Source organism: Alkalisalibacterium limincola, from assembly GCF_008017755.1.
Classification (GTDB): domain Bacteria; phylum Pseudomonadota; class Gammaproteobacteria; order Xanthomonadales; family Xanthomonadaceae; genus Alkalisalibacterium; species Alkalisalibacterium limincola.
This window is the reverse complement of sequence record NZ_VRTS01000004.1, coordinates 114,329-170,087: the sequence shown is the minus strand read 5'-3', so window position 1 is coordinate 170,087 and position 55,759 is coordinate 114,329. Positions and strand designations below refer to the sequence as shown.

Annotated in this window: 56 protein-coding genes, 1 tRNA gene and 4 pseudogenes (2 of these 61 cut by a window edge); 33 read left to right on the top strand and 28 right to left on the bottom strand. The window is 67.8% G+C overall.

The window, feature by feature from the left end; all coding sequences use genetic code 11:
* From tssH to FU658_RS07630, 8 genes are all read right to left on the bottom strand, one after another.
* Positions 1–685: the beginning of a type VI secretion system ATPase TssH gene (gene tssH / locus FU658_RS07665; protein ID WP_147891536.1), read on the bottom strand. Its footprint begins 2,024 nt before the window's first position; 685 of the gene's 2,709 nt are visible here — the first part of the coding sequence; its start codon is at positions 683–685; its stop codon lies off the left edge, out of view.
* A gap of 29 nt (positions 686–714) precedes the next feature.
* Positions 715–1,761, bottom strand: coding sequence for a type VI secretion system baseplate subunit TssG (gene tssG, locus FU658_RS07660; protein ID WP_147891535.1), 1,047 nt, complete (start codon positions 1,759–1,761; stop codon positions 715–717).
* Positions 1,725–3,557, bottom strand: coding sequence for a type VI secretion system baseplate subunit TssF (gene tssF / locus FU658_RS07655; protein WP_147891534.1), 1,833 nt, complete (start codon positions 3,555–3,557; stop codon positions 1,725–1,727). Before tssF ends, tssG begins: the two co-directional genes overlap by 37 nt.
* A 5-nt stretch (positions 3,558–3,562) precedes the next feature.
* Complete coding sequence (gene tssE, locus FU658_RS07650; RefSeq protein ID WP_147891533.1) at positions 3,563–4,045, bottom strand: type VI secretion system baseplate subunit TssE; 483 nt, start codon at positions 4,043–4,045, stop codon at positions 3,563–3,565.
* 100 nt (positions 4,046–4,145) lie between these two features.
* A complete protein-coding gene (locus FU658_RS07645; RefSeq protein ID WP_147891532.1) occupies positions 4,146–4,649 on the bottom strand; it encodes an Hcp family type VI secretion system effector in 504 nt (167 codons plus the stop codon).
* A gap of 60 nt (positions 4,650–4,709) precedes the next feature.
* Positions 4,710–6,194 (bottom strand): type VI secretion system contractile sheath large subunit, encoded by a 1,485-nt coding sequence (gene tssC, locus FU658_RS07640; protein WP_147891531.1) that lies wholly within the window; start codon positions 6,192–6,194, stop codon positions 4,710–4,712.
* Between the two features lies 1 nt (position 6,195).
* Complete coding sequence (gene tssB, locus FU658_RS07635; RefSeq protein ID WP_147891530.1) at positions 6,196–6,696, bottom strand: type VI secretion system contractile sheath small subunit; 501 nt, start codon at positions 6,694–6,696, stop codon at positions 6,196–6,198.
* Position 6,697: 1 nt separating this feature from the next.
* Positions 6,698–7,198 (bottom strand): tetratricopeptide repeat protein, encoded by a 501-nt coding sequence (locus FU658_RS07630; protein ID WP_147891529.1) that lies wholly within the window; start codon positions 7,196–7,198, stop codon positions 6,698–6,700.
* Between the two features lie 335 nt (positions 7,199–7,533).
* On the opposite strand from FU658_RS07630, the gene tssJ reads away from it, so the two are divergent.
* From tssJ to FU658_RS07605, 5 genes are all read left to right on the top strand, one after another.
* The gene (tssJ, locus tag FU658_RS07625) at positions 7,534–8,157 is read left to right on the top strand and encodes a type VI secretion system lipoprotein TssJ (RefSeq protein WP_187265994.1); all 624 of its coding nucleotides are present in this window, start codon (positions 7,534–7,536) and stop codon (positions 8,155–8,157) included.
* A 42-nt stretch (positions 8,158–8,199) separates the two neighbouring features.
* Entirely contained in the window at positions 8,200–9,543 is a 1,344-nt protein-coding gene (gene tssK, locus FU658_RS07620) for a type VI secretion system baseplate subunit TssK (protein WP_147891527.1), read from the top strand.
* Positions 9,540–10,334: a type IVB secretion system protein IcmH/DotU gene (icmH, locus tag FU658_RS07615; protein ID WP_147891526.1), complete on the top strand. Its 795-nt coding sequence runs from the start codon at positions 9,540–9,542 to the stop codon at positions 10,332–10,334. Before tssK ends, icmH begins: the two co-directional genes overlap by 4 nt.
* Positions 10,335–10,379: 45 nt before the next feature.
* Positions 10,380–11,042, top strand: coding sequence for a GspH/FimT family pseudopilin (locus tag FU658_RS07610; RefSeq protein ID WP_147891525.1), 663 nt, complete (start codon positions 10,380–10,382; stop codon positions 11,040–11,042).
* Positions 11,043–11,080: 38 nt separating this feature from the next.
* Positions 11,081–11,157 (top strand) — tRNA-Asn (locus FU658_RS07605).
* 116 nt (positions 11,158–11,273) lie between these two features.
* Here FU658_RS07605 and FU658_RS07600 read toward each other — a convergent pair.
* The 6 genes from FU658_RS07600 to FU658_RS07575 are packed head-to-tail and all read right to left on the bottom strand — an operon-like array spanning position 11,274 to position 17,669.
* Complete coding sequence (locus FU658_RS07600) at positions 11,274–11,669, bottom strand: type IV pilin protein (protein ID WP_187265992.1); 396 nt, start codon at positions 11,667–11,669, stop codon at positions 11,274–11,276.
* Between the two features lie 3 nt (positions 11,670–11,672).
* Positions 11,673–14,984, bottom strand: coding sequence for a pilus assembly protein (locus tag FU658_RS07595; protein WP_255505479.1), 3,312 nt, complete (start codon positions 14,982–14,984; stop codon positions 11,673–11,675).
* Between the two features lie 42 nt (positions 14,985–15,026).
* On the bottom strand, positions 15,027–15,581 hold the full coding sequence (locus FU658_RS07590; RefSeq protein ID WP_147891524.1) for a pilus assembly PilX family protein: 555 nt from the start codon (positions 15,579–15,581) through the stop codon (positions 15,027–15,029).
* An 8-nt stretch (positions 15,582–15,589) separates the two neighbouring features.
* A complete protein-coding gene (locus tag FU658_RS07585) occupies positions 15,590–16,618 on the bottom strand; it encodes a prepilin-type N-terminal cleavage/methylation domain-containing protein (RefSeq protein WP_147891523.1) in 1,029 nt (342 codons plus the stop codon).
* Positions 16,615–17,082: a type IV pilus modification protein PilV gene (gene pilV, locus FU658_RS07580; RefSeq protein ID WP_147891522.1), complete on the bottom strand. Its 468-nt coding sequence runs from the start codon at positions 17,080–17,082 to the stop codon at positions 16,615–16,617. Before pilV ends, FU658_RS07585 begins: the two co-directional genes overlap by 4 nt.
* Complete coding sequence (locus FU658_RS07575; protein WP_147891521.1) at positions 17,079–17,669, bottom strand: GspH/FimT family pseudopilin; 591 nt, start codon at positions 17,667–17,669, stop codon at positions 17,079–17,081. Before FU658_RS07575 ends, pilV begins: the two co-directional genes overlap by 4 nt.
* A gap of 189 nt (positions 17,670–17,858) precedes the next feature.
* Between FU658_RS07575 and FU658_RS07570 the strand changes: the two genes are divergently transcribed.
* The gene (locus FU658_RS07570) at positions 17,859–18,875 is read left to right on the top strand and encodes a sensor histidine kinase (RefSeq protein WP_187265991.1); all 1,017 of its coding nucleotides are present in this window, start codon (positions 17,859–17,861) and stop codon (positions 18,873–18,875) included.
* Between the two features lie 25 nt (positions 18,876–18,900).
* Here FU658_RS07570 and ppnN read toward each other — a convergent pair whose 3' ends face one another.
* The 5 genes from ppnN to grxD all read right to left on the bottom strand — a co-directional run bounded on the left by ppnN (position 18,901) and on the right by grxD (position 25,676).
* Positions 18,901–20,286, bottom strand: a complete 1,386-nt coding sequence (gene ppnN / locus FU658_RS07565; protein WP_147891519.1) for a nucleotide 5'-monophosphate nucleosidase PpnN — start codon at positions 20,284–20,286, stop codon at positions 18,901–18,903.
* A gap of 139 nt (positions 20,287–20,425) precedes the next feature.
* Positions 20,426–23,644 (bottom strand): TonB-dependent receptor, encoded by a 3,219-nt coding sequence (locus FU658_RS07560; protein WP_147891518.1) that lies wholly within the window; start codon positions 23,642–23,644, stop codon positions 20,426–20,428.
* A 353-nt stretch (positions 23,645–23,997) separates the two neighbouring features.
* On the bottom strand, positions 23,998–24,591 hold the full coding sequence (locus FU658_RS07555; RefSeq protein ID WP_147891619.1) for a YhgN family NAAT transporter: 594 nt from the start codon (positions 24,589–24,591) through the stop codon (positions 23,998–24,000).
* 9 nt (positions 24,592–24,600) lie between these two features.
* Positions 24,601–25,356, bottom strand: coding sequence for an SDR family NAD(P)-dependent oxidoreductase (locus FU658_RS07550; protein WP_255505478.1), 756 nt, complete (start codon positions 25,354–25,356; stop codon positions 24,601–24,603).
* Complete coding sequence (gene grxD, locus FU658_RS07545; RefSeq protein ID WP_147891517.1) at positions 25,353–25,676, bottom strand: Grx4 family monothiol glutaredoxin; 324 nt, start codon at positions 25,674–25,676, stop codon at positions 25,353–25,355. The genes FU658_RS07550 and grxD overlap by 4 nt, the downstream gene beginning before the upstream one ends.
* Positions 25,677–25,802: 126 nt before the next feature.
* On the opposite strand from grxD, the gene sodB reads away from it, so the two are divergent.
* Positions 25,803–26,381: a superoxide dismutase [Fe] gene (gene sodB / locus FU658_RS07540; RefSeq protein ID WP_147891516.1), complete on the top strand. Its 579-nt coding sequence runs from the start codon at positions 25,803–25,805 to the stop codon at positions 26,379–26,381.
* Positions 26,382–26,391: 10 nt separating this feature from the next.
* Positions 26,392–27,498: an ABC transporter ATP-binding protein gene (locus FU658_RS07535; protein WP_222708378.1), complete on the top strand. Its 1,107-nt coding sequence runs from the start codon at positions 26,392–26,394 to the stop codon at positions 27,496–27,498.
* Here the strand turns inward: FU658_RS07535 and FU658_RS07530 are convergent.
* Both FU658_RS07530 and purE read right to left on the bottom strand, forming a co-directional pair.
* Entirely contained in the window at positions 27,492–28,640 is a 1,149-nt protein-coding gene (locus FU658_RS07530; RefSeq protein ID WP_147891515.1) for a 5-(carboxyamino)imidazole ribonucleotide synthase, read from the bottom strand. The genes FU658_RS07535 and FU658_RS07530 overlap by 7 nt on opposite strands.
* Positions 28,637–29,143, bottom strand: coding sequence for a 5-(carboxyamino)imidazole ribonucleotide mutase (gene purE / locus FU658_RS07525; RefSeq protein ID WP_147891514.1), 507 nt, complete (start codon positions 29,141–29,143; stop codon positions 28,637–28,639). The genes FU658_RS07530 and purE overlap by 4 nt, the downstream gene beginning before the upstream one ends.
* A gap of 95 nt (positions 29,144–29,238) precedes the next feature.
* On the opposite strand from purE, the gene FU658_RS07520 reads away from it, so the two are divergent.
* The 4 genes and pseudogenes from FU658_RS07520 (at position 29,239) to nadC (ending at position 32,652) form a co-directional block, all read left to right on the top strand.
* The gene (locus FU658_RS07520) at positions 29,239–29,505 is read left to right on the top strand and encodes a Trm112 family protein (protein ID WP_147891513.1); all 267 of its coding nucleotides are present in this window, start codon (positions 29,239–29,241) and stop codon (positions 29,503–29,505) included.
* Positions 29,506–29,563: 58 nt separating this feature from the next.
* Entirely contained in the window at positions 29,564–31,327 is a 1,764-nt protein-coding gene (locus FU658_RS07515) for a DUF1631 family protein (RefSeq protein WP_187265990.1), read from the top strand.
* Complete coding sequence (locus FU658_RS07510; RefSeq protein ID WP_187265989.1) at positions 31,231–31,776, top strand: DUF1631 family protein; 546 nt, start codon at positions 31,231–31,233, stop codon at positions 31,774–31,776. Before FU658_RS07515 ends, FU658_RS07510 begins: the two co-directional genes overlap by 97 nt.
* A gap of 1 nt (position 31,777) precedes the next feature.
* Positions 31,778–32,652: pseudogene (gene nadC / locus FU658_RS07505) on the top strand (carboxylating nicotinate-nucleotide diphosphorylase).
* Here nadC and FU658_RS07500 read toward each other — a convergent pair.
* Positions 32,621–33,460: an FHA domain-containing protein gene (locus FU658_RS07500; RefSeq protein WP_147891510.1), complete on the bottom strand. Its 840-nt coding sequence runs from the start codon at positions 33,458–33,460 to the stop codon at positions 32,621–32,623. The pseudogene nadC and the gene FU658_RS07500 overlap by 32 nt on opposite strands.
* Before the next feature lie 126 nt (positions 33,461–33,586).
* Between FU658_RS07500 and FU658_RS07495 the strand changes: the two genes are divergently transcribed.
* Positions 33,587–33,913, top strand: coding sequence for a DUF3301 domain-containing protein (locus FU658_RS07495; protein WP_147891509.1), 327 nt, complete (start codon positions 33,587–33,589; stop codon positions 33,911–33,913).
* On the opposite strand, the gene FU658_RS07490 is transcribed toward FU658_RS07495, so the two are convergent.
* The 5 genes and pseudogenes from FU658_RS07490 to petA all read right to left on the bottom strand — a co-directional run bounded on the left by FU658_RS07490 (position 33,906) and on the right by petA (position 37,739).
* Complete coding sequence (locus FU658_RS07490; RefSeq protein WP_147891508.1) at positions 33,906–34,361, bottom strand: ClpXP protease specificity-enhancing factor; 456 nt, start codon at positions 34,359–34,361, stop codon at positions 33,906–33,908. The two genes, FU658_RS07495 and FU658_RS07490, sit on opposite strands and share 8 nt — an antisense overlap.
* Positions 34,362–34,377: 16 nt before the next feature.
* Complete coding sequence (locus FU658_RS07485; RefSeq protein WP_147891507.1) at positions 34,378–35,007, bottom strand: glutathione S-transferase N-terminal domain-containing protein; 630 nt, start codon at positions 35,005–35,007, stop codon at positions 34,378–34,380.
* Positions 35,008–35,181: 174 nt separating this feature from the next.
* Positions 35,182–35,907, bottom strand: a complete 726-nt coding sequence (locus FU658_RS07480; RefSeq protein WP_147891506.1) for a cytochrome c1 — start codon at positions 35,905–35,907, stop codon at positions 35,182–35,184.
* Positions 35,900–37,144: a cytochrome b gene (locus FU658_RS07475; protein ID WP_147891505.1), complete on the bottom strand. Its 1,245-nt coding sequence runs from the start codon at positions 37,142–37,144 to the stop codon at positions 35,900–35,902. Before FU658_RS07475 ends, FU658_RS07480 begins: the two co-directional genes overlap by 8 nt.
* Positions 37,144–37,739, bottom strand: a pseudogene (petA, locus tag FU658_RS07470) (ubiquinol-cytochrome c reductase iron-sulfur subunit). The gene FU658_RS07475 and the pseudogene petA overlap by 1 nt, the downstream one beginning before the upstream one ends.
* A 192-nt stretch (positions 37,740–37,931) precedes the next feature.
* Between petA and FU658_RS15195 the strand changes: the two are divergent.
* Positions 37,932–38,608: pseudogene (locus tag FU658_RS15195) on the top strand (trypsin-like peptidase domain-containing protein); the annotation flags it as partial.
* A 138-nt stretch (positions 38,609–38,746) separates the two neighbouring features.
* Positions 38,747–39,076, top strand: coding sequence for a S1C family serine protease (locus tag FU658_RS15810; protein WP_343195875.1), 330 nt, complete (start codon positions 38,747–38,749; stop codon positions 39,074–39,076).
* Between the two features lie 34 nt (positions 39,077–39,110).
* On the opposite strand, the gene FU658_RS07460 is transcribed toward FU658_RS15810, so the two are convergent.
* Positions 39,111–40,007, bottom strand: coding sequence for a lytic transglycosylase domain-containing protein (locus FU658_RS07460; protein WP_147891504.1), 897 nt, complete (start codon positions 40,005–40,007; stop codon positions 39,111–39,113).
* A 158-nt stretch (positions 40,008–40,165) separates the two neighbouring features.
* Here FU658_RS07460 and miaB point away from each other — a divergent pair, with 158 nt between their 5' ends.
* From miaB to FU658_RS15180, 18 genes and pseudogenes are all read left to right on the top strand, one after another.
* Positions 40,166–41,509, top strand: coding sequence for a tRNA (N6-isopentenyl adenosine(37)-C2)-methylthiotransferase MiaB (miaB, locus tag FU658_RS07455; protein WP_147891503.1), 1,344 nt, complete (start codon positions 40,166–40,168; stop codon positions 41,507–41,509).
* Positions 41,506–42,483 carry a PhoH family protein gene (locus tag FU658_RS07450; protein ID WP_147891502.1) on the top strand — a complete coding sequence of 326 codons (978 nt, stop codon included), beginning with the start codon at positions 41,506–41,508 and terminating at the stop codon, positions 42,481–42,483. The genes miaB and FU658_RS07450 overlap by 4 nt, the downstream gene beginning before the upstream one ends.
* Positions 42,480–42,944 (top strand): rRNA maturation RNase YbeY, encoded by a 465-nt coding sequence (ybeY, locus tag FU658_RS07445; RefSeq protein WP_147891501.1) that lies wholly within the window; start codon positions 42,480–42,482, stop codon positions 42,942–42,944. Before FU658_RS07450 ends, ybeY begins: the two co-directional genes overlap by 4 nt.
* Before the next feature lie 83 nt (positions 42,945–43,027).
* Positions 43,028–43,885 (top strand): CorC family transporter, encoded by an 858-nt coding sequence (locus FU658_RS07440; RefSeq protein ID WP_147891500.1) that lies wholly within the window; start codon positions 43,028–43,030, stop codon positions 43,883–43,885.
* Positions 43,878–45,103 (top strand): annotated as a pseudogene (locus FU658_RS16025) (lipoprotein N-acyltransferase Lnb domain-containing protein). The gene FU658_RS07440 and the pseudogene FU658_RS16025 overlap by 8 nt, the downstream one beginning before the upstream one ends.
* Positions 45,104–45,135: 32 nt before the next feature.
* On the top strand, positions 45,136–46,131 hold the full coding sequence (corA, locus tag FU658_RS07430; RefSeq protein WP_147891499.1) for a magnesium/cobalt transporter CorA: 996 nt from the start codon (positions 45,136–45,138) through the stop codon (positions 46,129–46,131).
* Positions 46,132–46,157: 26 nt separating this feature from the next.
* Positions 46,158–46,853, top strand: coding sequence for a LuxR C-terminal-related transcriptional regulator (locus tag FU658_RS07425; protein WP_147891498.1), 696 nt, complete (start codon positions 46,158–46,160; stop codon positions 46,851–46,853).
* Positions 46,854–46,998: 145 nt separating this feature from the next.
* On the top strand, positions 46,999–48,486 hold the full coding sequence (gene ccoN, locus FU658_RS07420; RefSeq protein WP_147891497.1) for a cytochrome-c oxidase, cbb3-type subunit I: 1,488 nt from the start codon (positions 46,999–47,001) through the stop codon (positions 48,484–48,486).
* Between the two features lie 13 nt (positions 48,487–48,499).
* Entirely contained in the window at positions 48,500–49,114 is a 615-nt protein-coding gene (gene ccoO / locus FU658_RS07415) for a cytochrome-c oxidase, cbb3-type subunit II (protein ID WP_147891496.1), read from the top strand.
* Positions 49,115–49,121: 7 nt separating this feature from the next.
* Positions 49,122–49,274 carry a cbb3-type cytochrome oxidase subunit 3 gene (locus FU658_RS07410; RefSeq protein ID WP_147891495.1) on the top strand — a complete coding sequence of 51 codons (153 nt, stop codon included), beginning with the start codon at positions 49,122–49,124 and terminating at the stop codon, positions 49,272–49,274.
* A 2-nt stretch (positions 49,275–49,276) separates the two neighbouring features.
* On the top strand, positions 49,277–50,179 hold the full coding sequence (gene ccoP / locus FU658_RS07405; RefSeq protein ID WP_147891494.1) for a cytochrome-c oxidase, cbb3-type subunit III: 903 nt from the start codon (positions 49,277–49,279) through the stop codon (positions 50,177–50,179).
* Complete coding sequence (locus FU658_RS07400) at positions 50,176–50,460, top strand: hypothetical protein (RefSeq protein WP_147891493.1); 285 nt, start codon at positions 50,176–50,178, stop codon at positions 50,458–50,460. Before ccoP ends, FU658_RS07400 begins: the two co-directional genes overlap by 4 nt.
* 61 nt (positions 50,461–50,521) lie before the next feature.
* Positions 50,522–52,075, top strand: coding sequence for a 4Fe-4S dicluster domain-containing protein (locus FU658_RS07395; RefSeq protein ID WP_147891492.1), 1,554 nt, complete (start codon positions 50,522–50,524; stop codon positions 52,073–52,075).
* Entirely contained in the window at positions 52,072–52,590 is a 519-nt protein-coding gene (locus tag FU658_RS07390) for a FixH family protein (protein WP_147891491.1), read from the top strand. The genes FU658_RS07395 and FU658_RS07390 overlap by 4 nt, the downstream gene beginning before the upstream one ends.
* Positions 52,590–55,007, top strand: a complete 2,418-nt coding sequence (locus tag FU658_RS07385) for a heavy metal translocating P-type ATPase (protein WP_147891490.1) — start codon at positions 52,590–52,592, stop codon at positions 55,005–55,007. The genes FU658_RS07390 and FU658_RS07385 overlap by 1 nt, the downstream gene beginning before the upstream one ends.
* Positions 55,008–55,012: 5 nt before the next feature.
* The gene (gene ccoS / locus FU658_RS07380; RefSeq protein ID WP_255505489.1) at positions 55,013–55,258 is read left to right on the top strand and encodes a cbb3-type cytochrome oxidase assembly protein CcoS; all 246 of its coding nucleotides are present in this window, start codon (positions 55,013–55,015) and stop codon (positions 55,256–55,258) included.
* Positions 55,248–55,727: a sulfite exporter TauE/SafE family protein gene (locus FU658_RS07375; RefSeq protein WP_255505474.1), complete on the top strand. Its 480-nt coding sequence runs from the start codon at positions 55,248–55,250 to the stop codon at positions 55,725–55,727. The genes ccoS and FU658_RS07375 overlap by 11 nt, the downstream gene beginning before the upstream one ends.
* Positions 55,688–55,759 carry the beginning of an urease accessory protein UreH domain-containing protein gene (locus tag FU658_RS15180; RefSeq protein ID WP_255505473.1) on the top strand. Its footprint extends 219 nt past the window's final position, so the window shows 72 of its 291 coding nt (coding positions 1–72); it begins with the start codon at positions 55,688–55,690; its stop codon lies beyond the right edge, outside the window. The genes FU658_RS07375 and FU658_RS15180 overlap by 40 nt, the downstream gene beginning before the upstream one ends.

Genomic DNA, 55,759 nt, shown 5'->3' with positions numbered 1-55,759 from the left:
TGTTCTGCCGGCGCCGCAGCAGGATGTCGATCAACCGGCGGATCTCCGCATCACGCCCGATGACCGGATCGATGCGACCCTCGGCGGCCTGCCGGGTGAGGTGGGTGGTGAACTGGTCCAGCGCCGGCGTGCCCGCGTTCGCCGCGGGTGCCGCGGGTGCCGCGACCCCGGGCAGTTCCCCTGGACCGCCGTTGCCCGACACCCCGAGCGCTTCCTCCGAACCCAGGGTAGCCTCGTCGAAACGATGCTTGAGCGCATCCACGCCGAGCTCGGCCAGGCGCGGGGAGGCGCGCAAGGCGAGCCGGCGCAGGTCGGGATCCCCCAGCAATGCCAGCAGCAGGTGGCCGCTGCGGATGCGCGAGGTGTGCGCGTCCAGCGACGCGATCAGCCAGGCGTGCTCGAACCACGTGGGCAGGTGGGTGGAAAACACCGGCGTGCGCGTGTTTCCCGTCTTCAGCCGACCCAACTCGGCTTCCAGGTCTGCCTTCAGCGCCCCGACGGAGACACCGCAGCGACCGGCGTAGACGCCGAAGTCCGATCCCGGCTGCTCCAGGAGGGCCAGCAGCACGTGTTCGATCTCGACGTCGAAGTGCGCCCGCGCCATGCACAGGCTGGCCGCGCGTTCGGCGGCTTGGCGGCAGTTGCGGTTGAGCTTGCCGATCAGGGTCTTGAGGTTGATGCTCATGGGGCGTCCTTTGCCGGGGTTGCGTCGCGTCAGTGCGACGGCTGGAGGAGGTAGCCGGTGTCGCCGCGCGGCTCACCGGTCGGGGTGGAGATCAGGAAGGCATCCAGGCCCAGGCGACCACCGGAACGGCACAGCGACACCGGCCGCACGTCGTCGGGATGCAGCACCAGGCGGACTTCGTACTCGAAGCCGATGCCGCCCAGCAGGCCGACCCAGCGTGCCAGGGCGCGAGCGCCCGGGGCCCCGGGCAGCAGCGTGTCGAAATCCCTGCGCCGGAGCGGACCGAAGCACAGGCGCAGTCGCAGGTCGCGCTGGTGGAGTCGGTCACCGCACAGCGCGCCGCGGCCCAGCGTGGCGCCCGGCTGGCCCAGCCGGGTCTGCTGGTCCACCGGCACCGGGTACCAGGCACCGACGAACTGCTCGACGCGCAGCGGCAGACCGAAGTGGTCGGCGAGCACGCGCTGCATCGCCACGGCCGACAGCGGCCGCCGCCGCACCAGGCCGGCGTAGTGCGCGATGCTCTGGTCGTACACGGCACCGTCGTCCTGGCCAAGCACGTCCCTGGGCTGGGCCATGCCCATGCCAGCCAGCGCCAGCAGCAGGTCCTGGAAACGGTCCGCACCGGCCGGCGCCTGCTGCAGCGCCGGGCGGTGCTTGAGCCACGCGGCATGGAACAGCGACACCGCGCGTTGGTTGAAGATGTCGAGGAAGGCGCGTCCGGTGTGGTCGCGATGCACCGCCTCGCGCTCGGCCAGGCGCTCGGTGTAGGCGAGCGGCAGCGTCCCCGCCTGGCCCAGCAAGCCGATGAATGCGGGCGTGATGCAAACCTGCACCGGCGGCTGCCCCTCGACAGCCGCGGCCTCGACGTCCAGCGACTCGATCTCGCCCGCGGCGAATGCCAGCGACAGGCTGTTGCGGAAACGGATCCGATGCGCATGGACGTCCGTGGCACCCACGCCATGACGCGAGTAGAGCTGCTCGAGCAAGCGCAACGCCTGGAAGAACCCGAAGCGCTGGGGCTGCTCGAGGAGCTGTTGGCCTACAGCAGGACCGAGTCGCCGCTTCGCGCCGGACATCTCAGGATCTCCTCGCCGCTGCGCCCGGAGACCAGCACCAGGCGAGAGAAGCTGTTGAGGTGGACGTGGAGCGCGAGGAAGCGCTCCAGCACACCGGTGAACACATGCAGACCGGCACCGACGAAACTGTCGTCGTCGATGCTCAGCCGCACCTCCATGCCCCGCGCCTGGCTCGGGAAACCCGCACCCGGCAGCCAGGCCGTCGCCGGCTGTACGTCGAGGCCGGTGATGCCCTCGATCTGCCGGCTGGAGATGGCCGAGCGCGGCAGGTCGTACAGGCGCATCGTTTCCCGCAGGGCCTCCACGCCGCCGGCCGCAAGCCCGGTGTGACTCAGGGAGAGCTGGGAGATCAATCGCCAGTGCGCGCCGCGACCGCGGGCAAAGCGCAGCGGCGCGGTGGGCTTGCGCAGCAGCGCGATGGAGCGCACCGGCCCACCGCCCTCCAGGGTCAGGTCGCCACCGGTGATGCCGAAGGCGAGATAGGTCGGCAGGTCGCGGTTGCTGCAGCTCAGTTCAAGGCTCAGCACCTCGGCCTGCGGGACGGCGGGATCGAAGTCGAGGTCGACCAGGCTCAGGCTCAGCTCATGGCCCGGGCTATGTTCGGCCAGCCACTCGTCGCGATGTGCCATCCAGTAGTGCCGGCCCTGCCCCCGGGTGGCGCCGTGCTGGAGCGAGTACAGCGGACGGAACTCGGTGATGTCCTCCCCCTGTGCCGTGTGCCTCACGCGCTTGACCGACTCCACCGAGTGCACCTCGAATGCATACGGCCGCCGGGCATCGGCCAGGACCGGATAGCGCGTGTCGGTGTGGGTGAGCCGTATCGGCTCGCCGGGCTGCCTGAACAGGTTGACCACCGGCGTGCAGCCCAGCCGCAGGTTCGACGCGTCGACCCCCTGGAGCAGGTGGGCCTGCGCCTCCTGGGCGTGTGCCGACGCAAGCGCCAGGTGCAACACGACCCGCTTCCCGCCCTGCGGCGACAGCGCCCCGAGCTCGATGTCGAAGAACCCGAACTTCTCCGGAAAAGCGAAGAGCTCGGTGAGCAGGCGGTAGGCCGGGTGGGCCCGCGCCGGCAGCTCCAGCAGGGCCTCGTCCTCCTCGAAGCCCACCGGACGCACCGGGTTGTCGATGGGGATCCAGCGCCCGTCGGACGCACCCTCGGCCCATGCGCCCACGACGCGCATGCCCAGCGCGTCGCGCAAGGCCGCACACAGCGAGGGCTCGCCGTCGACGAACACCCGGAGCGCGGGCAGTTTCAGGCGGGAGAAGTCGCCCTGTTCACCGAGGTGCTCGAGTTCGATCGAGATCTGCGCGCAGGCGCGATCGGGAAGTCGCGTGCCCTGGGGTGGCGACAACACGGAACTGAAGCCGGCGCGCGCCAGCCGGACCGGCGCGAGCGTGACCGGATAGGCGGTACGGAAGCGGCATGCCACGCCACGCACGGGCCGCGATCGCAACTCGGTGCCGCGCTCGATCAACAGAGGGGCGCGCAACTGCGCGGCCGAAGCGCCGGCGTCGAAGCAGGCAATCGAACACGAGGGGAAGGGCCGCAGGTAGTGCGGATAGAGCACCTCCAGCAGGGCTTCGGTGAATTCCGGGAAGTCGTCCTCGATGCGCTTGGATACGCGTGCGCTGAGCAGCGCGAAAGACTCGATCAGGCGCTCGACGTGGGGGTCCTGGCCGATGTCGCCCGACAGGCGCAGGCGCCCGGCGATCTTCGGGTAGCGCTCGGCGAACTCCCGGGCGTTGCGGCGCAGGAAGGCGAGCTCGCGCTCGTAGTAGGGCAGCAGCTGTTCCATGCGCGTCAGGCCGCCTGCCGGCGCTGCGGCGATATCCGGTATTGCAGCGTGGAGGGTTGCAGCATCGCGTCGAAGCTCACCGGCTCGCTGGCGGGGTGGGCAATGAGCAGCGCGCTGATCGTGAAACGCAGGCCGGTGACGCTGCCCTGCTCCAGCTCGAGGTCCACACGCACGTCGCGCAGGCGCGGCTCGTGGATGCGGATGCCCGATTCCAGGCTGGCGCAGATGCGTGCCCGGTCGTGGGCGCTGGCCAGGCTCAGGCCAGAGAAGTCGGGCATGCCGTAGCTGGCCAGCGAGCGCTGGCACTCCGGCAACGCGGCCAGCAGCGAGGCGTCGAGCACCGCCCGGGTATTGAGCAGGCACTCCAGGTCGCGGGCCACCGATTCCTTGAAACGCTCCATCGTGAAGCGCTTGAACATGCCACTGTCCGGGGAGCGCGGTTCGTCGTCGAACAGCTTCTCCAGCAGGCTGGGCTCGAATCCCTTCATCGTGACGCTCCTGGGGGCGCGCCATCCCGGCACGCCGCCGGGGCGCGGGATTGCGCCCCGGAACGACGGGGCCGTTTCCGGCCCCGTCGGTGCATCGGACTCAGACCGCGAGGGTCTTGTCGTTCTTCGTCAGGCTCCAGGCACCCTGCGAGCTGCCGCCCTGGCCACCGCCGATCTTCTGCTGCGTGTACTTCCACTGCACCGCGGCGTACTTCAGGCTCAGCGTCTCCTGCGGCAGGCCCTCGCCCTCCACGCTCGGCGCGATGCTGGAGACGATGACGTTCTTCAGTGTCAGCTCCAGGTACTTCACGCGCTTGCCGTCGCCGTCGGCGCGCAGGAACTCAACCAGCACCGTGTCGAAGGTGGTGCCGCCCGAGCACTGCTGGTAGAGCTGCGGGCTGACCACGTCGATGTCCTTCACGAACACCATCTCCTCGTGCTCGCAGCGCTCGGCGGTGTGGCCGCCGGCGGTCGAGGCCGTCGCCGACTTCGGCTGGCGGATCACGTGCCGCCAGGAGGAGACTTCGATCCAATCCTTGTGGTCCTTGTCCGCCGACTCGCCCTTGATGTCGGGCTTGGAGAACTTGATGTAGATATCCTTCATGGGTGCTTCCTTGGCAATGTTGCGGATGGAAAAGAAGTCGGCACGCAGCGATCCTGCTGCTTAGGACTTCACGGATGGCGGCAGTTCCGCGACCAGTCGCAGCGACACCGACAGCTCGTCGAGCTGGAAGTGCGGCCGCAGGAACGCCACCGCTCGGAACGCGCCCGGGCGACCGGGCACCTCCGAAACCTGGATCGATGCTTCACGCAGCGGGTACTGGGCCTTCGCCTCCTGGGTGGCGTTGTCGTCCAGCAGCACGTACTGCGTGATCCATCGGTTGAGGAAGGACTCGACGCTGGCCACCGAGGCGAAGCTGCCGACCTTGTCGCGCATCATCGCCTTTAGGTAGTGGGCCACGCGCGAGACCGCGAAGATGTATTGCAGCTGCGAGGACAGCAGCGAGTTCGCGTTCGCCGCGTCGGTGTTGTACTTGCGCGGCTTCTGCAGGGACTGGGCGCCGAAGAACGCCGCGTAGTCGGTGTTCTTGCAGTGCACCAGCGGGATGAAGCCCAGGTCGGAAAGCTCCTTCTCGCGGCGGTCGGTGATGGCCACCTCGGTCGGGCACTTCAACGCCACCTCGCCGTCGTCGGTCTTGAAGGTGTGGGTGGGCAGGTCCTCGACCAGTCCACCGCCCTCCACGCCGCGGATCGCCGCACACCAGCCGTAGTCCTCGAACGCCCGGGTCAGCCGCGCACCGAAGGCATAGGCGGTGTTGCACCACAGGTATTTGGCGTGGTCGGTGCCGGAGACGTCCTCGACGAAGTTGAAGCCCTCCGTGGTGGTGCCGTCCTTGGGGTTGTAGGGCAGCCGACCCAGGAAGCGCGGTGCGGTAAGCCCGACGTAGCGGCTGTCCTCGGACTCGCGCAGCGACTTCCACTTCGCGTACTCCACGGTGTCGAACACCTTGGCGAGGTCGCGCGGCTTGCCCAGCTCGGTGAAGCTCTCGAAGCCGAACAGTTCCGGGGCGGCAGCCGCGATGAACGGCGCGTGCGCCGCCGCGGCCACGTGCGACATCTGCTCGATGAAGTACATGTCCTCGGGCTGGCGGCTGACCTCGTAGTCGCCGATCAGGGCCCCGAAGGGTGCGCCACCGAAGGTGCCGAACTCCTCCTCGTAGACCTTCTTGAACAGCGCGGACTGGTCGAAGTCCAGTGCCGACTTGAAGTCGCGGTTGAGGTCCGGCTTCGGCGCGTTGAGCACCTTGATCTTGAGCGTGGCGCTGGTGGAGGTCTGCTGGCACAGGTAGTGCAGGCCGCGCCAGGTGCCCTCCAGCTTCTGGAACTGCGGCGCGTGCATGATGGCGCTGAGCTGCTCGGAGATCAGCCGGTCGAGCTCGGCCACGCGCGCGTCCAGGGCCAGGTTGAGGTTGTCCGACACCACCACGGTGCCCTCGAGCACCTCGCGCACCAGCTCGGAGATGATGTCGCGGGCGCGGGCGCGCTCGCTGTCGGATTTGGCGACCTTGGAGTGCTCGACGATCTCGTCGAGCAGGTCCACTGCGGTGGCATCTGCGGTGGGCTGTGCAATCGCGGCTTCTGCGTTCATGTCACTCCCCCTGGCCCGAGCCGATCTGCTCGAGCTGCTCGGTGTTGTTGAGGACCTCGGCCAGCAGATCCTCCAGTTTCTCGTTGCCGGCCAGCTTGTTGCGCAGGTCGGCCAGCTTCCCGCGCGCCTCCAGCAGCTTGCGCAGCGGCTCGACCTGCTCCACCACCGCCTCGGGCCGGAAGTCGTCGATCGACTGGAACGTCAGGTCGATGCCGATCTCGCCACCCTCGTCGCCCAGGCGGTTGGGCGCGCGGAAGGCGGCACGCGGCTTCATCCCGGCCATCACGTCGTCGAAGTTGTCCATGTCGACGTTCACGAACTTGCGGTCCTTCAGCCGCGGCATCGGCTGCTCGCTCTGCCCGGCGAAGTCGCCCATGACGCCGACCACGAAGGGCAGCTCCTTGTGCTCGATCGCGTCGCCCTTCTCGATGTCGTAGGTCAGTTGCACGCGCGGCGGTCGCACTTTCTGCAGCCGCTTCTGGATGCTCTCTTTCTTCGCCATGTCAGCCTCCTGCTGGTGTGGTTGTCCTTACTCGCCGCCCTGCAGCACCGAGAACGGGTCGGATGGTGTGGAAGCGGGCCGTGGGGCCGGCGCGCTGGCGGCCGGTCGCGCCGGGGCCGCACGCCGGGCGGGGCGCGGGCGGCTGCGGGGCCTGCGCGGCCTGGGGCACCAGGATGTCCTCGCCCAGCGTCTGCCGCATCGAAGCCGCCAGCCGCTCGGCCTCGGCGCGCGCCGCGCCGGTCAGGCCGTCGGGACCCTGCATCCGGGCCAGCGTGCCAATCGCGATGCGCAGGCTGCTGACCACCAGGTAGCTGTCGGCCACGTGATCGTCGGGGTCGCGCGCCAGCACCTCCTGCGCAGACACGACCGCCGCGCCGTAGTGCTCGGCCTGGAAGTGCATCTGGGTCTTTCGCATCCACGGCGCCTTGCTGGTCGGATCCGCGCGCGCGGCCTCGTCGAGCACGGCCAACGCGGCCTCCACGTCGCCGGCGGAGGCCAGCATGGCGGCCTCGTCCATGAGGACGGCGAAATCAGGTTCCGGGGGCGCTTCACGTACGTCCTGGCACGCAGCCAGCAGGAAAACGGCAAGCACAAGCACAACGGCTCGGGCGCGAACGCCCAGTCGGGTCGAATCCATTCGAGTACCTCTCCATGTGGAGCCCCGGGCCTTGCACCCGATGCTCCGAAATTGCTCACCGCCCTAGCGCGGCTCGCGTCGTTTCAGGTAGCGTATAGCAAGTTCAACGCGAAATGAAAGTCCCACCGACGACCCGAGTCGAGCCAATGACAGCGAATGGATTCCACTGCGGCCAGGAAGGCCGAGGGCATGGGACAGGCGTGCACGCGCGCCCACCATGGACCACCGAAAAACCGCTCGCGCGGCTGTTCGCAGCGTTCGCGCTGTGCTTGGTTCTGGCCGGATGCACGACGGCCCCGCGTCTTGGCGAGCGCCTCGGCGAGACGCTCGAGGGTATCGGCCTGAAGCGCTCCAACGAAGCGGAAAACGAAACGGAAAGTGCGCTGCGCCTGCGCATGCACGCGGCGCCCAACCTCAATGGCGGCAGCGAGGAGCGCCCGCTCGCACTGGTGGTGAAGCTCTACCACCTGCGCGAGCACGAGAGGTTCCAGGCCCTGCCCTTCGACGCGTTCCTCGACGAGGCGGCGATGGATGAGGCCTTGGGCAGGGACCTGCTGCAATCGCGCGAGGTGCTGGTGCTTCCGAACCAGCGTTACGACGTGCTGGAAACGCTTGCACCCGGCGCCACGCACCTGGGCGTGGTGGCACTGTTCCGCAATCCCGCGGACACGCGCTGGCGCTTCGTGTTCGGCACCGGGGACGCCGCGGCCAACGGCCTCCTGGTCGGCCTGCACGCCTGTGCGATGACCACCACCAGCGATGCACTCGTGACGCGGCTGGGAAGCCCGGCACACACGCTTTCCGCCACGGCCTGCCCGCAATAGCGCGCCGGCCGTGCTTTCAAGGACCGAAACAAGGCGAACACCGTGAACCAGACTTCAAAGCTCCTCTGGGGCGAGGGCCTTTTCCTGCGGCCGCAGCATTTCCAGCAGCAGGACGCGTACCACGAATCGCGGCTGCAACAGGTGGCCAGTGCGCTCAGTCCTCACGGCTGGGGCCTGCGTCACGCACGCCTGGACGTGGACGGCCTGGCCTCGGGCACGCTGCGCGTGCTTCAGCTCTCCGCGATCTTTCCCGACGGCGAGGTCTATGTAGCGCCGGAGGGCGACGAATTGCCGCCCCCGCTGGCGCTCAACGACGCGATCGCCGGCGCCGAGGGGCGCACGGTGCACCTTGCACTGCCCCTGCTCAACGCCATGGGCGGCAATTGCGAGGACGGCACCGGCGGCGCCAGCCCGCGCTATCAAGCCTCCAGTCGGGCAACCGCCGACCTGTTCACGGCTTCCGGCGAGGCGGACGTCATGGTGCTGCGCAAGCGCCCGCGCCTGCTGCTCGACAACCAGCCGCGCGATCCGTTCACCAGCCTGCCGCTGGCGCGCATCCGCCGCGGCGCCACCGGAAGCTTCGAGATCGACGAGGACTTCCTGCCGCCCGTGCTGTCACTGCAGGGCAGTCCTGCCCTGCACCTCCGGCTGCGACGCCTGCTCGATGCGCTGCAGGCCAAGGCCGAGGCCCTGCGCGGCATGCACCGCGAGCCGACGCAGCACATCGTCGAGTTCCGCTCGGGCGACATCGCCTCGTTCTGGCTGCTGCACACGGTGAACGCCAGCTTCGCCGCGCTGGCCCATCTGCACCAGCAGCCGGGCCTGCATCCGGAGCGCCTGCACCAGGAGCTTTCACGCCTGGCCGGCGCGTTGATGACCTTCTCAACCACGCACACCCTGGCTGCGCTGCCTCCCTACCGGCACGCCGAGCCCGGACCGGGCTTCGACCAGCTGTTCGCGATGGTGCGCGACCTCATCGATACCGTGATCTCGGCACGCTACTTCCCGATCGCACTGACCGAGACCCGCCCCGCACACCACCTGGGGCAATTGGATTCGCAGAAGATCGACGACAAGACCACGCTGTTCCTGTCCGTCGCCGCGGACCTGCCCGCCAACGACCTGGTGAACCAGGTGCCCGTGCGCTTCAAGGTCGGCGCACCCGACGACGTCGAGAAATGCGTGCTGTCCGCCCTGCCCGGCGTGAAGCTGGTGCACTGCGCCCAGGTACCCGCCGCGGTCCCGGTGCGGCCCGGTCACCAGTACTTCAGCCTGGAACCCCGTGGCCCGCTGTACGAGCGGATGCTCAAGGCGCAAAGCACGATGATCTACGTTCCAAGCGGCATCCGTGAACTCAAGCTCGAACTGCTGGCGGTGACCCAATGAATCCGAAGACCCCAAGCCTTGGCGTGCCCGCCGCCCTGTCGAGCGGACCGGCCTCGCCGGAGCGTCCTGCCGTGAAGCTCGAGCCCGTGGCCCGCACCCTGCTGGACCTCATGTCGGAGGCGTTCTACCTCCTGCTGCTGCTCAAGCGCGGACAGAGCCCGACCGACGCCACGATGTTCGTGCAGCAGGTGCGCGAGCTGCTCGACACCGTCGAGCGCAATGCGATGAAGCTCGGCATTGCCGGAGAGGACATCTATGCCGCGAAGTACGCCTACTGCGCGGCGATCGACGAGGCGATCCTCTCCACGCCCTCGGCCGTGCGCGACGACTGGGAACTGCAGCCGCTGCAGCTGATCCTGTTCGGCGACCACCTGGCCGGCGAGCACTTCTTCACCCGGCTGGAGGAACTGCGTGCCCAGGGCGGCGCCCGACTGCAGGCGCTGGAGGTGTACTACTTCATCCTGCTGCTGGGCTTCGAAGGGAAATACCGCCTGGAGGGTCCCGAGAAACTGGGCTACCTGACGGCGCGGCTGGGCGACGAGATCACCTACCTCAAGGGCCGGCGCGCGGCGTTCGCGCCGCATTGGGCGCCTCCGGACGCCGTGGCCCATGCGATCCGGCGACAGGCGCCGGTGTGGTTGCCGGTGGTTGCCGTAGCCGTGCTGGGAATCGCCGGCTACCTGATGCTGGCCCATGCGCTTTCGCGTGACACCCACCGGTCCATGGCGGCGCACCAGGACGTGGTGAGTGTCCCACCGCGCACGGCACACGTGACCATCACGCTGCCCTAGGTTCGCCCATGGTCTTGCAGGGGTGGATGGCGGACACGCGTTGACGTGGTTCGCCTACCCCGGTGGCCGAACGCCTCGACTGTCGCTCCCGGAGCCACCGCCCTAGCCTTCCCTTCGTGGCATCCACTTCGAAGCCAGGGAGGGCTTGACGTGAGAACGACCCAGGCGGGGCTGACTCTGCTGGAACTGATCGTGGCGCTGGCGATCCTGGGGATTGTCCTGGCTCTCGCAGCCCCCTCCTTCAGCGCGATCGCGGAATCCGGCAGGTTCGCTGGTGCGTCCCACCAGCTCAGTGTCAGCCTGGCGACTGCCCGCACGCTGTCGATCACCCGGGGCCAGCGCGTCAGCGTCTGCCCGCTCGCCACCGGCAACCGCTGTACCGGCGGAAGTGACTGGACCCGGGGCTGGATGGTGTTCCTCGACCCCGACCGGGCGGGGCAACCCAAGGACGACGACGCGATCGTCCAGGTGTTCGAACGCGGGCCTGGCAACACCAGTCTCCGCGTCGGCACCACCCCAGGGCGCCGGTTGGTGCGTTTTTCCCCCGATGGAATGGCGGGAGGGAGCAACCTGACGCTGTCCATCTGCGCGGATGGCGAGGACCGGCTGCTTGGCCAAGTGGTGGTTTCCATGTCAGGGCGTGCGCGCAGCACCCGCCTTGCCTCCGGGGCCACCACAGCGTGCCCGCTCGGCCCACCCCCGGGTTGACGCGGGCCCTGCATCCGTTAAAATACGCGGCTCACCCCGCCCGAATAGCTCAGCTGGTTAGAGCACTTGACTGTTAATCAGGGGGTCGTTGGTTCGAGTCCAACTTCGGGCGCCAGATCAGAAAAAAGGCCACCTTCGGGTGGCCTTTTTTCTTCAGCGTCGAACGGCCTCACCAGCACCCGGCCACGCCATTACCTCCGCTCACGGTCCGCACGCCCGCCTGGTTGAGCGTCAACGTCGCACATCCGGTGTCCCGTTGCTGCGGACTGCCGGCACGGCCTGCACGGTGAACGTGGTCGCCGTGCGCGTCGGGACCGAGAACGTGTAGAACTGGGCCAGGTCTCCCACGCAGCCAAAGCCCGGAATGGCCGGACCGAGATAGGACATGTTGGTGGTATAGGCACGCTCGAGGAACTGGGCGTGCTCCATCATGCAGGTGGTCGCCGCCGCGCGACGCGAATTGACCACCCTGTCCGTGTAGTTGGCGTATGCGAGCGCCGCGAGGACGGCGATGATCGCAATCACGATCATCAACTCGATCAGCGTGAAGCCGTGCGCCTGCCGCCCCCCCGGGGTGAGCACCGCCGCGGGGCGGCGGTGGATCGCCTTCTTGCATGCAAGCTTCATCGATCAGTCTCCAAGAATCTCGCGCCAGGAAATCCGGCCCTTCACCAAGGGGTTGTTGATGCCGACCGCACCCGTGGTACCCAGCGAGCCGCCTGCCACCAGCAGGTTCTCCACCACCGTGGGCGAGGTGGGCATGGCAATGCCCAGGTTCACCGAACCCACCGGCACCGAGCCGTCGCCGTATCCGATGACGTCGTCATCGAAGCTGCCATCGTTGTTCACGTCGAAGAACGGCCGTTGCACGCTGGTGCCGGTGAAGGCGTCGATCGCATTGAGGTAACCGGTACCACCCGCATCACAGGGGTCTGCGCTGGGAAGGATACTGGCCGCCACCAGCACGCGACCGACCATGAGCGGCTCCGCCACCATGCGCTCGGACGGCGGCAGGGTTTGTCCGGTCGGAGGCGTCTGGAGGTTCACGAACCAGCCACGGCTATCGGCCGGCAAGGGTGCGTGTGGCTGGAATCCGCGAACCGGCGTCCCGTCGATGTTGGCAGAGACCACCAGGTTGCGCTGCGTAAGCTGGGTCCCGATGTTGGTGATCCGGGTCCCGTTGTCGATCACGCCGTACCAGCGCTCCTGCCCGGTGCTGTTGATGTCGGACTCCTCGAGGTACTTGCCGGTGCCGAACATCAGCCAGGTCTCGTAGGTGGTCGGGTGGAAGGTCACCTGCATGCCACCGGTGATCGGCCGACCGGTGGCGATCAGCGGATCGCCTCCCGAGGCGCGCTTCAACTGTCCCTGGATGGTCCCACCATCGGCCACGCCCCACTTGTCGACATCGAAATAGTCCAGGTCGAACTTCCAGATGTTGCCCTTCATGTCGGCGGCGAACACGTAGTCGATCAAGCCGTCGCCGTCCTCGTCCCATCCGCGCACGGAAGTGATTCCGTTGTTGGTGTCGCCAGCGGGCCCGACGCGGATGTTGCGCACCAGTGCGCCGGTCTTGAGGTCCACGATGAACAGCGACGCGCGCCCGCTCGTGCTGTTGATGCCATTCCCGAAGATGGCCATTGCCGGCAGCATGGCCGAGTTCTGGTTGCCGGTACGTCCGTTGGTGCGGGCGATCAAGGGCCGATTGAGCACCATCCCGAGATCGGCCTGGGCGTTCTGGGTCGTCCAGCCGGTCAGGTTGGTGGCCGCCGTGTCCCACAGCACATTGCCCGCGGCGAAGGTCTTCGGGTTGGTCACGTCCAGCGCGTAGAGGCCCTTGCCGCCGCGGCCAAGCGTCCCGATGAGGTAGTTCACGCCCGGGGTCTGGGTCTGCGACGAGACGGCGATGGGGCCATCCACGTAGTACTGATGCGAGTAGGCCGGATCGGTGAGCAGGCGAAGGCGCTCGTTGCTGATCCCACCCGGGACATAGGCGAACAGCTCCTTGCCGGTTTCGGAATCGAAGGCGTGCATCATTCCATCGTTTGCGCCGACGAACAGGGCGCCACTGTCGACGTCACCGACGAAGGCAGGGGAGGAGTGGACGATGTCGCCCAACACCGAAGTCCGGTTCCGCAGGGTGCCGCTGTTGCGCTCTTCCCCGGCGGCGTTCCCGAGCAGGTATTCGGCCACGTTGTAGCCATCGATCGCGCCCAATCCGGCGTTGCGATGTGCGAAGAAGTTCCGTCCCTGGTTGTCGCCGAAGGTGAAGACCTGCGCCTTGCGGGCCTCGAACGCCGGGATGTTGCCCGGGTCGGTGGCGCGCCACACCGGATTCGCTGCCACGCCAGCCGCCGAGATCGGATACGCGGCGACCTCACCCGTCCAGCGCCCACCGACGTAGCTGGCCTGGAAGATCCGCGTCTCGTCCCGCAGCGCCACGCTGTTTGCGGCCACGTTGGAGCCGGAGTTGGTGCGCTCGGTGATCGAGTCCAGCGCTTCGGTCAGCCCCGCCGCGAAGGCTTCCGGGTCGGTCACCACCACGAACTCGCCGCGGCCGTTGACCGTCGCGTGCCACATGTCGTCGATGCGCGTGGCATTCCTCGTTGGATGCGGATCGGGCCAGGACTTGGTGCCGTCGGTCAGGGCCGGGAGGTCGGTCTCCGGGTTGAGGGTGCCCGCCAGCCCAAGCGAGATACCGAAGGTGACCATATGCTGCCAGAATGCGGGGTTGCCCGGCGTGGTCGGCACGTCGTTGTCGAGGTCCGGCCGCAGGTCGGTCTTCCAGTAGCGCATGGCCACGTCGGCCAGCGTATTGCTGATGCCGTCGCTGTAGGGTCGCTGCGGTGTGTACTGATAGGTCTGCCCGGTCGGGCTTGTGATCACCAAGCCGGCCACGTCGTCACCGTCAGTCGTGGTGACCGGGGTCTCGTTCCAGTAGCCATCCGAGGTAAGGATGGCGAAGTTCTGCCGGCACGAGAGCTGGTTCTCTGGCGCTTCCGGGCCCCAGGGGCCGGAGGCGGTGGTGGTGCTGAAGTACTGTCCAGCCTCGTTGAGGGCCCGGGCCGACGGCGTATTGCCGGATCCAGACGCCGATAGCAGGCGGGAGTACCACGTCGACCGATTGCCACTGCCGGGCGACTGATCGCGGAACAAACCGCCGTCCACATTGACCGGAATGTCGAAATTAGACTGGTTGTGGAGGGTCCTGTAGCCGACCCGGATGTTCTCGCCGAGCTCGCTGAAGGCGTAGGAGGCACCCGCCTTGGCGACCTTCATGCGGCTGCGATGGTAGGAATACCAAGTTGCGAAATTCTGCTTTTCCTCCGCCAGGGTGCGCGTGACCGCTTCACCATCGAGCCCCGTCCAGCTAAAGTTCGTCACCGCCGTGCAGTTCAGGGTCCAATTATTATTGTCGTTAGGGTTGAGCTCGCACCGTCGAGCTGTGCCGTCCGTGAGGAAGCGATATCGGAAGTACTGGGACGCGTCGCCCAGCGCGGTTGCACCCGCTTTCGGAACAAAGAACGTGCGCGCAGCCGAACCCAGATCAATGGTCCCGCTCGCCTGTTGTCGATTGGAGAAAGCGCTGTTGTACGGCCTTACTTCCATGAACGACCCGTCCGATTTCCGCCACGGGCGGTAAGTCACGGCCGGGTTGTAGTAAATCGTATTGCGTGTATAGGCTTGGTCGGATATATCCACTGGACTAGTGCCCTGAACATCGTCGGGCATGTAGAGCCAGTCCATCGAGCCCGAGTCATCCAGGATGAACAGGATGTTGGGCGCGACGGTGTTGCCGGACTGCAGCGGCACCGGCGGAATGACGACACTCGCGTGCACCGGGACCGCCAGCACCGTCAGCGCACACGCCACCAGTGCTGCGCGAATTCGCGAAGCGGTGCTTGAGACGGTGTTGGGAAGGGGCATGTTCTTGGTATTCATCGCGGTGCTCCGCTGGTGATCCGTAGTGGCTTGCGGCCAGGACTATTCGGGGGATGTGTAGCTGCTTTGCAGCAGGACCTCGGCGCGGCCGGGCGCACGCGCCCGTGCAGTCACGCGATAGCGTGGGCCAAGGCAGCCCACTGGAACCGGTTCAGCGCGGTCGCATCCCACCCAATTCGGGAAAAGACCCATGAACTCGATGAAGTATTCAGGAGTGACCGACAGATCGCCCGACTGCACGGCCGCCGCCGTCACGTAGGGTGGACTGGCAACGGTCCACCGATCGACGGTGGCGGTGCACGTCATGTTGTTCCCAGTCCCGGCACAGTTGGGAACGGGCGCGGTGCACAGTCCGTCCGTGCATGTATCGGTGTAGTCCGCGATGCGCCTTTCCGCCGCCAATGCCTCGCCTTCGCGCAAGGCGGCTTCGGCGGCCTGGAACATCAAAGAACGGTCAAAGAGGTTGCCGCTCATGCGCTCCTCGAGCAGGGCGCCACGCATGCTTGCCAGGCCCAGGATCGTGGTGATCAGCAACAGCATCAGGACCACCAGCAGGGCCATGCCTTGCTGCGCGGTTCCCGTCACGGGGCGATTCATCGAGCGCCTCACGGGTTGCGCCCCCGGATCGTGACCACGTGCGCCATCTGGCGGGTCAGCGCCTGGCCGTCGGTGCCCTGGATCTCGCGATTCACCAGCGCACCCTCCGCCGCCTGCAGCGTCAGGCCGATGCGCACGGCACTGACCTCGCTCCAGCGGGCAACGGGGATGCTCGCGGTGTACTGGTTGGTTCCCGGCAGCAGGTAACGCAGGTCAAGTGCCTGGATACCCTCGGTGACCTCCTCGGGGTCGCGTCCGGTCGAACGACGGTACAGCGAGCGCCCGCCCCTTCCGTTGTGGCCGATGTACCAGATCGTCGAGCTCAACCGCGCCACGCTGGCATTGTCGGCGTACTGCTTGCCATCCTTGGGCTTGGCCTCGCAATCGGGGTCGACGGGAAAGCTCAACGCCTTGCAGAGGTTGCCGGGCGTCTGGTTGTTGCCGGTGTTGTGCACGATCTGCAGGGTGCCGCCCGCGTTCGGGCCACTCATCTGGAAGATGGCGCCCTGCGAGTAATCGCACACGATCAGGATGTCGCCGGCAACGAAACCGTGGTCGGTCGTGTTGGTGAAGATCGTCGCCGACGCCGGATTGTGCTTGGTCACGGTCACGCTGCTGGTGCCCGCCGAACGGAACTCCACGGCCTGCGTGCCGGCAACCCGGTTTCCCGCAGCAGTGCCAAACGGCGCCTGGGCAGCAGCTTCGCCCGCCAGGTAGCCGCGCAGGCCATCGCCCCAGGCGAACTCGCCCGCAGCTCCGGTATTCTTCAACACGTTCGCGATGGGAATGTTGTTGCCGCACGGCGTCGCACCGGCCTCGCGCAGCTCGCGCGCCATGAGCTCGAACGCGATGCGGCCGTTCTCCTGCATGCGCCCCATCGTCTCGGTCGCGGCGTAGGTCTGGCGGTTGGAAATGAAGATGGTGCCCGCGGCCGCCGCGACCAGGAGGCCAATCAACAGCGTGACCATCAGTTCAACCAGGCTGAAGCCACGTTGCCTGCGGGCGCCGGACGTACCGGAATACGAGGTGATGTTCATAGGCGACTCGTCGTGGTGATGGAATGCTCGTCATCGCCCCCGCTGGCGCGGGAGTCGTCCCAGGTCACGATGATGCTGCACACGTCATCGGCCCCGCACTGGATGGCGCCGCAGGCACTGGGCCCCACCGTGGCGAGCAACGACGCGATCCACATGCTCTTGTCCGTCTCGACCAGGTTTCCGGGGGCCGGAGCGCTGCATGTTTCCGCCATGACGTAAGCTCCGGCGCGAGCCGCCGTCAGGTTCGCGCGCATGGAGTCCAACATGGCATAGCTCTGGATGACCGCCTGGGTCCGCTCCATGGAGCCCTGGCTGTTTCGAAGGGCGATCGACTGCATCGCGGCAACACCCAGCAAGCCGACGCTCATGATGATCACGGCTACAAGCACTTCGATCAACGAAGCGCCACGCTGGCGACCAGGCGGCAAAACAGGCGTGCGTCCGGGGGGAGGTAGTAGGTTCATGCGTTGGGTACCGTCGTCGTGCAGCTTGCCGAGGTCAGGGCCGGGTCGACTGACACGCGGGCACCCGAGACCGAAATATGGCGTGCGTTGAGGACAGGCCTGGTGGTGTCCATGCAGACCCTGACCTTGCCCGTCAGGATGGTGCGCGTCGTGCCTTCCCGGGCGAGGCCGTCGGAACGGAACACGATCGTGTTGGCCGACGCGCCGGAAATGCTTCCGCTGACCGACACGAGGACGTCCGCGCTGACTGTCTGGTCCCTCAAGACGGTCACTCCGTCCGGCGCGAGGACAATCACCCGGCGCCAGTTGGCCCCGCCACAGCTCGTGCCATTGGTGCTGGGGCAGACCGTGACCCGACCGTTGCGACGGATCGACTCCATCTTGGCCGACTGCAGCAAACCGACGAATTCGTTCGCGGCAGCGGTGATTCGGTTTCCATTGACCATGCCGCGGAAACTCGGTGCGGCGATGGCGAGGACAACCGCGAGCACGGCGACTGTGATGAGAAGCTCGATCAGCGTAAATCCGCCCGCGCGAGTGCACGCTCGCAACGAATTACATTTCCTACGGTTGGCCCCGGCACTCATGCATTGCACCCCTAGCTTTGCTTGATGGAGCCTATTCGACTGCCGGCCCTGCCGCCAATGGTGCCCGACGGACGGACCGAATGGCGGGATTGGTGGCCATTTTCGAAGCAAGCGCACCCATGGGACGACCAAACAGGCATTATCCGTCCCAGCACCGATGTATCCGCGATACCCGGGGAGAGGGACGCGTTGGACAGGTTCCATAGACACGCTGCACCACTCGACATCCTCTGGCAGGCACGTGCCATCGTCGCCATCATCCTGGCCGGGCAAGGGTTGGCCCTTCTGCTCGCCCTGGCTCCAGGCGTCCAGGGCGATCGCTGGGTGCTTTTTGGCCTGGCGTCCCTCGTGGTTCAGTGGGTCGCGCTGCTGACGCTGCTGGGCCTGTTCCTGCTTCGCCACCTCGTTCGCCACCTTCCACCCATCACCGTCGCATGGGTGGCGCTGGCCCTGTTGCTGATGGCCACCTCGCTGGTGGGTGGCGCGGGCCTTTGGTTCTTCCCCAGTTTGGCCGGCGCCCAGGGCCAAGGACCGGCGATGCTGCAACTGACCCTCTTGGCGCTGACGGTGGGGCTGATGGGCCTGGCTGCGTTCCACACCCATTGGCGCAACCGCAACCTCGCCGCGCGCGCTGCGCGCGCCGAGCTCGAGGCCCTGCAGGCCCGTATCCGCCCCCATTTCCTGTTCAACACACTCAACACCGGCGCGGCACTGGTGCATGACAAGCCCGAGGCGGCCGAGGACCTGCTCCTCGACCTCGCCGATCTCTTCCGTGCCGCACTCAGCGGGCCGGAACTGATCGACCTGGCCGACGAGCTGGAGTTGGCCCGCCGCTACCTGCACATCGAACAGCTGCGATTTGGCGACCGCCTGCGGGTGCGCTGGGAGGTGCCCGAAGTACTACCGGAGGTGAAACTGCCCACGCTGAGCCTGCAGCCCCTGGTGGAAAACGCGGTCAGGCACGGGGTGGAGCCCTGCGCCGAGGGCGGCGAATTGCTGCTGCAGGTGGCCGTAGGCCGCCGCACCGTTCAAGTGCTTGTGCAGAACCCCGTCGCCCGACATGCCCCCCGGAAGCGCAACGGCCACTCGATCGGACTCACCTCGGTGCGCGCGCGTATCGCAGCGCTTACCGACGGCCGCTCACGCCTGGAAGTCCTGCCCGGCGAAGGCGTCTACCGCGTGGCGATCGTCGTGCCGCTGGAGTGAGGCACGACGCTGCCCGCAACCCCGCTCAGCCGGTGACGACCCGATAGCACGGCTTGTACTCCCCGCTGATCTTCATCCGCCGCTGCGCCACGAACGACTCCAGCAGCTTGTCCAGCGCCTGCATGATCGCCGGGTCGCCGCTGATCTCGTAGGGTCCATGCGCCTCGACCTCGCGCATGCCCTCCTCCTTGACGTTGCCGGCCACGATGCCGGAGAACGCGCGCCTGAGGTCGGCCGCCAGCGTGTGCATCGGCTGCTCGCGGTGCAGGTCCAGCCCGGCCATGTTGGCATGCGTGGGCGCGAAGGGCTGCTGGAACGGGTGGTCGATGTGCAGCGACCAGTTGAAGAAGAACGCGTCCTTCTGCTCCAGGCGGCGCTGGCGCACATGGCGCATGCCGCGTGCCATCGTGCGCGCCACCTCGGCCGGATCCTCGACGATGATGCGGTAGTGCTGCGCCACCTCATCGCCCAGCGACAGGCGCAGGAAGGCGTCGATCTGCTCGAAGTACTCCTTCGAACCGGCCGGACCGGTCAGCACCAGCGGGTACTTCAGCCCCTCGTTGGCCGGGTGCAGCAGGATGCCCAGCAGGTAGAGGATCTCCTCGGCCGTGCCAACGCCGCCGGGGAAGATGACGATGCCGTGGCCCAGCCGGACGAACGCCTCCAGGCGCTTCTCGATGTCCGGCATGATCACCAGTTCGTTGACGATCGGGTTGGGCGACTCCGCGGCGATGATGCCCGGCTCGGTGATGCCGATGTAGCGGCCGCCGACGCGACGCTGCTTGGCGTGCGCGATCGTGGCGCCCTTCATCGGCCCCTTCATCGCCCCCGGGCCACAGCCGGTGCAGATGTCGAGGTCGCGCAGGCCCATCTCGTAGCCGACGTGCTTGGTGTACTCGTACTCGTTGCGGCTGATCGAATGGCCACCCCAGCACACCACCAGGCTGGGTTCGACATTGGTGCGCAGCGCATGGGCGTTGCGCAGGATTTCGAACACAGCGCTGGTCAAGCCCTCGGAGGTGCCCAGGTCGAAGCGGTCGCCACGCTTGACCTCGATCGCGGTGTACACGATGTCGCGCACCACCGAGAACAGCTGCTCGGCGACGCCGTGGATGATCTCGCCATCGACGAAGGCGACGGCGGGTGCGTTCTTGAGTTCGAGCTTGATGCCACGGTCCTGCTGCAGCACCTGGATGTCGAAGTCGGGGTAGCGCTCCTGCGCCGCGCGCGGGTCGTCGGACTGGCTGCCGCTGGTCAGCACCGCCAGCGCACAGCGCCGCAGCAGTTCGTGCAGGCCGCCACTGGACGCGTCGCGCAGGCGGATGACTTCGTCGCGGGAAAGGATGTCGAGCCCACCGCGCGGCGAGATGCGCGCGCTGACGGTGTGGCGGTCGGGGGCGGTTGGCGTCATGTGCTCTTCTTGTCTTGTCGGCTCTCGTGAACGGGGGACTCTAGCACCGGTATGCAGCCCCCGGGGTGAGCGGCGTTCGCAACGGAAAACGCCGACGCAAGCGCCGGCCGTTTTCCGTGTCGGTGGATGCCGCGATCGCTTAGAAGCGGTAGCGGAAACCCACCTGCGCGGCCCAACGCGACTCGCCCGTGTCATCACGGATGAAGGCGCTGTCGACCTGGTTCGGGTTGAACCCGTACACGTACTTGCCCGTGTTCGGATCGATGCCGCGATAGGTGGCCACCCGGCGGGCCGACGGGAACCCGATTTCCTCGATGTGTCCCCAATCCTTGTTGATCAGGTTGCCGACATTGAGGATGTCCAGGTAGATCTCCGCCTTGTTGTCGCGGAAGAAGCCCGGCAGCTGCTGCGTGATGCGGATGTCGAACTGGTTGACCCAGCGATTGCGCTCGGAGTTGCGATCCGCGACGCTGCCGGCGAAACGGGCCAGGCCCGGATTGGCAGCCATGAACTCGAAGAACGCCGCTTCCACCATGGGATCGTTGACGATCGACGCGGCGTCGGTGAAGTTGGCGTTGCTGAAAATCACATCGCCCGGGCCCGACGGCACGTAGAACAGGTCGTTGTTGCCGCGGCTGTCGCCATTGACGTCGTTGCGGAATGCCCAGCTGTACGGCTTGCCCGACCGGCCGCTGTAGAACAGCGCGAAGTCGGTGCGGTTGTTGCCGAAGAACTCGCGCCCGTAGCCTACCGTCAGCTGGAAGCTGTCCTTGATGGCGTAGTTGGTCCGGCCCGCCACTTCCTCGTTGGCCTGGAAGATCAGGTTGTTGTTCCAGTTCGACACCGCCTGCGAGCTGGTCAGCGGATTGACCTCGGTGGCGTTGGTGTAGGTGTAGGACGCCTGCCAGAACCAGTTGTCCGTCTGCGGCTTGGTCAGGGCAAGCGTCAGCTGCTGGCCCATGCCCTTGCTGGTCGGACGGGCCATGGTGACGTCGGCGATGCGCGGGTCGCGGTTGGAGCGCGGGTTGGCACCACCCGAGAACTGCCCGTTGGCATTGAAGTTCAACGGGTTGTAGCCCGCCGCATTCCAGTACATCGCGCGGCCATCCGGACCGATCCGGCTCGCTTCGCCGAGGTCCAGGCGCTCGTAGTAGATCGCCTCCTTGGTGCGGGTGAGGATGGCCTCGGCCGACGCGACCACGCCCCAGTACGGCAGCTCATGGTCGAATGCCAGGTTGGCCTTCCACACCGACGGCTGGCCCAGGTCGGGATCGATGACGTCGACCGCCTGGCGGGCCGGCACGCCGGCCGGCTCGGGCTGGTTGTCCGGATCCGGGCTGAAGAAGCCGGGGTCTTGGTTGCGGGCTTCGTAGACGAAGAAGTTCTGCCCGGTGTTGGAGAACGGGTTGGAAAGCCACACGTTCGCCGCCGCACCCTGGAACAGGCCAAAGCCGCCACGCAACTGGGTGGGTCGCTCGGAATCAAAGGTGTAGTTGAAGCCGAAGCGTGGCTGGACCAGCTCGTTGCCGTCGATCGTGGCGGTGTTGTCGACGCCGTAGAGCTCCTGGATCAACGGGTTGAACTGCGGGCGGTCGCTGACCTTGGGGATGTCGACGCGCAGGCCTGCCACCAGGGTGAGGTTGTTCGTGGCGCGCCAGGTGTCCTGGACGAAGAACGCCAGGTTGTCCAGGCGCCAGTCGGCGGCGACCGATGCCGGGTTGCCGTCGAAAGCCCTGCGCGACGTGTAGAACGCGGGCGCGCCGGCCTCGAAGTCGTCGATCGAGTTGAACTGGTAGACGCCGAACTGGTCACGGCCGAACAAGTTGAAGATGTCGTTCTGCGCATACTCGGCGCCGAACTTCAGCTCGTGGTCGCCGAGGAAAAGCGTGCCGGCGCCGAAGAAGCTGAGCTCTTCGGTCTCGAGCACGTTGATGTGGCGGAACTGCTCGGTACCCAGGAACAGGTTGCCGTTCGAAGCGGTGGTCACCCGGATCGACGGCAGACGCGAGAACGGCTCGGCGATCGCGTTGTACTCACGGTAGGACGCCTTGAACTCGGTCGAGAAGTTGGTGCCCCAGTCGCTGTACAGCTGGCCGACCACGCTCTCGAAGGTCTTGTTCTGGTTGTACCAGTAGCTGTTGAGAGACAGCGAGTTGTTGCCGAAGCCGGGAAGGTTGGCCTCGACCTGCTCGGTGTTGGAGTAACGGAAGCTGGCGCGGTGGTCGTCGGTGATGTTCCAGTCGATCTTGACCGCGTACTCTTCGATGTCGGTTTCCAGCGCATCCGGAATGTCCAGGGTGCCGGCATTGAAGCCGTAAGCGGACGCGATCTGCTGGACGCGGGCGATCTCTTCGTTGGTGATGCCGACGATGTTCGTGGCGCCAGAACCCGGCGGTCCGAACGCCGGACCCGGCGCGGTGCGGTTGAACCGCTCGTAGTTCAAGAAGAAGAACAGACGATCCTGCACGATCGGGCCGCCCAGCGTGAAGCCGTAGGTGGTCTCGTCGTCAAAGCCGTTGAACCGCTCGCCGTTGTCGTTCTTCCGGACGAACGAGTTGTCGCGGTACACACCGTAAACCGAGCCGCTGAAGTCGTTGGTGCCGGACTTGGTGACAGCGTTGATCACTGCGCCCGTGGCGCCGGTGATGGTGACATCGTAATCGGCCACGGCAACCTGGATTTCCTCGATCGCGTCGATGGACACCGGCTGGCGGATGGTCGGCAGGTTGTTCGACTCCAGGCCGAACGGGTCGTTGGTCGACACACCGTCGATGCGGATCGCGTTGAAGCGGGTGTTCTGGCCACCCACCGAGATCTCGCCACGCTGCTTGTCGGTCACCTGCACGCGCGGATCAAGGCGCGCGTAGTCCTGGATGTTGCGGCCGATCGACGGCAGCGCCTGGATCTGACGCTCGGACACGCTGGTGCCCGCGCCGATGCGGTCGGTGCCGAAGATCTCGGAAACGCTGGTACCCACGACCGTGATGGCCTCGAGCGTGGTGGCCGAGTCGGTGGCCAGCGACACGTTCACCGTGGCGGTTTCGGCCAGCTGCGCGTAGATGTCCTCCTGCGCGGTCGACTGGAAGCCCGGCGCCTGCACCGTGATGGTGTAGGGGCCGCCGACGCGCAGGCCGCGCGAAACGTAGCGGCCGCTCTCATCGGTGGTGGTGCGGCTGACGGTGCCCGACGGTGCATGGACGATGACAACCTCGGCATTCGCCACCGGCTGGCCGGCATCGGAGACGACGCGGCCACCGAGCGAGGCGGACGTGCTCTGGGCGAACGCAGGTGCGGCGGCCAGTGCGGCGAGCAGGCCGAGCGTCAAGCGCGAGACCCGGATCTTCGATCGATCGATCATGGTAAATACCCTGACTGTTGGAATCTGTAGGAAAGGAGTGCGGCATCCTGCCGGCGAATGGAAACGCGCCACCCGTCGGGCGGCAAAACTGGCGTTGCTGGAATCCCCGCACCCCACGGCACCGTATGGCGCTGCCGGGTTAACTTCAGTTTAACACCATAGAAGGCGAAGGTTACAATCCCGTGACGATCCGAGACTGGTCGCACGCATGGATTAACTTCAGCGCTGCCAGACACTTGCGGCGGGCGACGGCGCCGCACGAGGCCACCGGGCGGCAAGCGCCGGCCTGTCCCGTGCACGCAGGCTAGGTCACCGATGCTGCGTTGCGATGACAGTCCGGAACTTGTCGCCGGTCAGGCCAGCGACGCGGCGTAGGTCGCCACGCCATCGATGATCATCTGCACGCTGATCACCACCAGCAGCATGCCCATCAAGCGCTCCATCGCGATAAGCACGCGCATGCCCAGCAGCTTGAACAGCCAGGTCGAGGCGAACAGGATGATCGCCGTGGCGCCCCAGGCCAGCAGCAGCGCCAGGCTCCAGGCCCCCATGCGATCCGGGGCCGAGTTCGCGAACAGCATGACCGCCGCCATGCCCGAGGGCCCGGCGATCAGCGGGATCGCCATCGGAACGATGAACGGCTCGCCCTCCGGAGAGTCGCCGAAGATGCCCTCGGGCCTGGGGAAGATCATCTTCAATCCGATCAGGAACAGCACGATGCCACCGGCGATGCTGACCGACTCCTGGCGCAGGTGCATCAGCTCCAGCAGCCAACGGCCGGCAAACAGGAACACGAACAGGACCGCCAGGGCGATCAGCAGCTCGCGCGCCAGCACCACCCGCCGCCGCTGCGGCGACAGCGGCTTGAGCAGGTTGAGGAAGATCGGAATGTTGCCCAGCGGATCGAGGATCAGGAACAGCAGGATCGCGGCGGCGGCGACGGTCATTTCCACCGATCAGCCCGCCCTGAGCTCGAGCGGCCACACGCGGCCACGGTGCTCGGCGCCGTCGGCCGACAGCAGGTGCACCACGGCCGGGGCGTAGGCGGAAGGCTCCGGCCAGCTGGCCGGGTTCTCGCCGAAGTAGGCGCGCCCACGCAGCGAAGTGCGCATCGGGCCGGGCTCCAGTGCGCTGACCCGCACAGGCGAGTTGACCAGTTCGTCACCCAGCACGGCCACCAGCCCCTGCAGTCCATGCTTGGCCACGGCGTAGCCGCCCCAATGCGCGCGAGCGATCCGCGCCGGCGCATCCGACACGAACACGACCGCCGAGTCCCGGGCCTTCTTCAACAGCGGCAGGCAGGCCTGGGTCAGCAGCATCGGCGCGGTCAGGTTGACGTGGATCGCGCGGGCAAAGGCCTCCGGCTCGGTGAGCTCCAGCGGCGTGAGCCCGGGAAAGTTCGCCGCAGCATGGACGATGCCATCGAGCCGGCCGAACTCGCCCTCGATGCGCTCGGCCATGTCGGCGTAGTCGGCCGGCGTCGCCCCTTCGAGATCCAGCGGATAGATCGCCGCCCTGCCCCCGGCCGCGACCAGCTCGTCGTAGAGCCGGTTGAGCTTCGGCACGCGGCGTCCAAGCAGCACCACTTCGGCCCCGGCGGCGGCACACGCCCTGGCACTGGCACTGCCCAGCCCGCCCAACGCCCCCACCACCAGCACCACGCGCCCGGCCAGCGCATCCGTTGCCGGCTCGGCAAACTTGTTCTGGCTCACACGGCGTCCTTCTGGGCTTCGGCGACGATGCGCCTGAGCTCGCCGCTGTCGTAGAGGTCGGTGACGATGTCGCAGCCGCCGATCAGCTCGCCGTTGACGAACAGCTGCGGAAACGTCGGCCAGTCGGAGTAGCGCGGCAGGTCGGCGCGCAGCTCCGGATCCTCCAGCACGTTGACGGGGGTGATCTTCGCGTCGACCTTCTTCAAGGCCTCCACGGCGCGGCTGGAGAAGCCGCACATCGGGAACTGCGGGGTGCCCTTCATGAACAGGACGACGGGATGGCCCTGCACCAGGGCCTTGATCCGTTCGGTGGCAGACATCATTGAACTCCATGCGCAAGTCGGGCCGGGGACGCGAGCGTCACCGCGCATGGGATAGAATTGTAGATCTTTCCGCCGCATCGCGCGGCGGCAGCCACCCCCCGCCAGAAAGCAAAGGAGAGCCGCATGTCGATTGAACTGCCCGCCCTGCCGTACGAAAAGAACGCGCTGGAGCCGCACATCTCGGCCGAGACCCTGGAATTCCACTACGGCAAGCACCACCAGACCTACGTCACCAAGCTCAACGAGATGATCGAGGGCACCGAGTTCGAGAACGCCGACCTCGAGACCATCGTCAGGAAGTCCCAGGGTGGCGTGTTCAACAATGCCGCCCAGGTCTGGAACCACACCTTCTACTGGAACTGCATGGGTCCCGACGCCGGTGGCGAGCCCAGCGGCGCGCTGGCCGACGGCATCAACAAGGCCTTCGGTTCCTTCGAGAAGTTCAAGGAAGAGTTCACCAAGACCGCGATCGGCACGTTCGGCTCCGGCTGGGCCTGGCTGGTGAAGCGGGCCGACGGCACGCTGGCGATCGTTTCCACCTCCAACGCCGCCACCCCGCTGACCGGCCCGGACGTTCCGCTGCTGACCTGCGATGTGTGGGAACACGCCTACTACATCGACTACCGCAACGCCCGCCCGAAGTACCTGGAGGCGTTCTGGAACCTGGTCAACTGGGACTTCGTCGCCAAGCAACTGGGCTGACGCCAGAGCAATGCCCGCGCATCCCGACGCCCCCGCCGACGACCTGCTGCGGATCGAGGACGTCGAATGCGACTACGACGGCCAACCGGCCGTGCGCCAGCTTTCCCTGGGCCTGGCCCAGGGCGAGCTGGGCTGCCTGCTGGGACCCAGCGGCTGCGGCAAGACCACGCTGCTGCGGGCCATTGCCGGCTTCCATCCGCCGACCGCGGGCCGCATCGTGTTGCGTGGCCACGACGCCACGCGGCTGCCACCGGAGAAGCGTGGCATCGGCTTCGTGTTCCAGGACCTGGCGCTGTTCCCGCACCTGAGCGTGGCGAAGAACGTCGGCTTCGGCCTGCACCGCCTGCCGCGTGGGGAGCGCGAGCCCCGCATCGAGGAGACGCTGGCGATGCTGGGCCTGTCGCGCTTCGCCCAGCGCTACCCGCACGAGCTTTCCGGTGGCCAGCAGCAGCGCGTCGCACTGGCACGCTCGCTGGCTCCGCGACCCTCGCTGCTGCTGCTCGACGAACCGTTCTCCAGCCTCGATGCCCACTTGCGGCTGAGCCTGCGCGCCGACCTGCGCGAGGTGCTCAAGCGGCTCAACATCGGGGCCTTGCTGGTCACGCACGACCAGGAGGAGGCGTTCGCCTTCGCCGACACCGTCGGGGTCATGGAGGATGGGCACCTGCGCCAGTGGGCGCCGGGCTTCGAGGTTTACCACGAGCCACGCACCGCCTTCGTGGCGCGCTTCGTCGGCGAAGGCCGTTTCCTGCGCGGGCATGTGCGTGATGCGCACACGGTGCAGACGACGCTGGGCCTGCATCGCAGCGAATCGCCGCTGGACGCGGAGGTGGACAGCCTGGTGCGGGTACTGATGCGACCGGACGACCTTTTGCCGGAAGACTCCAGCGGCGGCGGCATCGAGACGACCGTGCTGTCTGCGGCGTTCCGTGGCGCAGAGACCTTCTACCTGCTGCGCCTGGACGATGGCCAGGAGATCAGCGCACTGTTTCCCAGCCATGTGCACTTCGCGCCGGGCGACGCCTGCGCGTGCGCACCGACCTGGAACACGTGGTGGTGTTCGGCCCGGAGGAAGTCGCCGAAGCCCGCGTGCCCTGAAGCTCGAGGGGCTCAGTAGGCGCCCAGGCGACGCACGGCGCCCTGCACCAGATCGGGACGACCCAGCGCTGCACCGATCCGCTCCAGGCTGGCCGCCAGGGCCTGGGGGTCGTCGCTGCGCAAGGTGGCGTGGCCGACCTTGCGCCCCGGACGGCTGGACTTGCCGTAGTCGTGCCAATGCCCGCCCGGCTCCCTCATGACGACGCCGGGGTCCGGCATCTGCCCGATCCAGTTGAGCATGACGCTGTGGCCACGTGGCGCCGTCGAACCCAGGGGCAGGCCCAGGACGGCACGCAGGTGGTTCTCGAACTGGGACGTCTCCGCGCCCTCGATGGTCCAGTGCCCGGAGTTGTGCACCCGGGGCGCCATCTCGTTGGCCAGCAGCTGGCCGTCGCGCACGAAGAGTTCCAGCGCGAACACCCCGACGTAGTCGAGGGATTGCGCCAGCTGCCGCGCGTGGCCCACCGCCTGCTCGGCCAGCTCGGGCGTCACGGCAGCGGGTGCCAGCGAGGCCGACAGGATGCCGGCGTCATGCCAGTTCTCGGTCAATGGCCAGCTGCGGAACTCGCCGTCGCGGCCGCGCACGGCCACCACCGACACCTCGCGCTGGAACGCGACGAAGGCCTCGAGGATCAGGCCGACCGACTCCGCCTGAGGCCCCAGCGCCGCCCACGCGGCAGGGATGTCGTCGGCCGAGCGCAGCCGGAACTGGCCCTTGCCGTCATAGCCGAGCCGGCGCGTCTTGAGGATGCACGGCAGGCCCAGTTGCTCGACCGCGGCCCGCAGTCCTTCCAGGCTGTCGACATCGGCGAAACCGGCGACCGGGATGCCAAGCTCGCCGAACAGCGTCTTTTCCTCGAGCCGGTCCTGCGCCACGGCCAGGGCACGCGGCGGCGGATACACCGGCACCAGCGCCGCGAGTGCCTCGGCGCTGCTGGCCGGCACGTTCTCGAAATCGAAGGTGACCACGTCGACCTCGGCGGCGAAGCGCTTCAAGGCCTCGGCATCGTCGAAGCGGGCGCGATGCTGCGCGATGACCTGCGCGGCACAGGCATCGGCTGCATGGTCGAATGCACTCAACCGCAGCCCCATCGGCACGCCGGCCACGGCCAGCATCCGGGCGAGCTGGCCGCCGCCCATGACGCCCACCCGCGAACTCACGGGCGCGGGTCCGGGTTGTCGAGGACGCTGCGGGTCTGGTCCTGGCGGAAGCGCTCGAGCGCCGCGCCGATGTCCTCGTGCGTCGCGGCCAGCAGCGAGGCGGCGAACAACGCGGCGTTGGCGGCACCCGCGACGCCGATGGCGAACGTCGCGACCGGCACGCCGGCCGGCATCTGCACGATCGACAGCAGCGAATCCAGGCCATTGAGCGCACGACTCTGCACCGGGACACCCAGCACGGGAACGGCCGTCTTCGCGGCCAGCATGCCCGGCAGGTGCGCCGCGCCCCCGGCACCGGCGATGATCGCGCGCAGGCCACGACCCTGCGCCCTGGCGGCGTAGTCGAACAACAGGTCCGGGGTGCGATGCGCCGAGACCACCTGCACTTCGTGCGGGACCCCGAGTTGCTCGAGCCGCTCGACGGCGGCGCGCATCGTCTCCCAATCGGATTTGGAACCCATCACGACCCCGACGAGGGGGTGCGGTGCATTGGCGGCTGGCATGGCGTGCGTTCGCGGCAAATCGTTATTGTAAGCGCAAGCGGCGGCTGACAGAATCCGGGCATAATGCGCGGATAGACCAAAGGAGCCTCCCGGACGTGGATCGACGCCTGCTCGACATCCTGTGCTGCCCCGTGACCCGGCAACCGCTGGTGCCACTGACGGGCACCGAGCTGGAATCGATCAACCGGGGCATCGCCCAGGGCACGGTGCAACGCACCGATGGCAGCGCCGAGACCGCTGCCTGGTCGGCGGGCCTGCTGACCGGCGACCGCAAGCTGGCTTACCGAATTGAGGACGGCATCCCGGTTCTGCTGGCCGATGAAGCCGTTTCCACCAAGCAGGTCACGGACTTCCCCAGGTGAGGACACTAGGCTGGTGGCCACGGATTGTGGACCCCTCCCCCGCCCGGCCGTTCCCACGATGAACACCCCGACGCCAAGCGCCAGCCATCCCGACCGGCACCTCTACGAGGAGCTGGCGACCTGGCTTGCCGGCCGCTTGCGCACGCCCCTGAAGTCGCTGTTCGACACCGTCGACGACAGCCTGTTCGAACTGGCCGAGCACAGCATGGCAGGGGAGCGGCAGCAGCAGTATTTCGATGGCATGCGCGAGAGCCGCCGGCGACGCCTCCAGGTCGAGCAGGCCTTCGTGGGGAAAGTGACCGAGGGCAGGTTGCTGCCACCGGGCGTGGGCCGCGACCACCACGACGGCCTGAGCCTGGTGGGCCACGAGGAACTCGAAGAGGAACTCGCGATCACGTCGATGACGGCGAAGGCGCAGCAGCGCCACGCCAACGCGCTGTACGCGCTGACCCGGCGCGTCGCGGTGCTGCTGGCCGAAAACGACCTGGAGGAAGAGCGCAACCCGTTCGGTCCGGGAACGCTGGCGGAGCGCTTCCGCGAGGCCACCAGTTCGCTCGATGTGACGCTGGAAGTCCGGCTGATCATCCTCAAGCTGTTCGAGCGCCACGTGCTGGGCAGCCTCGAGCCGCTGTACACGGAACTCAACATCCGCCTGGCCGATGCCGGAATCCTGCCGACGTTGACGCCCAAGGTGCGTCGCGAGGGGCAGCGCCCGCGCCCGGCACCGCAGGGCAACGGTGCTCCGGCCGAGGGGCTCAGGCGGCAGGAAGAGGATACGGGCCAGCTTGCCGAAGCGGATCCAACGCCCGGGCACGACCCCGAGCTCACCCGCCAGGTGGCCGACGCGGTGCTGGAGCTGCTGCTCAGCCGCTTGCCACCGGCGCCTCCGGGTGCAGCCGATGCAGGCGCTTCGGGCGCGGCCAGCGAAGCAGGCACCGTGGAGGGAGTGCAATCGGCGCTGGGCGAGGCCATGTCGCGGGCCGCCAGCCGGATCCGTGGCGGCGGCCAGTTCCCGCCCCCGCGCCAGTTCGCCGCACAGTTGCTGGCCGAGGCCCGGTACTCCGACGAGGGCTCGAGCACGCCACCGGCCCAAGTGGCGATGGTCGACATGCTTGGGCGGGTTTTCGACGTGCTGTTGACCGACCACCGCCTGCCGCAGCCGATGCACCCGGTCATGCAGGGCCTGCAGATTCCGGCCACGCGCGCGGCGCTTCGCGATCCCGGCGAGATCACCGCGCCCGACAGTCCCGTCCGGCAGCTCATCGAGATGCTGGGTGAAACCGCCGTGGGCTGGTGCCCCAGCGCCGACCCCCGTGGCCGGCTGCTGTCGCAACTGCGTGAGTTCGTCGATGAGCTCAATGGCGCCGAGGCGCCGGCCGAACGCGAGAAGCTGATCGATCGCTTCCGCAGCGCGCTGGAAGTCCAGCAGCGCCGCGCCGACCTCGCCGAGCAGCGCGTCGTCGAGGCTGCGGCCGGGCGCGAGCGCTTGGCGCACGCACGCCGCAAGGTTCACCAGTCGATATCCGGCCTGCTGGGCGAGGCTCCCGTGCCTGCCTGGGTCCGCCACCTCCTCACCCGCCCCTGGGCGAACTGCATGGTGTTGCTGTGGCTGCGCCAGGGCGAGGATTCACAGGCCTACCGCGAGGCCCGCGGTTTTGCCGAGACGATCCTGTGGTGCGCCACCTCCGGCGCGCCGACGTCGAGAAGCTGCGGCTGCGAGCGCTCATGCCGGTGCTCGATGGCCAATTGCGCCATGGGCTGGCCACCGTGGCCTACCACGACGGCGAGATCGACACGCTGGCCGAGCAGCTGCGTGAATTGATCCGCTGGCGGCTGGGAGAGTGCGACGCGCCTGCCTTCCTGGATCGGGAACCGTCGGCCAGCCGCGGCATGGACGGCTCGGCCGACGTGCTGGCCGAAAGCGTGACCGACCAACCGACACCCGAAGACATCGACCCGGCGCTGCTGGAGCGGTTGAAGTCCACGCCCCCGGGCACCTGGTTCGAGTTCGCCCCGGGCACCGAGAGCGCCAGGAACGGCACCGCCGAACGTGCCAAGCTCAGCTGGGTCAGCCCCTACTCGGGCCGCTGCCTGTTCGTGAACCGCAACGGGATGCGCGTCGCCGACCGCCGTGTCGACGAACTGGTCAGGGAGCTCGAGCAGGGCATGGCCCGGATCCTCGAAAGCGCGAACCTGCTGCAGGAAGCGATGAACGACGTTTTGGCGCAGCTGCGCGCGAGCGAGCCGGTCGCGTCGGCGAACCAGGGCTGATATCCGGATACCGGGAGTCAATGGAGTGATCGATCCCCCCAGCGCCGAACAGGTGCAGCGCGACGTCGAGCGGGCCCTGCAGGAAGACGTGGGCAGTGGCGACGTCAGCGCGATGCTGCTGCCGACCTGCCGCAGGAAGCCTCCGTGCTGTGTCGCGATCCAGCGGTAATCGCCGGGCGCCCCTGGTTCGATGCCTGCTTCCTGGCGCTCGACCCGCGGATGCAGATCGAGTGGCACGTCGCCGAAGGAGACCGCGTTTCACCAGGCACGACGCTGTGCACGCTTCGCGGCGCGGGCCGGGCACTGGTCAGCGGCGAGCGCGCGGCCCTCAATTTCCTCCAGACGCTGTCGGGCACCGCCACCGTGACGGCCAGCTACGTCGATGCGCTCGCGGGGACCGGTACGCGCGTGCTCGATACGCGCAAGACGCTGCCGGGCTTGCGATTGGCGCAGAAGTACGCCGTACGCGCCGGCGGCGGCATGAACCACCGTCTCGGGCTGCACGATGCGGTGATGATCAAGGAAAACCACGTCATCGCCGCGGGGTCGATCAGTGCGGCGATGGCCCAGTCGAGGCGCCTGAACCCCGGGATGCCGATGATCGTCGAAGTGGAGGACCTCGACGAGCTCGACGAGGCCCTTGCGGGGGCCCCGGACCGGATCCTGCTGGATGAGTTCGATTCCACACAGTTGCGCGAGGCGGTGCGGCGGGTGGCCGGACGCGTTGCACTGGAAGTGTCGGGAAACGTCACCCTCGACACGATCGCCGGGGTGGCCGCCAGCGGCGTGGACTTCATCTCGGTGGGCGCACTGACCAAGCATGTGCGCGCGGTCGATCTCTCGCTCAGGCTGGGGACACGCTCGGAACCTGCCTGAGCGCCTGCCTGGAGGCGCCGGAAGCCGGGCGTCGGCAGGTCACACCGCGCGACCCATCAACAACGCCCCGATCACCACGAGGGCCACGACGACGACCGAGATCGCCAGCCATCGCCCCCCCGCGCACCGGCGCCAGGCTGCGCAGGCCGCGCCGTGGCGGGGGCACCGGCTTGCCGGGTTCCAGCAACAGGAAGCGGACCGAGTCCAGTCGCAGTTCCTGGCCAGGCTTGAGCTCCCCGGAGTCGACCCTGCGCCCGTTGACGTAGGTGCCGTTGGACGAGCCCAGGTCCTCCACCAGCGCACTTCCGTCGCGGGGCACGACGCGGGCATGGCGCCTGGACACCTGCTCGCTCTCGATCGGCAGGTCGCACTCCGGCGCACGCCCGATCACCAGGGTGGCATGCAGCGGGAACACCTTGCCGAACACCGGCGCGCTCACGCCGCGCAAGACCAGTTTGGGCACCGCCGGCCGGATCCGCGTGGCGTCGGTATCTCCCTCGCCCCCTTCGCCCACCTGGCCGGTGGCGGCCTGCAGCGCGACGACCCGGGCGAGCACCGGACCGACCCCGATCACGTCGCCGCCGCGCAATGCGATCAGCTCGTGGACGGACTTGCCGTTCACTTCCACGGCCGCACCGCGGGCGGGCACCAGGCTGGCCCCGGTGGGGCTGATGTTGATGTCGCAATGAACCGCTTCCACACCGGCATGCCGCAACACCACGACTGCGTCGTCACCGCTTCCGATCCGGTTGAGGCCTGGGGTCAACAGCACCTGTCCATGTTCACCATTGGGAAACACCAGCCTCATCGAGAACCCCCCCACCTGTTCAATTGTTGTTTTTCACACCCCACCGGAGTGTAGTCGGGAAAGCTGACGCGCAGCCAAACCGTCGTCACACTTGCCCGGACGCGCCCCCGCCCCCAGACTTCCGCCATGAACCTATTCTTCGCCATCGCATTGGGCCTGGGCCTGGTCTCGCTTTTGTGGACCGCCGCTCGCGCAGCGGCCGAGGCGGCCGTCGTCCACGGCCAGCGCTCCTGTCGCGAGGCCGGCGTTCAATGGCTCGACCAAAGCGTCCACCTGACCCGGATGCGGCTCTCGCGCGGCCGGGACGGTCGCCTGGGCGTGGAGCGTCATTACCGTTTCGAGTATTCCCGGGGTGGCAGCGACCGCCAGGCCGGGCGCATCGTCATGCACGGCCGGACGTTGCTCAGCCTGACCGGCCCGATGCCGGAACCCACGCTGGAAAGTCCTACTTGACCACCCTGAGGTGACCGCCCCGGCGGGCCGGGCCGCCACCGTCGTCATCGTCGTCGCCATCGTCGACCCCGCTGCGGGGCGCGCCCGCGGGTGCGGCGCGGCCAGCCTCGAGGCTGGCATCCTCCTCGGGCAGCATCATTCCCTGCCCGGTCTCCTGCGCGTAGATCGCCTGGACGGCGGCCAATGGCACGAACACGTCCTGGCTCACGCCGCCGAAGCGTGCCTTGAAGCTGATCATCTCGTTGCCCAGCTCCAGCTGGGCCACCGCACGGGCGGCGATGTTGAGCACGATCCGCCCGTCCTGGACCGCCTGCGGCGGGCAGTGGAGTTGCGGATGCGACGCGTCCACCAGGAGGTAGGGGGTCATGTCGTTGTCCCCGATCCACTCGTACATCGCCCGGATCAGGTAGGGGCGGTTCGAGGTCATCGCAGGCGTATCGGAACTCATCGGCCGGTCTTTTCCATCAAATGTCGCGAAACCCCTTTTCTTCCGGGGTCAGGCTGCGGGCGAAACCGGGACTGCGGAATATCCGCATCCCATAGTCTTCGATCGGCTTGGCTTCCTTCGGCAGGCTGATGCCCAGCACCGGCAGCCGCCATACGATCGGGGCCATGGCACAGTCGGCCAGGCTCATCTCGGGGTTGAAGAAGAATTTCGAATCCTTGAACACCGGCAGGGTCTGCAGCAGCAGTTCCTTGAGGCGCTTACGCGCCGCTTCGGCCTGCGACTTGCTGCCGTGCTGGATGGCCTGCACCTGGGGCACCCAATCGTGTTCTATGCGCAGCATCGCCAGGCGCAGCTTCGCGCGGCTCAGGGGGTCCACCGGCATCAAGGGCGGGTGCGGATAGCGCTCGTCCAGGAATTCCGACACGACCGAGGCGGCGTACAGCACCAGGTCGCGGTCCACCAGCGTGGGCACCGAGCTGTAGGGGTTGAGGTCGACCAGGTCTTCGGGTGGATTCAACGGATCCACCGCAACCAGTTCGTAGGTCACCCCCTTCGCAGCCAGGACAAGCCTCACGCGGTGGCAGACCACGCAGTCACGGGCCGAGAACAGCGTAAGCGCATTGCGCACTCGCGGACTTGCAGCCATCGACAGCACTCCCTTGCCGGCGTAGCGGGCCGGCTTCCGGGACGCGCAGCCCCCCGCCGCGCGCTCCCCACCGGTGAACCTACCCGAAAACGGCAAAAAAAGCGCCACCTGTTCCGGAAAACGAGACGGCCCGACACTTGCCGGGCCCGTCGAGGTGCCAGCCGTGCCCCTGGGTCAGTGCACGTCGCGCCAGTATTCCTTTTTCAGCAGCCAGGCGATGAAGGTGAAGAAGGCAAGGAACAGCACCACCCACACGCCCATGGCCTGGCGCTTGAGCGCCGCCGGCTCGCCGACGTAGGCCAGGAAGGCGGAGATGTCGCGGACGGCCTGGTCGAACTCGGCCGGGCTCATCGAGCCCGCCTGCACCAGCTCGAAGCGCTCGATCCCGCCGTCCTCGCCGTACACCGGAGCCTGGATGCCCTGCAGCTCCCACAACACGTTCGGCATCGAGGCATTCTCGAGCAGGGTGTTGTTCCAGCCCATCGGGCGGTCCTCGTCGACGTAGAAGGACTTCAGGAACGTGAAGGTCCAGTCCGGGCCGGCCGACTTGGAACGGGCCACCAGGCTGAGGTCCGGCGGTGCCTGGCCGAACCAGGCTTCGCCGTCGCCGGGATCCATCGTCGCCACCATCGTCTCGCCGAACGCGCGGTCGGTGAAGTTCAGGTGCTCCATGACCTGCTCTTCGCTCAGGCCGATATCCTCGGCCATGCGCTGGTAGCGCTGGAACTTCAGCGAATGGCAGCCCGCGCAGTAGTTCATGAACAGCGCGGCGCCGCGCTGCAGCGAGGCCTGGTCGCGCAGGTTCACCTGCGAGTTCTCCGTCGGCGCGTAGCCGGCAGCCATTGCCGTGCCGCTTGCGGCAATGGACAGGAGCAATGTCGAAAGGAAGCGCTTAATCATGCTCTGGGATCCGTTCCGGAACCGGCTTGTACGAGTCGAGACGCGTCCAAAACGGCATCAGTGCGAAGAAGGCGAAGTAGTACATCGTGAACACGCGGGCCAGGATCGTCTGCAGCGCGCTGCCCGACTGCATGCCCAGCCAGCCCAGCCACACGAAGCTGACCACGAAGATCGCCATGAGGACCTTCGTCAGGGGCCCACGATAGCGGATCGAGCGCACCGGGCTCTTGTCCAGCCAGGGCAGGAAGAACAGGATGATGATCGCGCCACCCATGACCAGGAAGCCCAGGAACGCATCCGGGATCGCCCGCAACATCGCGTAGAACGGCGTGAAGTACCACACCGGGACGATGGTCGGCGGCGTCACCTGCGGATTGGCCTCGTTGAAGTTGTCGTACTCCAGGAACATGTGCCCGAAGGTCGGCTCGAAGAAGAGGATGAAGGCCATGATGGTGAGGAAGAAACCCGCACCGAACAGGTCCTTGACCGTGTAGTAGGGATGGAACGGGATGCCGTCCTTCGGCTTGCCGTTCTCGTCCTTCACCTTCTTGATGTCGATGCCTTCGGGGTTGTTCGAGCCCACTTCGTGCAGCGCGCCCAGGTGCAGCACGACCAGCAGCAGCAGCACCAGCGGCAATGCGATGACGTGCAGGGCGAAGAACCGGTTGAGCGTGGCATCCGAGATCAGGTAGTCGCCACGGATGAACTCGACGAGCTCCTGCCCGATGAAGGGCACCGTGCCGAACAGGTTCACGATGACCTGCGCGCCGTGGTAGCTCATCTGGCCCCAGGGCAGCACGTAGCCCAGGAAGGCCTCGGCCATCAGCGTGAGCAGGATCAGCATGCCCAGGATCCACACCAGCTCGCGCGGTTTCTGGTACGAGCCGTAGATCAGCGCGCGGAACATGTGCAGGAACACGACGATGAAGAACGCCGACGCACCGGTGGAGTGCATGTAGCGGATCAGCCAGCCCCACTCGACGTCGCGCATGATGTACTCGACCGACGCGAACGCCTCGGCCGCGGACGGCTTGTAGAACATCGTCAGCCAGATGCCGGTGACGATCTGGTTGACCAGGACCAGGATGGCCAGCGAGCCGAAGTAGTACCAGACGTTGAAGTTCTTCGGCGCGTAGTACTCCGACATGTGCTTGCGGTAGGCGGGCATCAGGCCCGGCGTACGCGCGTTGAACCAGTCGGTGGCGCCGGCGACGGCGCGGGAGATCACGTTGGCCATCAGGCTGCCTCCTCCGGGTCGACGCCCACGACGATGCGGTTGTCATCGGCGAAGTGGTACGGCGGCACGGCCAGGTTGGTCGGGGCCGGGACGCGCCGTACACGCGGCCGGCCATGTCGAAGCGGGAGTTGTGGCACGGGCAGTAGAACCGCCCTTCCAGTCCGCGTCGAACGGCTGCGGCTGCAGCTCGGGACGGAAGGTCGGGATGCAGCCCAGGTGGGTGCAGAACGCGACCAGGACCAGGATTTCCGGGCGGATCGAGCGGTGCTCGTTGCGCGCGTATTCCGGCTGCTGGTCGCTGTTCTCCGAATTGGGATCGCGCAGGCGCGACGCCTCGCCGGCGAGCGCGGCCAGCTGTTCCTCGCTGCGGCGCACCAGCCAGATCGGCTGCCGCGCCACGTCACCGTGACGCGCTCGCGACCGCGAGGCGACTGACGTCGACCTCGACCGGCGCACCGGCAACCTGCGCCCGGGCGCTGGGCTGCCAGGACCTGATGAATGGGACCGCCAGACCCACCGCACCCACGGCGCCGACGACGGCGGTGGTTGCGGTAAGGAGGCGGCGGCGGCCTTGATTCACTTCTTGGGTGGCCATCCGGCTCTCCGCGAGCAACTTGATTGACTGGAATGCGCTGCCAGGCGACCTGGTGGATCGGGACGGTTCCCCCTTCCCGGACCAGGCGTGTGCCTGCAAAGACCGCCAAGTTTACCGGAACCTTGAATCCAGCGACAACGACCAGTGACCGATGGCCCTTTCCCAGTGAAGGCGGCATGCGAGAATGAATGAATGCGCAAGAGCCCTGCCACCCGCTCCACGCTGGCCTTCCTCGCCCAGAGCACCCTGGTCGGGCTGGCGCTGGCGTTCGTCCTCACCGTCTGCGCGCCGGGCCTGGTGGAACGGCTGCGCGGGGTCGATGGCAACGGAGCCGAGCCCCCCGTGGCCTCGCAGGCGCCGGACAGCTACCGCGACGCGGTCCTGCGTGCCGGGCCGGCCGTGGTCAGCATCTACGCCGACAAGATCATTACCGAGCGCTCGCTGCGGCTGGTGCCCGATCCCGTGCTGCAGCGCTATTCGGCGATCGGCTATGGTCCGCCGCGCCAGCGGCTGGAGCGCTCGCTGGGCTCGGGCGTCATCGTCAGCGACGACGGCTACGTGCTGACCAACCACCACGTGATCGCCGGGGCCGAGGACATCCAGATCGTCATGCAGGACGGACGAGTGACCCAGGCCGAGATCGTCGGCTCCGATGCCGACACCGACCTGGCGGTGCTCAAGATCGACGCAGGCGCCTGCCGGCCCTGCGCCTGGACGGCCAACCGCAAAGCGAGGTCGGCGACGTGGTGCTGGCGATCGGCAACCCGTTCGGACTGGGACAGACCGTGACACAGGGCATCGTTTCCGCGCTGGGCCGCAACCAGCTGCAGCTGGCCACCTACGAGGACTTCATCCAGACCGACGCGGCGATCAACCGCGGCAATTCCGGTGGCGCACTGGTCAATGCCCGCGGCGAACTGGTCGGCATCAACACCGCGGCTTTCACCCAGCGCATCCCGGACGCCTCCGGCATCGGCTTCGCGATCCCGGTCAGCACCGCCGCGCTGGTGCTGGAGCACATCATCAAGGAAGGCCGGGTGGTGCGCGGCTGGCTGGGCGCGGAATACCTGGATTCGCCTCGGGCCAGCGAGGGCAACGTGCGCGGCGCCACGCTGGCGCTGGTCTACCCGGGCGGACCGGCCGACGTGGCGGGCCTGCGCCCCGGTGACCACCTGGTCGGGCTGGACGGCGAGCCGGTGATCGACTCGATGGACCTGCGCCGACGCGAGGCCGAGCTCAATCCCGGGCACCTTGTGTCGCTGTCGGTGTTGCGCGCGGGCGTGCCGTTCTCGACCGAGGTCGAACTGGCCCCCCGGCCGGTCCCGGGCGAAGCCTGAGCCGCGGCACGCGGCTCGACGCAGCGCGGCTGCGTCAGTTCAGCGCAAGCTCCGAGCGATAGCGATCGGCCAGGATCGCCACGCGCTCCACGTATCGCTGGGTTTCGTTGTATGGCGGCACGCCGTTGAAGCGGTCCACCGCGCCTTCGCCGGCGTTGTAGGCCGCCGAGGCCAGCGTGACGTTGCCGTTGAACCGGTTGAGCAGCCAGGCCAGGTACCGCACCCCGCCGCCGATGTTCTGCGCCGGCTCGAATGGATCGGTGACACCGAATCGGTCGGCCGTGGCCGGAATCAGTTGCATCAGGCCCTGGGCCCCCTTGTGGGAGACGGCATTGGGGTTGAACGCGGATTCGGCATGGATGACCGCGCGCACCAGCGCCTCGTCCACGCCGTGCTGCAGGGACGCGGCGCGCACCTCCTCGGCAAAGGCGTTGAGGTTCAGGCGCACGGAACCGAAATCGACGCCCGGGCGCGCACGGCAGGCGAAGCAGGCCTCGATGTAGCTGAAGAGCACCTGGGCCCCGGCCTGCCGTCCCGGGCGCACATTGGTGTAGTGGGTGACGCCGTCCTTCTCGTAGCGGTAGACCGCGCCGCGCGTGACCTGCGCATTGGCGGTGCCGCCCAGTACCGGCGCCTCGCTGCCGGCCGCGGTACGGAAGCTGACCTGGCGCTGGGCCGGCGCACTGCCGGCCGTTGAACCCGCCGCGGGTGCGGCACTGGTCGCCGCGCGTGCCGGGGGCGGAACATCCAGCGCCATCGCCCGGCAGTTCTGCCCGGCGACAGGCTCGCTGGTGTAGGCGCGGGCGCCGTCGGCCGCATCACAGCGATAGATCGTGCCGGCCATGGCCGGACCGCCCGTTGCAAACGCCGCGAGCAGGCAGGCCCCGGCAAGGCCCTGCGGTATGTATCGGCGGTGCTTGGCGGTCCCCATGCGGGCAGTTTCCACCGCCCGGAGGCCGTTGCCAAGCCCCCGATGCATTCCCGGGGACCGCCAAGTGACTGAATGAAAAGGCAGGCACGTTTGTAGCGAATGCCCGTGGGGGCCTAAACTAAGCGGTCCGACCCGACACCTACCGAGGCCCCGCCGCCATGGCCGGCAAGCTTTTCGTAAAAACCCACGGTTGCCAGATGAACGAGTACGACTCGGCCAAGATGGCCGACGTGCTGGCGGCCGAACACGGCCTGGAGCTGACCAGCGACGAGGCCGAGGCCGACGTCATCCTGCTCAACACCTGCTCGATCCGCGAGAAGGCGCAGGAAAAGGTGTTCTCGCAGCTGGGCCGCTGGCGTGAGCTCAAGGCCGGCAAGCCGCACCTGGTCATCGGGGTCGGCGGCTGCGTGGCCAGCCAGGAGGGCGACCAGCTGCTCAAGCGCGCGCCCTTCGTGGACATCGTCTTCGGCCCGCAGACGCTGCACCGCCTGCCGGCGATGCTCGACGAGCGCCGCCGCAGTGGCAACGCACAGGTCGACATCAGTTTCCCGGAGATCGAGAAGTTCGACCGCCTGCCCGAGCCACGGGCCGAGGGCCCGACCGCGTTCGTCTCGGTCATGGAGGGCTGCTCGAAGTACTGCAGCTTCTGCGTGGTGCCCTACACCCGCGGCGAGGAAGTCAGCCGGCCGTTCGACGACGTGCTGCTGGAGGTCGCGCAGCTGGCCGAACAGGGGGTGCGCGAGGTGACCCTGCTGGGACAGAACGTCAACGCCTACCGCGACGAGCGCGCGGACGGCGCGGTGATCGACCTGGCCCTGCTGATCCGGGCCATCGCCCAGATCGAGGGCATCGGCCGCATCCGCTACACGACCTCGCACCCGGTGGAGTTCACCGACAGCCTGATCGAGGCCCACCGCGACGTCGACAAGCTGGCCGGCTTCCTGCACCTGCCGGTGCAGTCGGGTTCCGACCGGATCCTCACGGCCATGAAGCGTGGCCACACCACGCTGGAGTTCAAGGCCAAGCTGCGCCGGCTGCGCGAGGCGCGCCCGGGCATCAGCATCAGTTCGGACTTCATCGTCGGTTTCCCGGGCGAGACCCAGGCCGATTTCGACAAGACCATGAAGCTGATCGAGGAGGTCGGGTTCGACCAGAGCTTCAGCTTCGTCTACTCCGCACGGCCCGGCACGCCGGCGGCGAGCCTGCCGGACGACACGCCCGACGAAGTCAAGAAGCAGCGCCTGATGCACCTGCAGTCGGTCATCAACGCGAATGCCCAGCGGATTTCGCGCGCCATGGTCGGCAGCACCGAGTCGGTGCTGGTGGAGGGCCCCAGCCGCAAGGACCCCAACGAACTGACCGGACGCACCGGCAACATGCGTTACGTCAATTTCAAGGGGCATCCGCGCCTGGTGGGGCAGTTCGTCGACGTCGTGATCACCGAAGCACTGAGCAACTCCCTGCGGGGCCGGCTGGCCCTGGCCGATGACGAGGCGGCATGAGCGCGCTGGCCCAACGCGACTTCGTGCTCGAGCCCGACGACGTCGGCCGCCTGGCCAACCTGACCGGGCCACTGGATGAGCACCTGCGCCAGATCGAGCTGCGCCTGGGCGTGGAGATCTCCAACCGTGGCGGCATCTTCCGCGTCATCGGCGACGAGCCGATCGCCCGCGCCACCGAGAAGCTGCTCAAGCAGCTGTGGGAAGAAACCACGCGCGAGGTGCTCACGCCGCAGGCGATCAACCTGCGCCTGAGCGAGTCGCAGGTGGCCGAGCATGCCGAGGCCGCCGCCGAGCAGGCCCAGGAAGTGGTCATCAAGGTCAAACGCGGCAGCGTGCGCGGGCGCGGGCCGAACCAGGTGCGCTACCTGCATGCGATCGCGACCCACGACATCAACTTCGGCATCGGCCCGGCGGGCACCGGCAAGACCTTCCTGGCCGTGGCCAGCGCGGTCGAGGCGCTCAACGAGTCGCGCGTGCAGCGGCTGGTGCTGGTGCGCCCGGCGGTGGAGGCCGGCGAGAAGCTCGGCTTCCTGCCGGGCGACCTCAGCCAGAAGGTCGACCCCTACCTGCGCCCGCTCTACGACGCGCTCTACGAAATGCTCGGCGTGGACAACGTGCTCAAGCTCATCGAGCGCAACGTCATCGAGATCGCGCCGCTGGCCTACATGCGCGGGCGCACGCTCAACGACGCCTGGGTGATCCTGGACGAAGCCCAGAACACCACGATCGAGCAGATGAAGATGTTCCTGACCCGCATCGGCTTTGGCTCCACGGCGGTGATCACCGGCGACCTCACCCAGACCGACCTGCCCAAGCACCAGTCCTCGGGCCTGCGCGACGCGGTCGAGGTGCTGCGCGGCGTGGACGGCATCAGCTTCACCTTCTTCACCGCCCGCGACGTCGTACGCCACCCTCTGGTGCAACGCATCGTGCAGGCCTACGATCGCAGGGACGAGAACAAGGACACGCCATGAAGGCCCGACCCGTCGAGCTGGAGCTGGGGGTGAGCTACGGACTGCCGCGCAAGGGCCTGCCTTCGCCGCAGAGCTTCCGCGGCTGGGTCTCCGCCGTCCTGCTGGGCCGCATCCGCCGCGCCGACCTGGCGATACGCATCGTCGACGCGCGCGAAGGCCGCTCGCTCAACCGGCACTACCGCGGCAAGGACTACGCCACCAACGTGCTGAGCTTCCCCGCCGAACTGCCCGAGGGCGTGAACCTGCCGGTCCTGGGTGACATCGTGCTGTGCGCGCCGGTCGTGGCGAAGGAAGCGGCCGAACAGGGCAAGACGCTCAAGGCCCACTACGCCCACCTGACCATCCACGGCGTGCTGCACCTGCTGGGCATGGACCACGACGACCCGCGCGAGGCCGATGCCATGGAGCAGCTCGAGCGCGAGGTGCTGGCCGGGCTCGAGATCGACGACCCCTACGCCTGAGCGCCGCGGACGGGCTTGGCGGCAAGCCGGCAGGCATTCGCGCTAAACTTCCGCCTCCGCCCTACGGCGCCTGCCCCCAAGAGATGTCCGAGGAACCTGGAAGTACCACCGCGCCGGAAAAGCGCTCCTGGCTTGATCGCATCAGCCAGGTCTTCTCCGGTGAGCCGCGCAACCGCGAAGACCTGCTGGAAGGCCTGCGCGAGGCCCAGGCCCGCGGCCTGCTGTCGATCGACACGTTGGCGATGATCGAGGGCGCGATCGCTGTTTCCGAGCAGCAGGTCGGCGACGTGATGATTCCGCGTGCGCAGATGGTCGCGCTGTCGATCGACCTGGGCATGGACGAAGTGCTCGCGATCGTCATCGACAGCGGCCACTCCCGGTTCCCGGTGTACGGCGAGGAGCGCGACGAGATCCTCGGCATCCTGCTGGCGAAGGACCTGCTGAAGTCGTTCGCCGAGGACGCCCCTCCGCAGACGCTTGCGGAGTTCATCCGCCCCGCCGTCATGATCCCCGAGTCCAAGCGGCTCAACGTGCTGCTCAAGGAATTCAGGCTTTCGCGCAACCACATGGCGATCGTCGTCGACGAGTACGGCGGCGTGGCTGGCCTGGTGACGATCGAGGACGTCCTGGAGCAGATCGTCGGCGAGATCGACGACGAGCACGACGAGGACGAGGACGATGGCCAGACGCAGATCGCTGCGCAGGCCGACGGCCGCTACGTGGTCGATGCACTCACTCCGATCGAGGATTTCAACGAGCGCTTCGGCGCCGACTTCCCCGACGACGAGTACGACACGATCGGCGGGCTGGTGATCACCGCGATCGGCCACCTGCCCCAGCCGGGCGAAGAGCTGGCGCTGGGGCGCTTCAGCTTCCGCGTTGCCAGCGTCGACGATCGCCGGGTCGAGTCGTTCATGGTGTCGCTCAATCCAGATGTGTAGCGTCCAGCGCGCCCGCCGGTGGCGCACCACCGCACGTGTCCTGGTTGCCGGCGTGTTGTGGCTGGCGCTGTGTGCCACGGCCATGGCGGCCCCGCGCATCGGCGTGGTGACGATGGAGCCGGGCCAGCCGTACTGGGCGCGCTTCGGCCACAACGCGATCGTCGTGGATGCTGGCGACGGCCGCGAACCCATGCTCTACAACTACGGCTTCTTCGACTTCGACGAGCCGGGCTTCCTGCTCAACTTCCTCAGGGGCCGCATGTACTACCGGCTCGTGGCCCTGCCGATGTCGCAGGACCTGGCCTATTACCGCGAGGAAGGCCGCGGCGTCACCCTGCAGTGGCTGGACATGGAACCCGGTGCCGCCGAAGGCCTGGCACGATTCCTTGCCTGGAACGCACGGCCCGAGAACGCCGTCTACGAGTACGACTACTTCACCGACAACTGCTCGACCCGGGTGCGTGATGCGCTGGACACGGCGCTCGACGTGCCTTGGCCCGGCAACTCTCGGGTCGATCCCAGGGGCTGACCTACCGCATGGAGTCGCTGCGCCTGGGCGGCGGGCTGCCCTGGATGGGCCTGGGCATGCACCTGGGCCTGTCGGACTATGCCGACCGGCCGCTGTCGCGCTGGGACGAGGCCTTCGTGCCGATGCGGCTGCGCGACAGCCTGCGCGAGGTGCGCACCGCTGCCGGAACGCCCCTGGTCGTGGCGGAGGAGGCGTTGCTGCCGCACCGTATCGACGCGCCGCCGGTCGAGCCACCCCGCTGGTGGCCGCGCTTCGCGTTCGCGGGACTCGTATTGGCGATCGGCGCGCTGGCGCTTGCACGGCAGCGCCCGCGGATGCTGGCCGGCCTGGCCTTCGCTTTCTGGACCGCGTGTGGACTGGCCGGGCTGGGCCTGGCCGCGCTGTGGGGCCTGACCGAACACCGATCGGCCTGGGGCAACGAGAACCTGCTGCTGGTCAGCCCGCTATGCCTGCTGCTGTTGCCGGGTGCGCTGGCTCACGCCCGGGGCCGCCGCCCGGGCCGGTTGTTCCTGCGGGTGCTGCAGCTGGTGGCAGCGTTGGCGGGGCTCGCGGTCTTCGTGAGCTTCCTGCCGTTCCGGTTACAGGACAACCTCGACTGGATCGTGCTTTTGTTGCCGCTCCACCTGGCATTGTTGAAGGTCTACACAGCCAACGGACCCGCCGCGCCGGCACAGCCCCCCCAGGTTTAGGAATCAACAGGGCTGGAGGCTATGATCCGGCCATGACCTCACCTGCCCCGCTCCCCGCCGGCATGGCATCGTGCCGCGCCTACGACGCCAGCGGCACTGGCCGCGACCTCGCCCCCGAAGAAGTGCCGGCGGTCCTGGAGGACGACGACGGCGGCTTCGTCTGGATGGGGCTTTACGAGCCCGACCAGGCCCTGATGTCCAAGGTCCAGGCCTGGTTCGGACTGCACCCGCTGGCCGTCGAGGACGCCCACAAGGCGCACCAGCGCCCCAAGCTGGAGGCCTACGGCGAGTCGCTGTTCATCGCCACGCACACCGCCCAGGAACGCGACAAGGGCATCGTGTTCGGCGAAACCCACATCTTCCTCGGCAAGCGCTACCTGCTCACCGTCCGCCACGACGAGTCGACTTCCTATGCTCCTGTCCGCACCCACGCCGAAAAGCATCCTGAGCTACTTCGGTTGGGGCCCAGTTACGGCCTCTATTCCGTTCTCGACTTCATCGTCGACAACCTGCTGCCACTGATCGACCAGTATCAGGGCGAGCTCAATGCGCTCGAGGACGCGGTGTTCGACGAGACCTACAGCCGGGACACGATCAAGCGCCTTTACCGGTTGAAGCGACAGCTGACCAGGATGCGACTGGCCGTAGCACCGTTGCAGGACATACTCGGACAGCTTGTAAACCTGCACCCGGACCTTGTCCGACGCGAGATGCGGCTTCACTTCCGCGACGTGCTCGACCACGCCGTGCGCATCAACGAAGCGATCGACACGCTGCGAGAGATGGTCACCGCCGCCATGAGCACCAATCTGGCCTTGGTCAACGTGCGCCAGAACGAGATCGTCAAGCGCCTGGCCGGCTGGGCGGCGCTGATCGCCGTGCCGACCCTGGTCGCCAGCTGGTATGGAATGAACTTCGAACACATGCCCGAGTTGGCCGGCCGGTTCAGCTACCATGCGGTGGTGGTGGTCACGGCCGCCCTGGCCGGTGGCGTGTTCGTGCTGCTTCGCCGGGCCCGCTGGCTCTAGCCCCGTAGATCGCACGGAGTGGCCTGGTGGATCGGGAACAAAGCCAAGACAAGCCGGAGCGGATCCGGGTCGTCCTCATCGACCCCCACCGGATCGCGACCTGGGGCGTGCGCCAGCTGATCCAGGCGCGGGCACCGTCCATGGAGGTGACCGGTTCGTGCCACGACGCCGACGATGCCCTGTCGCTCGTCGAGGCGCTGGCCCCCGACGTCATCGTGCTCCATGCCAGGCTTTGCGGGCCGGGCGGGGGCCTGATCCGGGACCTGGTTTCGGCGCGCGCCGTGCACGTGCTGCTGCTGGCCGATGATGAAACCGATCCGGTCATCGATGCCGCCATCCTGGCGGGCGCCCGCGGCGTGGTCAGCACCAGCGAACCTGTCGACACGCTGTTGCGCGCCATCGAGAAGATCAACGCCGGGGAGTTGTGGCTCGACCGCGGCAACACGGCGCGCCTGTTCGACAAGCTCGCGCGGACGGCCTCGGCACCCGAGGCGCCGGAGGTCCGGCTGATCCAGCAGTTGACCCGCCGCGAACGCGAGATCGTCGAGGCGCTCGGGCAAACGGGCGGCGTGCGCAACCGCGAACTGGCCGCACGCCTGGGCATGAGCGAGCATACGCTGCGCAACCACCTCACCTCGGTCTACGACAAGCTCGACGTCGACGGCCGCATGCAGCTCTATGCGTTCGCCAGGAAGTACCGCGACCTGTTCGAGCTCGGCTAGACCGGCCGCCCGCCGGCCCAGCCGCCCCGGTTGCACGCCGGGCACGCGCCCCGCCATCCGGATCCAGTCGCCAACTTGACCTGCGTCAAGCGACCGGGGCGTCCGGCCTTGGACAATCCCCGGCAACAGCCACCGGGGACCCGGAATGAACCTCGCCACGCAGCCTGCCCCCGCGGCGGCCCCATCGGGCCGCGCGCGGACACCCAACGAGACGTACAACGACACGGTCGTCCGCCACTTCGCCGTCGCCACCCTGGTCTGGGGCATCGTCGGCATGCTGGTGGGCGTGATCATCGCCGCCCAGCTGTACTGGCCGTCGCTGAACTTCGACATTCCCTGGCTGAGCTACGGTCGGCTGCGCCCGCTGCACACCAATGCGGTGATCTTCGCCTTTGGCGGCTCCGCGCTGATGGCCACCAGCCTGCACGTGGTCCAGCGCACCTGCCACGTCCGGCTGATCTCCGACAAGCTGGCCAGCTTCGTGTTCTGGGGCTGGCAACTGATCATCGTCGCCGCCGCGATCACGCTGCCGCTGGGCTTCACCCAGGGCAAGGAGTACGCGGAGCTGGAGTGGCCGATCGACATCGCCATCGCGGTGGTGTGGGTGTCCTACGCGGTGCTGTTCTTCGGCACGATCGCCAAGCGCCGCATCCCGCACATATACGTGGCGAACTGGTTCTTCGCCGCCTTCATCATCGCCGTCGCGCTGCTGCACATCGTCAACAACCTGGCGCTGCCGGCGGATGGCTGGAAGTCCTACCAGATCTACACCGGCGCGGTGGATGCGATGGTGCAGTGGTGGTACGGGCACAACGCGGTCGGCTTTTTCCTGACCGCCGGCTTCCTCGGGATCATGTACTACTACGTGCCCAAGCAGGTCGGCCGCCCGATCTACTCCTACCGCCTGTCGATCGTGCACTTCTGGGCGCTGATCGCGATCTACATGTGGGCCGGTCCGCACCACCTGCAGTACACCGCGCTGCCCGACTGGGCGCAGAACCTCGGCATGGTGTTCAGCCTGATCCTGCTGGCGCCGAGCTGGGGCGGCGCGATCAACGGCGTCATGACGCTGTCTGGCGCCTGGCACAAGCTGCGCACCGACCCGATCATCAAGTTCCTCATCGTGGCGATCTCCTTCTACATGATCGCCACCTTCGAGGGCCCGATGATGTCGATCAAGACCGTCAACGCGCTCAGCCACTACACCGACTGGACGGTGGGCCACGTGCACGCAGGTGCACTGGGCTGGGTGGCGATGATCACGATCGGCGCGATGTACATGGTCTATCCGATGACGCTGGGCCTGAAGTCGATGTACTCGATCAAGCTCATCGACCTGCACTTCTGGATGCACACGATCGGCACGCTGTTCTACATCGCCTCGATGTGGATCGCCGGCGTCATGCAGGGCCTGATGTGGCGCGCCGCGAACGAAGACGGAACGCTGACCTACACCTTCGTGGAGTCGCTGGCACGCACCTATCCCTACTACCTGGTGCGCCTGCTGGGTGGGGTCATCGTGCTGGCCGGCATGCTGGTGATGGCATGGAACGTCTACAAGACCTTCCAGATGGCCCGCGACGCCGAAGAAAGCCCGGTGCTCGACCCCGCCGACCACGTCAGCCACGCCTGAGGAGCCCGAGGACATGGCAAACAGTCACGAGAAAGTTGAAAGGAACGTCGGCCTGATGGCGGTGTTGATCGCGGTGGTGATCAGCTTCGGCGGCCTCGCCGAGATCGTCCCGCTGATGTACCAGGCCGAGGCGGTGGAGCCGCTTCCGGGCGTGGAGCCCTACCCGGCGCTGGAGCTGGCAGGGCGCGACGTGTACGTGCGCGAGGGCTGCTACAACTGCCATTCGCAGATGGTGCGCACGCTGCGCTTCGAGTCCGAGCGCTACGGCCACTATTCGATGGCCGGGGAGTCGGTGTACGACCGGCCCTTCCAGTGGGGCTCCAAGCGCACCGGCCCGGACCTGGCCCGGGTGGGCGGCCGCTACTCCGACGAGTGGCACCGCGTGCACCTGATCAATCCGCGCGACGTGGTGCCGGAATCGAACATGCCCGGCTACCCCTGGCTCGAGGAGCGCGAGCTCGACGGCCGCAGCGTACAGCGGCGCATCCGCGCATTGCAGCGCCTGGGCGACCCCTACACCGACGAGCAGGTCGAGGCGGTTCCCGCCGATGTCGAGGGCCGCACCGAGATGGAAGCGGTGATCGCCTACCTGCAGGGCCTGGGGCGCCATGCGCCCCGGGCACAGTGAGGCAGCCATGGACGTCGGAATCATCAACGGCATCATCACCGCGGTCCTGCTGGTCGCCTTCATCGGCGGCTCGATCTGGGCCTTCAGCGCCAAGCGCAAGAAAGACTTCGACGCGGCCTCGCGCCTGCCGCTCGAAGACGACAACCCCGACAAGGATTGACCATGAGCGGCTTCTGGTCCTGGTTCATCATCACCCTCGTTGTCCTCAACATCGCCGGCTGCGCCTGGCTGCTGTGGTGGACGGCCAAGCGCCGGCCCGGCGACCCGGCGCCGGAGCAGACCAGCCACTACTGGGACGGGGACATCACCGAATACAACAAGCCCCTGCCGAAGTGGTGGATCAACCTGTTCTGGCTGACGATCATCTTCGCCATCGGATACCTGGCCTGGTATCCGGGCCTGGGCAACTTCGCCGGCTACGGCGGATGGACCTCGGCGGGCCAGCACGACGCCGACGTGGCGGCGGCCGAGGCGCGGATGGCACCGGTGTTCGCGCGTTTCCAGGGCCGCTCGATCGACGACCTCGCCAACGAGCCCGACGCGGTGGCACTGGGGCGTTCGGTGTTCGGCAACTTCTGTGCCACCTGCCACGGTTCCGACGCACGCGGCGCGCGTGGTTTCCCCAACCTGGCCGACGGTTCCTGGAACTGGGGCGGCACGCCCGACCAGATCCTCACCAGCATCCTCGACGGCCGTGAAGGCGTGATGGCGCCAATGGGGGCGGTACTGGGGTCGGAACAGGCGATCACCGAGGCCGTCGTGTACACCCAGAGCCTGTCGGGTCGTCGGGTCGATCCCCAGCTCGCCGCCGCCGGCCGTTCCCGCTTCATGGTCTGCGCCGCCTGCCATGGCGTGGACGGCACCGGCAATCCGGCCCTGGGCGCGCCCGACCTCACCGACGGCGTGTGGACCTACGGCGGCGACTTCGACAGCATCCGCCACAGCATCGTCCACGGGCGCCATGGGCAGATGCCGGCGCACGGGCCGATCATCGGCGAGACCCGGGCCCGCCTGGTGGGCGCCTACCTGTGGTCGCTGGGCCAGGACACGCCGGCACGCGAATGAACACGCCTTTCGACCATCCGCCCCGGCCGCTGGCACAGCGGCTCGGGGCGATCCTGTGGCCCAGCTTCTTCGCCGCCGGCGTGGCGACGATGGTGTTCTTCGCCTTCGTCGATCCGGTGCAGCTGGCGCAGATGACCTGGCCGGACTTCGAGATAGGGCGCGGCGTCGGCTACTCGATCGGCTTCTTCATGTTCTGGGCCTGCACCGCCAGCGCCTGCACCTTCACCTGGATCCTGCTGCGCCCCTCCAGCCGCTTCAATCGTCCGCTGCCGCGCGACTGACGCGCCCGCGATGCCGCCCGGCAGCGTGTCGGGCCCTCCCCCCGGCAACCCGCGAGACACGATGAGCAAGACCATTCCCTCCACGCTGGAACACGCAGGCCACGAGAGTTTCTACGTCTCGGAAGGCAAGGTGTACCCACGTGACATCCAGGGCCGATTCCAGCGCCTGCGCACGATCGCGGCCTGGCTGCTGCTGGGCTGGTTCTACGCCGCACCGTGGTTCACCTGGGATGGCCGCCAGGCCGTGCTGCTGGACCTGCCGGCGCGCAAGTTCCATATCTTCGGCCTGACCTTCTGGCCACAGGACTTCTTCTTCCTGGCCGTGCTGCTGATCATGGCCGGGCTGACCCTGTTCTTCTTCACCGCGCTGGCCGGGCGCCTGTGGTGCGGCTACGCCTGCCCGCAGACGGTGTGGACCGAGATCTTCCTGTGGGTGGAGAAGAAGACCGAGGGCGACCGCCACAAGCGGATGAAGCTCGACGCGGGTCCGTGGAACCGCGAGAAGGTGCTGCGCAAGGGCTCCAAGCACGCCGCCTGGCTGCTGCTGGCGCTGTGGACCGGGTTCACCTTCGTCGGCCTGTTCACTCCAATCCGCGACCTGGGCGTGCGCCTGGTGCCCTTCCAATGGGGAGGCTGGGAGATCTTCTGGGTGCTGTTCTACAGCCTGGCCACCTGGGGCAACGCCGGCGTGCTGCGCGAGCAGGTGTGCAAGTACATGTGCCCCTACGCACGCTTCCAGAGCGCGATGTTCGACCGCAATACGCTGATCATCGCCTATGACCCGATGCGCGGCGAACCGCGTGGCTCGCGCAAGCGCGGATTGGGCAGCGTGCTCGAACGCGCCCGCGGCCTGCTCGGCGTGAAGCAGGCCGAAGCCGCGGTGGTGGCGGCGGCACGGCAGCGCTCCGCGGCCGATGCACGGGTGGCAGCGCGGGTGAGCACCGACCTGCTGAAGCTGGACGCCGGCGAGGCGCCCCGGGTCGAAAAGCCCGAGGACCTCGGCGACTGCATCGACTGCACGCTGTGCGTGCAGGTCTGCCCGACCGGCATCGACATCCGCAATGGCCTGCAATACGAGTGCATCGCCTGCGCCGCCTGCATCGACGCCTGCGACGAGGTGATGGACAAGATCGGCTACCCGCGGGGGCTGATCCGTCATACCACGCAGACCTCGATGGAGGGCAAGCCACAGCGGATCCTGCGCCCACGCATCCTCATCTACGGCCTCCTCCTGGGCGGGATCTTCGCCACCTGGACCTGGTCGGTCATCAACCGCGCGCCACTCGAGTTCGACGTGATGCGCGACCGCAATGCCCTCTACCGCGAAATGGCCGATGGCGGCGTGGAAAACGTGTACACCTTGCGTTTGGTCAACAAGCAGCCGCGACCCCACACGTACAGTGTGGACATCGCGCCCACGGCCGGCATCAGCCTTCCCGGCGCCCCGGTCAGGGTGGAGACCGCGGCCGAGGAGGTGGTCACGGTCGTGGTGACGCTGCGTTCGGAGCCCGGCGAAGCCAGTGGCCGCCACGACGTCGTGTTCACCGTGCAGAGCCTTGACGAACCCGCCATCCGCACCCGCCACGAAAGCCGCTTCTTTGGACCCATGCCATGAACCACGACACCTCGAATGCGCCGCGCCCCTGGTACCGCGAGCCGATGATGGCGCTGGTGCTCGGCCTGCCGCTGATGTCGGTGGTCGCAGGCTTCAGCCTGCTGGGAATCGCCATCCATGCCGGCGGCGCCGACGCGATTCCGCAGGAGGTTCGGCGCACCGGAAAGGCACAGGTGGGGGACATCGCGGCCGATGCCCACGCGCAGGCGCTGGGACTGCGCGCACAGCTGCGCGTGGACCGCGGCACGGGCGCGGTGGTGCTGGATTTCGTGGAGGGTGACGCGCCCGGCGATGCCCGGCTGGAATTGCGCCTGGTCCATCCGACGGCGGCTGCCGGCGACATCGAGGTGCCCCTGGTCCGCCACAACGCAGGCTACATCGGCCGCATGGAGGCTACGCGCCGGCACGACTGGAAAGTGGTGCTGTCCCCGGCCGACGGGCAATGGCGGTTGATCGCGCGCCTGGCCGCGGATGCCGATGGCGTGCGCCTGCACCCGGCGCTGACCGACAGCTGATGGCGCACACGGCCTGCTTCCACTGCGGCGAGGCACTGCCGGGCGGGCACCCAGTCGAGTCCCTGGACGGCACCCCGCGCGCCTTCTGCTGCCACGGCTGCGCCGGTGCGGCCCGCTGGATCCGCGACGCGGGCCTGGGCGACTACTACCGCATCCGTGATGTCGAGGGCCTGCGGGTGGGCGAGGAGCGCGCCGACTACAGCGCCTGGGACCGGGCCGACGTGCTGGCAGGCCACAGCCGCGAGACCGCCACCGGTCGCGAGATCACCGTCCTCGTCGAGGGCATGCGCTGCGCCGCCTGCGCCTGGCTGATCGACCGTGCGCTGCGCAGGCTGCCCGGCATCGACGATGTGCGGGCCAACGCCGTGACCGGCCGCGTGGTGATCGCATGGAACCCCGACCGCATGCCGATCTCTCAGGCGCTGGAGGCGCTGGCGTCGATTGGCTATCGGCCGCATCTGGCACCCGGCGAGGCGCTGGAACGCGAGCGCCGGCGCGAGAACCGGACGATGCTCATCCGCCTGGGCGTCGCTGGCCTGGGCATGCTGCAGGCGATGATGTTCGCCGAGGCGCTGTACCTGGACTTCGACAACCAGATGCCGGTCGCCACGCGCGATTTCTTCCGCTGGATCGCGTTTCTCCTGGCAACCCCGGTCGTGTTCTACAGCGGCTGGCCCTTCATCTCGGGCATGCTGCGCGAGGTGCGCTTCGGTCGCCTCGGCATGGATACGCTGGTGGCGTCCTCGGTGCTGCTGGCCTACGGCGCCAGCCTGGTGGAGACACTGCGCGGGGGCCCCCACGTATGGATCGATGCGGCGGTGATGTTCGTCTTCCTGCTGCTGGCCGCGCGCGCGCTGGAAGCCTTCGCCCGGCACCGCGCCAACGCCGCGGTCGACACGCTGTCGCGTGCACGTCCGGCACTCGCCTGGCGACTCGACGGGGCAGGCCGCAGCGAACAGGTGCCACTGGCGTCGCTGGCCGTCGGCGACATCGTAAGAGTGCCCGGTGGCGAAACCGTTCCCGCCGACGGCGTACTGCTCGATGACGGAGAGTTCGACGAAGCACTGCTGACCGGCGAGTCGCACCCGGTGCCGCGACGCGTGGGCGAACCGGTACTGGCCGGCAGCAGTTGTCGGGGGGCTGCCACGCGGCTGCGCGTGGAGCGCACCGGACAGGACACGCGCCTGTCGCATCTCGTGCGGCTGGTCGAGGAAGCGCAGAACCAGCGCCCGCGCGTGGCCCAGGTGGCCGAGGCGTTCGCGAGCCGCTTCGTCGTCTCGTTGTTCGTCATCGCCGCGCTGGTGTTCGCCACCTGGTGGCATATCGCACCGGAGCGGGCCTTCGAGGTGATGCTGGCGGTGCTGGTGATCAGCTGCCCCTGCGCGCTGTCGCTCGCCATCCCGACCGCGCTTGGCACCAGCCACGGTGCGCTGGCGCGACTGGGCGTGCTGTCGCTGCGACCCGATGCACTCGACACGCTGGCGCGGGCCGACGCCCTGCTCATCGACAAGACCGGCACGTTGACCGACGGCAGCCCAAGCCTGGTCGACCTGGAGTTGTTCGGCACCCTCGACCGCGCCCAGGTGCTGGCCAGTGTCGCCGCGCTGGAGCGCGAATCCGGGCATCCCCTGGCGGCCGCCTTCCGGGACGTGGACGTGGCGTCCGCGCGTCGGGTGGTGATCCATGCGGGTCGTGGCGTGGAAGGAGAAGTCGCGGGCCGGCGCATGCGCGTGGGTCGCGCCGATTTCGCCGCCGGCCGCCACGACGACGGCGCGGTCTGGCTTGGCGATGGCTTCACCGCTCACGCCAGGCTGGGTTTCGCCGACCGGCCACGCGCCGATGCCGCCGCGGCGGTGACGCGCCTGGATGCGCTGGGTCTGCCGCCCGAGATGTTGACCGGCGACAGTGGCGTGGCCGCCAGCCTGGTGGCCGGCGCCACCGGTATCGGCACCTGGCGGGCGCGGCAGTCGCCCGAGGACAAACTGGCGCGCGTCCGGCAGCTGCAGTCGCAAGGTCGCGTCGTCGCGATGATCGGCGACGGCATCAACGACGCACCGGTACTGGCGGGTGCCGATGTCTCCATCGCGATGGCCGGCGGCGCGGCCCTGGCCCACCGCAGCGCCGACCTGGTGCTGGCCGGAAGTGCGCTGGAACGCCTCCCGGACGCGATCGAGCTGGCCCGGCGCACGCGCCGCATCATCCGCCAGAACCTCGCCTGGGCGGGCGCCTACAACGTCATCGCCCTGCCCTTCGCCGCGGCGGGCCTGGTGACGCCCTGGATCGCCGCGCTGGGCATGGCCGGGTCCTCGCTGCTGGTGACGTTCAATGCCCTGCGCCTGGCACGTGCGCGTCCTGCGCGTAGGATACGGGCCATGCCCGAAGCAAGCCCCCGCCCCCTGCAGCCGCGTGCCACGTGAGCAGCATGGTCTTCCTCGTGCCGATCAGCCTCGCGCTGTTGGGCCTGGCAGTCTGGGCGTTCGTATGGGCAGTGCGTCGTGGCCAGTTCGACGACCTGGAGACTCCGGCGGTGCAGATCCTGGTGGACGAGCCGAGCCCCCGAACGAGCGACGTCGAGCAGGACACCAGCGTCGCGGCGGATGCCGACGAAGCGGCGGGTGCGCGACCCGCCCACGACGACGACGGGCAACACGCACCCCGTGCCGATTGACTGGCTGACGATCAGCGCAGCGCTGCTGGCGGGGCTCATGGGCGGCCTGCATTGCGCCGCGATGTGTGGCGGCATCGCCACCGGCATCGCGATGGGCTCCGGCGGCCAGGCACCACTCGCCACCGCGGTCCAGGTCAACCTGGCACGGGTGGGGGGTTACATCGTGGCCGGCGTGATCGTCGGCGGCTTCGGCGCCGGGCTGCTGACCCTGGCGCGCGCCGAGGGCCTGGTGCTGGGGGCGCGCATGGCGGTGGGCCTGGTGTTGATCGTCGTCGCGCTGCGCCTGCTCGACCGCCACGGAAAGCTGGCCTTTTTGTCGCGGCCTGGCGCCGGGTTGTGGCGCCTGCTCGCCCCGCTGCAGCGGCGGCTGTTGCCGGCGAACACGCTGCCGCGACGGCTGGCCGTGGGCATGATGTGGGGATGGATGCCGTGCGGACTCAGCGCCACCTTGCTGGTGGCGCGTGGCTGAGCGTGGATGCGCTCAACGGCGGACTGATCATG

Excerpts from the sequence above, each read along its gene's own strand:
- FU658_RS07560 (WP_147891518.1), bottom strand. The coding sequence starts at position 23,644 with ATGATCGATCGATCGAAGATCCGGGTCTCGCGCTTGACGCTCGGCCTG.
- ccoP (WP_147891494.1), top strand. The coding sequence starts at position 49,277 with ATGAGCGGCTTCTGGTCCTGGTTCATCATCACCCTCGTTGTCCTCAAC.
- FU658_RS07475 (WP_147891505.1), bottom strand. The coding sequence starts at position 37,144 with ATGGCCAACGTGATCTCCCGCGCCGTCGCCGGCGCCACCGACTGGTTC.
- FU658_RS07515 (WP_187265990.1), top strand. The coding sequence starts at position 29,564 with ATGAACACCCCGACGCCAAGCGCCAGCCATCCCGACCGGCACCTCTAC.
- FU658_RS07410 (WP_147891495.1), top strand. The coding sequence starts at position 49,122 with ATGGACGTCGGAATCATCAACGGCATCATCACCGCGGTCCTGCTGGTC.
- FU658_RS07585 (WP_147891523.1), bottom strand. The coding sequence starts at position 16,618 with ATGAACATCACCTCGTATTCCGGTACGTCCGGCGCCCGCAGGCAACGT.
- sodB (WP_147891516.1), top strand. The coding sequence starts at position 25,803 with ATGTCGATTGAACTGCCCGCCCTGCCGTACGAAAAGAACGCGCTGGAG.
- FU658_RS07555 (WP_147891619.1), bottom strand. The coding sequence starts at position 24,591 with ATGACCGTCGCCGCCGCCGCGATCCTGCTGTTCCTGATCCTCGATCCG.
- FU658_RS07590 (WP_147891524.1), bottom strand. The coding sequence starts at position 15,581 with ATGAATCGCCCCGTGACGGGAACCGCGCAGCAAGGCATGGCCCTGCTG.
- FU658_RS07510 (WP_187265989.1), top strand. The coding sequence starts at position 31,231 with ATGCCGGTGCTCGATGGCCAATTGCGCCATGGGCTGGCCACCGTGGCC.
- pilV (WP_147891522.1), bottom strand. The coding sequence starts at position 17,082 with ATGAACCTACTACCTCCCCCCGGACGCACGCCTGTTTTGCCGCCTGGT.
- FU658_RS07490 (WP_147891508.1), bottom strand. The coding sequence starts at position 34,361 with ATGAGTTCCGATACGCCTGCGATGACCTCGAACCGCCCCTACCTGATC.
- tssE (WP_147891533.1), bottom strand. The coding sequence starts at position 4,045 with ATGAAGGGATTCGAGCCCAGCCTGCTGGAGAAGCTGTTCGACGACGAA.
- FU658_RS07460 (WP_147891504.1), bottom strand. The coding sequence starts at position 40,007 with ATGGGGACCGCCAAGCACCGCCGATACATACCGCAGGGCCTTGCCGGG.
- FU658_RS07600 (WP_187265992.1), bottom strand. The coding sequence starts at position 11,669 with ATGAAGCTTGCATGCAAGAAGGCGATCCACCGCCGCCCCGCGGCGGTG.
- FU658_RS07535 (WP_222708378.1), top strand. The coding sequence starts at position 26,392 with ATGCCCGCGCATCCCGACGCCCCCGCCGACGACCTGCTGCGGATCGAG.
- tssF (WP_147891534.1), bottom strand. The coding sequence starts at position 3,557 with ATGGAACAGCTGCTGCCCTACTACGAGCGCGAGCTCGCCTTCCTGCGC.
- ccoO (WP_147891496.1), top strand. The coding sequence starts at position 48,500 with ATGGCAAACAGTCACGAGAAAGTTGAAAGGAACGTCGGCCTGATGGCG.
- FU658_RS07440 (WP_147891500.1), top strand. The coding sequence starts at position 43,028 with ATGTCCGAGGAACCTGGAAGTACCACCGCGCCGGAAAAGCGCTCCTGG.
- FU658_RS07390 (WP_147891491.1), top strand. The coding sequence starts at position 52,072 with ATGAACCACGACACCTCGAATGCGCCGCGCCCCTGGTACCGCGAGCCG.
- corA (WP_147891499.1), top strand. The coding sequence starts at position 45,136 with ATGACCTCACCTGCCCCGCTCCCCGCCGGCATGGCATCGTGCCGCGCC.
- tssG (WP_147891535.1), bottom strand. The coding sequence starts at position 1,761 with ATGTCCGGCGCGAAGCGGCGACTCGGTCCTGCTGTAGGCCAACAGCTC.
- FU658_RS07485 (WP_147891507.1), bottom strand. The coding sequence starts at position 35,007 with ATGGCTGCAAGTCCGCGAGTGCGCAATGCGCTTACGCTGTTCTCGGCC.
- FU658_RS07575 (WP_147891521.1), bottom strand. The coding sequence starts at position 17,669 with ATGAGTGCCGGGGCCAACCGTAGGAAATGTAATTCGTTGCGAGCGTGC.
- FU658_RS07645 (WP_147891532.1), bottom strand. The coding sequence starts at position 4,649 with ATGAAGGATATCTACATCAAGTTCTCCAAGCCCGACATCAAGGGCGAG.
- FU658_RS07385 (WP_147891490.1), top strand. The coding sequence starts at position 52,590 with ATGGCGCACACGGCCTGCTTCCACTGCGGCGAGGCACTGCCGGGCGGG.
- FU658_RS07630 (WP_147891529.1), bottom strand. The coding sequence starts at position 7,198 with ATGCTGGCCTCCGCCGGCGACGTGGAGGCCGCGTTGGCCGTGCTCGAC.
- FU658_RS07495 (WP_147891509.1), top strand. The coding sequence starts at position 33,587 with ATGAACCTATTCTTCGCCATCGCATTGGGCCTGGGCCTGGTCTCGCTT.
- ybeY (WP_147891501.1), top strand. The coding sequence starts at position 42,480 with ATGAAGGCCCGACCCGTCGAGCTGGAGCTGGGGGTGAGCTACGGACTG.
- ccoS (WP_255505489.1), top strand. The coding sequence starts at position 55,013 with ATGGTCTTCCTCGTGCCGATCAGCCTCGCGCTGTTGGGCCTGGCAGTC.
- FU658_RS07450 (WP_147891502.1), top strand. The coding sequence starts at position 41,506 with ATGAGCGCGCTGGCCCAACGCGACTTCGTGCTCGAGCCCGACGACGTC.
- ppnN (WP_147891519.1), bottom strand. The coding sequence starts at position 20,286 with ATGACGCCAACCGCCCCCGACCGCCACACCGTCAGCGCGCGCATCTCG.
- tssB (WP_147891530.1), bottom strand. The coding sequence starts at position 6,696 with ATGGCGAAGAAAGAGAGCATCCAGAAGCGGCTGCAGAAAGTGCGACCG.
- FU658_RS07595 (WP_255505479.1), bottom strand. The coding sequence starts at position 14,984 with ATGAATACCAAGAACATGCCCCTTCCCAACACCGTCTCAAGCACCGCT.
- icmH (WP_147891526.1), top strand. The coding sequence starts at position 9,540 with ATGAATCCGAAGACCCCAAGCCTTGGCGTGCCCGCCGCCCTGTCGAGC.
- FU658_RS07395 (WP_147891492.1), top strand. The coding sequence starts at position 50,522 with ATGAGCAAGACCATTCCCTCCACGCTGGAACACGCAGGCCACGAGAGT.
- ccoN (WP_147891497.1), top strand. The coding sequence starts at position 46,999 with ATGAACCTCGCCACGCAGCCTGCCCCCGCGGCGGCCCCATCGGGCCGC.
- FU658_RS07480 (WP_147891506.1), bottom strand. The coding sequence starts at position 35,907 with ATGATTAAGCGCTTCCTTTCGACATTGCTCCTGTCCATTGCCGCAAGC.
- miaB (WP_147891503.1), top strand. The coding sequence starts at position 40,166 with ATGGCCGGCAAGCTTTTCGTAAAAACCCACGGTTGCCAGATGAACGAG.
- grxD (WP_147891517.1), bottom strand. The coding sequence starts at position 25,676 with ATGTCTGCCACCGAACGGATCAAGGCCCTGGTGCAGGGCCATCCCGTC.
- purE (WP_147891514.1), bottom strand. The coding sequence starts at position 29,143 with ATGCCAGCCGCCAATGCACCGCACCCCCTCGTCGGGGTCGTGATGGGT.
- FU658_RS07400 (WP_147891493.1), top strand. The coding sequence starts at position 50,176 with ATGAACACGCCTTTCGACCATCCGCCCCGGCCGCTGGCACAGCGGCTC.
- tssC (WP_147891531.1), bottom strand. The coding sequence starts at position 6,194 with ATGAACGCAGAAGCCGCGATTGCACAGCCCACCGCAGATGCCACCGCA.
- FU658_RS07500 (WP_147891510.1), bottom strand. The coding sequence starts at position 33,460 with ATGAGGCTGGTGTTTCCCAATGGTGAACATGGACAGGTGCTGTTGACC.